This is a genomic window from Pseudomonas sp. PS02290 (assembly GCF_029960075.1).
Classification (GTDB): domain Bacteria; phylum Pseudomonadota; class Gammaproteobacteria; order Pseudomonadales; family Pseudomonadaceae; genus Aquipseudomonas.
In genome coordinates, this window is sequence record NZ_JASCOY010000027.1 from 1 (window position 1) to 57090 (window position 57090).

Annotated in this window: 55 protein-coding genes and 2 pseudogenes (1 of these 57 only partly in view); 11 read left to right on the forward strand and 46 right to left on the reverse strand. The window is 59.9% G+C overall.

Translation table 11 applies throughout. From position 1 onward, the window contains the following. Positions 1–78: 78 nt before the first annotated feature. From QMX88_RS14025 to ffh, 8 genes are all read right to left on the reverse strand, one after another. The gene (locus QMX88_RS14025) at positions 79–654 is read right to left on the reverse strand and encodes a hypothetical protein (protein ID WP_282370231.1); all 576 of its coding nucleotides are present in this window, start codon (positions 652–654) and stop codon (positions 79–81) included. 604 nt (positions 655–1258) lie between these two features. Further along, positions 1259–1981, reverse strand: a complete 723-nt coding sequence (locus QMX88_RS14030; protein ID WP_282370233.1) for a hypothetical protein — start codon at positions 1979–1981, stop codon at positions 1259–1261. A gap of 152 nt (positions 1982–2133) precedes the next feature. After that, entirely contained in the window at positions 2134–3030 is an 897-nt protein-coding gene (gene xerD, locus QMX88_RS14035) for a site-specific tyrosine recombinase XerD (protein ID WP_282370235.1), read from the reverse strand. A 129-nt stretch (positions 3031–3159) separates the two neighbouring features. Further along, positions 3160–3510 (reverse strand): 50S ribosomal protein L19, encoded by a 351-nt coding sequence (gene rplS, locus QMX88_RS14040; RefSeq protein WP_037012438.1) that lies wholly within the window; start codon positions 3508–3510, stop codon positions 3160–3162. A 43-nt stretch (positions 3511–3553) separates the two neighbouring features. Beyond that, positions 3554–4306 carry a tRNA (guanosine(37)-N1)-methyltransferase TrmD gene (gene trmD / locus QMX88_RS14045; RefSeq protein ID WP_192170770.1) on the reverse strand — a complete coding sequence of 251 codons (753 nt, stop codon included), beginning with the start codon at positions 4304–4306 and terminating at the stop codon, positions 3554–3556. A gap of 3 nt (positions 4307–4309) precedes the next feature. Further along, positions 4310–4846, reverse strand: a complete 537-nt coding sequence (gene rimM, locus QMX88_RS14050) for a ribosome maturation factor RimM (RefSeq protein WP_282370241.1) — start codon at positions 4844–4846, stop codon at positions 4310–4312. A 5-nt stretch (positions 4847–4851) separates the two neighbouring features. Further along, positions 4852–5103: a 30S ribosomal protein S16 gene (rpsP, locus tag QMX88_RS14055; RefSeq protein ID WP_037012442.1), complete on the reverse strand. Its 252-nt coding sequence runs from the start codon at positions 5101–5103 to the stop codon at positions 4852–4854. 246 nt (positions 5104–5349) lie between these two features. Beyond that, positions 5350–6729 (reverse strand): signal recognition particle protein, encoded by a 1380-nt coding sequence (ffh, locus tag QMX88_RS14060; protein WP_122535068.1) that lies wholly within the window; start codon positions 6727–6729, stop codon positions 5350–5352. Positions 6730–6989: 260 nt separating this feature from the next. On the opposite strand from ffh, the gene QMX88_RS14065 reads away from it, so the two are divergent. From QMX88_RS14065 to QMX88_RS14075, 3 genes are all read left to right on the forward strand, one after another. Then, positions 6990–7802 carry a cytochrome C assembly family protein gene (locus QMX88_RS14065; protein ID WP_282370247.1) on the forward strand — a complete coding sequence of 271 codons (813 nt, stop codon included), beginning with the start codon at positions 6990–6992 and terminating at the stop codon, positions 7800–7802. Positions 7803–7814: 12 nt separating this feature from the next. Continuing rightward, positions 7815–9053 (forward strand): transporter associated domain-containing protein, encoded by a 1239-nt coding sequence (locus tag QMX88_RS14070; RefSeq protein WP_282370249.1) that lies wholly within the window; start codon positions 7815–7817, stop codon positions 9051–9053. 303 nt (positions 9054–9356) lie between these two features. Beyond that, entirely contained in the window at positions 9357–10679 is a 1323-nt protein-coding gene (locus QMX88_RS14075) for an MFS transporter (protein ID WP_282370251.1), read from the forward strand. Positions 10680–10762: 83 nt separating this feature from the next. Here the strand turns inward: QMX88_RS14075 and purT are convergent, their stop codons facing one another. From purT to QMX88_RS14095, 4 genes are all read right to left on the reverse strand, one after another. Further along, positions 10763–11944, reverse strand: coding sequence for a formate-dependent phosphoribosylglycinamide formyltransferase (gene purT / locus QMX88_RS14080; RefSeq protein WP_282370253.1), 1182 nt, complete (start codon positions 11942–11944; stop codon positions 10763–10765). 117 nt (positions 11945–12061) lie between these two features. Beyond that, positions 12062–12325: a DUF1289 domain-containing protein gene (locus QMX88_RS14085; RefSeq protein ID WP_282370255.1), complete on the reverse strand. Its 264-nt coding sequence runs from the start codon at positions 12323–12325 to the stop codon at positions 12062–12064. Then, positions 12325–12849 (reverse strand): gamma carbonic anhydrase family protein, encoded by a 525-nt coding sequence (locus QMX88_RS14090; protein WP_282370257.1) that lies wholly within the window; start codon positions 12847–12849, stop codon positions 12325–12327. The genes QMX88_RS14085 and QMX88_RS14090 overlap by 1 nt, the downstream gene beginning before the upstream one ends. A gap of 61 nt (positions 12850–12910) precedes the next feature. Next, positions 12911–13522, reverse strand: coding sequence for a CoA pyrophosphatase (locus tag QMX88_RS14095; protein ID WP_282370259.1), 612 nt, complete (start codon positions 13520–13522; stop codon positions 12911–12913). Between the two features lie 153 nt (positions 13523–13675). On the opposite strand from QMX88_RS14095, the gene QMX88_RS14100 reads away from it, so the two are divergent. Together QMX88_RS14100 and QMX88_RS14105 are read left to right on the forward strand one after the other, a co-directional pair. Beyond that, positions 13676–14227: an NUDIX hydrolase gene (locus tag QMX88_RS14100; RefSeq protein WP_192170763.1), complete on the forward strand. Its 552-nt coding sequence runs from the start codon at positions 13676–13678 to the stop codon at positions 14225–14227. A gap of 50 nt (positions 14228–14277) precedes the next feature. After that, positions 14278–14841, forward strand: a complete 564-nt coding sequence (locus tag QMX88_RS14105; protein WP_192170762.1) for a L,D-transpeptidase family protein — start codon at positions 14278–14280, stop codon at positions 14839–14841. 55 nt (positions 14842–14896) lie between these two features. Here QMX88_RS14105 and QMX88_RS14110 read toward each other — a convergent pair whose 3' ends face one another. Next, on the reverse strand, positions 14897–15208 hold the full coding sequence (locus tag QMX88_RS14110) for a Nif3-like dinuclear metal center hexameric protein (protein WP_282370264.1): 312 nt from the start codon (positions 15206–15208) through the stop codon (positions 14897–14899). Positions 15209–15214: 6 nt separating this feature from the next. Next, positions 15215–19114, reverse strand: a complete 3900-nt coding sequence (gene purL / locus QMX88_RS14115) for a phosphoribosylformylglycinamidine synthase (protein ID WP_282370266.1) — start codon at positions 19112–19114, stop codon at positions 15215–15217. A gap of 213 nt (positions 19115–19327) precedes the next feature. Between purL and mltF the strand changes: the two genes are divergently transcribed. Further along, positions 19328–20788: a membrane-bound lytic murein transglycosylase MltF gene (gene mltF, locus QMX88_RS14120; protein WP_282370268.1), complete on the forward strand. Its 1461-nt coding sequence runs from the start codon at positions 19328–19330 to the stop codon at positions 20786–20788. 33 nt (positions 20789–20821) lie between these two features. On the opposite strand, the gene tadA is transcribed toward mltF, so the two are convergent. Continuing rightward, positions 20822–21304: a tRNA adenosine(34) deaminase TadA gene (tadA, locus tag QMX88_RS14125; RefSeq protein WP_282370270.1), complete on the reverse strand. Its 483-nt coding sequence runs from the start codon at positions 21302–21304 to the stop codon at positions 20822–20824. After that, a complete protein-coding gene (locus tag QMX88_RS14130; protein ID WP_282370272.1) occupies positions 21304–22677 on the reverse strand; it encodes a multicopper oxidase family protein in 1374 nt (457 codons plus the stop codon). The genes tadA and QMX88_RS14130 overlap by 1 nt, the downstream gene beginning before the upstream one ends. 171 nt (positions 22678–22848) lie before the next feature. Between QMX88_RS14130 and QMX88_RS14135 the strand changes: the two genes are divergently transcribed. Continuing rightward, positions 22849–25782, forward strand: a complete 2934-nt coding sequence (locus QMX88_RS14135) for a membrane-targeted effector domain-containing toxin (RefSeq protein ID WP_282370274.1) — start codon at positions 22849–22851, stop codon at positions 25780–25782. Positions 25783–25878: 96 nt separating this feature from the next. Here the strand turns inward: QMX88_RS14135 and guaA are convergent, their stop codons facing one another. From guaA to QMX88_RS14150, 3 genes are all read right to left on the reverse strand, one after another. After that, positions 25879–27456 carry a glutamine-hydrolyzing GMP synthase gene (guaA, locus tag QMX88_RS14140; protein WP_122535040.1) on the reverse strand — a complete coding sequence of 526 codons (1578 nt, stop codon included), beginning with the start codon at positions 27454–27456 and terminating at the stop codon, positions 25879–25881. Positions 27457–27554: 98 nt separating this feature from the next. Next, complete coding sequence (gene guaB, locus QMX88_RS14145) at positions 27555–29024, reverse strand: IMP dehydrogenase (protein WP_172610855.1); 1470 nt, start codon at positions 29022–29024, stop codon at positions 27555–27557. 126 nt (positions 29025–29150) lie between these two features. Continuing rightward, positions 29151–29699 (reverse strand): sugar ABC transporter ATPase, encoded by a 549-nt coding sequence (locus QMX88_RS14150; protein WP_172610854.1) that lies wholly within the window; start codon positions 29697–29699, stop codon positions 29151–29153. 136 nt (positions 29700–29835) lie between these two features. On the opposite strand from QMX88_RS14150, the gene xseA reads away from it, so the two are divergent. Continuing rightward, complete coding sequence (xseA, locus tag QMX88_RS14155; RefSeq protein ID WP_282370282.1) at positions 29836–31215, forward strand: exodeoxyribonuclease VII large subunit; 1380 nt, start codon at positions 29836–29838, stop codon at positions 31213–31215. A 48-nt stretch (positions 31216–31263) separates the two neighbouring features. After that, a complete protein-coding gene (locus QMX88_RS14160; protein ID WP_172613043.1) occupies positions 31264–32061 on the forward strand; it encodes a peptidoglycan DD-metalloendopeptidase family protein in 798 nt (265 codons plus the stop codon). An 83-nt stretch (positions 32062–32144) separates the two neighbouring features. Here the strand turns inward: QMX88_RS14160 and QMX88_RS14165 are convergent, their stop codons facing one another. Then, on the reverse strand, positions 32145–32465 hold the full coding sequence (locus tag QMX88_RS14165; RefSeq protein WP_192170750.1) for a peptide ABC transporter substrate-binding protein: 321 nt from the start codon (positions 32463–32465) through the stop codon (positions 32145–32147). Between the two features lie 382 nt (positions 32466–32847). On the opposite strand from QMX88_RS14165, the gene leuA reads away from it, so the two are divergent. Next, entirely contained in the window at positions 32848–34530 is a 1683-nt protein-coding gene (gene leuA / locus QMX88_RS14170; RefSeq protein WP_282370285.1) for a 2-isopropylmalate synthase, read from the forward strand. 81 nt (positions 34531–34611) lie between these two features. Here leuA and QMX88_RS14175 read toward each other — a convergent pair whose 3' ends face one another. The 24 genes and pseudogenes from QMX88_RS14175 to trmJ all read right to left on the reverse strand — a co-directional run bounded on the left by QMX88_RS14175 (position 34612) and on the right by trmJ (position 54386). Continuing rightward, positions 34612–35019: a hypothetical protein gene (locus QMX88_RS14175; RefSeq protein WP_282370287.1), complete on the reverse strand. Its 408-nt coding sequence runs from the start codon at positions 35017–35019 to the stop codon at positions 34612–34614. A 126-nt stretch (positions 35020–35145) separates the two neighbouring features. Next, entirely contained in the window at positions 35146–35577 is a 432-nt protein-coding gene (locus QMX88_RS14180) for a hypothetical protein (RefSeq protein ID WP_282370290.1), read from the reverse strand. A 58-nt stretch (positions 35578–35635) separates the two neighbouring features. Further along, positions 35636–36427, reverse strand: a complete 792-nt coding sequence (locus tag QMX88_RS14185; RefSeq protein ID WP_192170746.1) for an amidohydrolase — start codon at positions 36425–36427, stop codon at positions 35636–35638. After that, on the reverse strand, positions 36415–37563 hold the full coding sequence (locus QMX88_RS14190; protein ID WP_282370292.1) for a pyridoxal phosphate-dependent aminotransferase: 1149 nt from the start codon (positions 37561–37563) through the stop codon (positions 36415–36417). The genes QMX88_RS14185 and QMX88_RS14190 overlap by 13 nt, the downstream gene beginning before the upstream one ends. 119 nt (positions 37564–37682) lie before the next feature. Next, the gene (der, locus tag QMX88_RS14195; protein ID WP_282370294.1) at positions 37683–39155 is read right to left on the reverse strand and encodes a ribosome biogenesis GTPase Der; all 1473 of its coding nucleotides are present in this window, start codon (positions 39153–39155) and stop codon (positions 37683–37685) included. 149 nt (positions 39156–39304) lie between these two features. Further along, on the reverse strand, positions 39305–40456 hold the full coding sequence (gene bamB / locus QMX88_RS14200; RefSeq protein ID WP_282370296.1) for an outer membrane protein assembly factor BamB: 1152 nt from the start codon (positions 40454–40456) through the stop codon (positions 39305–39307). Beyond that, positions 40449–41090 (reverse strand): tetratricopeptide repeat protein, encoded by a 642-nt coding sequence (locus tag QMX88_RS14205; RefSeq protein WP_192170744.1) that lies wholly within the window; start codon positions 41088–41090, stop codon positions 40449–40451. Before QMX88_RS14205 ends, bamB begins: the two co-directional genes overlap by 8 nt. Before the next feature lie 38 nt (positions 41091–41128). Further along, on the reverse strand, positions 41129–42418 hold the full coding sequence (gene hisS, locus QMX88_RS14210; RefSeq protein WP_282370300.1) for a histidine--tRNA ligase: 1290 nt from the start codon (positions 42416–42418) through the stop codon (positions 41129–41131). 21 nt (positions 42419–42439) lie between these two features. After that, positions 42440–43549: a flavodoxin-dependent (E)-4-hydroxy-3-methylbut-2-enyl-diphosphate synthase gene (ispG, locus tag QMX88_RS14215; protein WP_065990008.1), complete on the reverse strand. Its 1110-nt coding sequence runs from the start codon at positions 43547–43549 to the stop codon at positions 42440–42442. A 3-nt stretch (positions 43550–43552) separates the two neighbouring features. After that, a pseudogene (locus QMX88_RS29710) lies at positions 43553–43906 on the reverse strand (DUF4115 domain-containing protein); the annotation flags it as partial. A 92-nt stretch (positions 43907–43998) separates the two neighbouring features. Next, positions 43999–44587: pseudogene (locus tag QMX88_RS29715) on the reverse strand (helix-turn-helix domain-containing protein); the annotation flags it as partial. Continuing rightward, a complete protein-coding gene (gene pilW / locus QMX88_RS14225) occupies positions 44587–45345 on the reverse strand; it encodes a type IV pilus biogenesis/stability protein PilW (RefSeq protein ID WP_192170741.1) in 759 nt (252 codons plus the stop codon). The pseudogene QMX88_RS29715 and the gene pilW, both read right to left, overlap by 1 nt. 26 nt (positions 45346–45371) lie before the next feature. Next, positions 45372–46520, reverse strand: coding sequence for a 23S rRNA (adenine(2503)-C(2))-methyltransferase RlmN (rlmN, locus tag QMX88_RS14230; RefSeq protein ID WP_133776200.1), 1149 nt, complete (start codon positions 46518–46520; stop codon positions 45372–45374). Between the two features lie 27 nt (positions 46521–46547). Next, complete coding sequence (gene ndk, locus QMX88_RS14235) at positions 46548–46973, reverse strand: nucleoside-diphosphate kinase (protein ID WP_007916882.1); 426 nt, start codon at positions 46971–46973, stop codon at positions 46548–46550. Between the two features lie 90 nt (positions 46974–47063). Continuing rightward, entirely contained in the window at positions 47064–47264 is a 201-nt protein-coding gene (iscX, locus tag QMX88_RS14240) for a Fe-S cluster assembly protein IscX (protein ID WP_108120869.1), read from the reverse strand. Between the two features lie 13 nt (positions 47265–47277). Further along, positions 47278–47619, reverse strand: coding sequence for an ISC system 2Fe-2S type ferredoxin (fdx, locus tag QMX88_RS14245; protein WP_192170739.1), 342 nt, complete (start codon positions 47617–47619; stop codon positions 47278–47280). A gap of 3 nt (positions 47620–47622) precedes the next feature. Further along, the gene (hscA, locus tag QMX88_RS14250; protein ID WP_282370307.1) at positions 47623–49485 is read right to left on the reverse strand and encodes a Fe-S protein assembly chaperone HscA; all 1863 of its coding nucleotides are present in this window, start codon (positions 49483–49485) and stop codon (positions 47623–47625) included. Positions 49486–49533: 48 nt separating this feature from the next. After that, positions 49534–50052, reverse strand: coding sequence for a co-chaperone HscB (gene hscB, locus QMX88_RS14255; protein WP_172610830.1), 519 nt, complete (start codon positions 50050–50052; stop codon positions 49534–49536). An 8-nt stretch (positions 50053–50060) separates the two neighbouring features. Then, positions 50061–50384 (reverse strand): iron-sulfur cluster assembly protein IscA, encoded by a 324-nt coding sequence (gene iscA / locus QMX88_RS14260; RefSeq protein ID WP_065990022.1) that lies wholly within the window; start codon positions 50382–50384, stop codon positions 50061–50063. Positions 50385–50435: 51 nt separating this feature from the next. Next, positions 50436–50822: a Fe-S cluster assembly scaffold IscU gene (gene iscU / locus QMX88_RS14265; RefSeq protein WP_062383507.1), complete on the reverse strand. Its 387-nt coding sequence runs from the start codon at positions 50820–50822 to the stop codon at positions 50436–50438. 89 nt (positions 50823–50911) lie between these two features. After that, positions 50912–52126 (reverse strand): IscS subfamily cysteine desulfurase, encoded by a 1215-nt coding sequence (locus QMX88_RS14270; protein WP_172610828.1) that lies wholly within the window; start codon positions 52124–52126, stop codon positions 50912–50914. Between the two features lie 44 nt (positions 52127–52170). Next, a complete protein-coding gene (iscR, locus tag QMX88_RS14275; RefSeq protein WP_172610826.1) occupies positions 52171–52662 on the reverse strand; it encodes a Fe-S cluster assembly transcriptional regulator IscR in 492 nt (163 codons plus the stop codon). Between the two features lie 168 nt (positions 52663–52830). Then, complete coding sequence (gene cysE, locus QMX88_RS14280; RefSeq protein WP_192170737.1) at positions 52831–53613, reverse strand: serine O-acetyltransferase; 783 nt, start codon at positions 53611–53613, stop codon at positions 52831–52833. Next, on the reverse strand, positions 53613–54386 hold the full coding sequence (gene trmJ, locus QMX88_RS14285) for a tRNA (cytosine(32)/uridine(32)-2'-O)-methyltransferase TrmJ (RefSeq protein WP_282370324.1): 774 nt from the start codon (positions 54384–54386) through the stop codon (positions 53613–53615). Before trmJ ends, cysE begins: the two co-directional genes overlap by 1 nt. Before the next feature lie 235 nt (positions 54387–54621). On the opposite strand from trmJ, the gene suhB reads away from it, so the two are divergent. Continuing rightward, positions 54622–55437, forward strand: a complete 816-nt coding sequence (suhB, locus tag QMX88_RS14290; RefSeq protein ID WP_074886357.1) for a type III secretion system regulator SuhB — start codon at positions 54622–54624, stop codon at positions 55435–55437. Positions 55438–55555: 118 nt separating this feature from the next. On the opposite strand, the gene QMX88_RS14295 is transcribed toward suhB, so the two are convergent. Both QMX88_RS14295 and secF read right to left on the reverse strand, forming a co-directional pair. Beyond that, entirely contained in the window at positions 55556–56101 is a 546-nt protein-coding gene (locus QMX88_RS14295) for a glycine zipper 2TM domain-containing protein (protein WP_133776208.1), read from the reverse strand. A 118-nt stretch (positions 56102–56219) separates the two neighbouring features. Further along, positions 56220–57090, reverse strand: the 3' portion of a protein-coding gene (gene secF, locus QMX88_RS14300; protein ID WP_192170736.1) for a protein translocase subunit SecF. 41 nt of this gene lie beyond the right edge of the window; the window shows 871 of its 912 coding nt (coding positions 42–912); its start codon lies beyond the right edge, outside the window; it ends in the stop codon at positions 56220–56222.

Below are 57090 nucleotides of genomic sequence, written 5' to 3' on the forward strand. Positions count from 1 at the left end.
CCGCGGGGGCCGGGATTTGCTTAAAACCCCACCGGGCCGCCACCCCCCCCCCCACTGCGACCCTGCTGGTGCAATAGCTTAAACGTTGAACTTGATTGAACCGTCTGGGTTATAAGTTCCGATCAGCTTAAATTTCAGCTCTGCTGGAGTGCCACCGAAAGATAGGGAAAAACTTCCATAATCGCCCCTCGGGTCCAGAGAGGTCACAATGTGGTATCCGCTATCATGAACATCCAGCCCCCAGTAACCCGTATCAACGTCCGCGAGTGTGAATTCTGCACCAGGCTCATTGCGATCATCTGTCCGTGTTAAGTAAAAATCGGCTGGTTCGGTATGCTGAAACACTCTACTGCCATTAGCGCTTATAAAAGGATGGCCCGAATCCATTTGCAACCTTGATTTCGGGGACGTAGGTGAAGATCCAGGCTGCGTAGTTTCTGATTCGTAATACCCCAAAAAGCGCACGTGATAGGATTTATTGGAACTTCCTATGAATCCAAGCACCATTGATCTCTTTTCCATCTTACTCAAAAAAAGCACATAAACATCTGGGGCTTTTTCGCCATTAATTTTCAATCCAGAAAAAAACAACTTTGCGCCCTCCTTGAGATCAACTGTAGCTACAAATGATTCCCTCGTGACTTCATTAGACATGTTTTCTCTCGTGAGCAAAAATCCAGCAATAAGATAAATTTGAAACAGACAAGGCTCAACACCGCACTCTCATCGCGGTCAAGATACCCAACCAAACCACCCCTTGTTTGAAACCCGCACCTCGGTCTACATAACGAGAATGAGGCACCTGCGACTTCCACGCCAAAGCACTGAGCGTGCTTAATCCGAGACTGGAAATTGAATTCCGCCATCCCCTCCAGCGTTATTGAAGAAGTCCAATGCGAATCCGTTCTCCAGACTTACCGTCGTCAGAAACTTAACTATCCAACGTCGTAGCCGTACCTCTCAACCTGGCAAGGTTTAAGAACATTACTAACCAAATATAGCAGCCCTCGAATCACCGCACTGATGATGCCAAGATCAATTGGAAATCACTCGCCTAACATTTCGCTATTAGGTGGAGACGACAAATTGGAAATTCGCTTTACCCCTTCGCAGGGTGCCTCGCATGCAATTTCCCGCAACCGCGCAAGGGCTACGCGGGTGCGGGTGCGGGTGCGGGCTATCAAGGCTGATTTGTACGGGCAAAGGCGTTACAGCGACATTTGTGGCACTCGAAGCCATCGCCGATCTCATCTTTGCCCTAGGTGAACTGGATCTCACCGTCCGGGCCATAGACACCGATCACTCTTAATTTAAAAAGCGCGTCTACGCCATCGCGGTCACTCATCCGGGCACACCACTGTTTACCCTCCAGACGTTCGGGGGGAATCATTTTTAGATAACTCTTAGTTGTCGAAGACCATAGCTTCACAAACTGTGGGGGCTCATTATCTATACAGATCTCAAGAGCACTTTCCTTGTTGTTTGTCTTCACAATACAGCCCTTGGCATCCACGCCAATCCATAATGCCTCCGAGCTTTTCTCAAACCACGGATTCAGCAGTTTCGGGCCAGGATCTAAATTAAGGCCTATATCAGCAACTTCTTCACGTGTTGCTTCAGTGATAAAAAACTCGACTTTCTCTGGCACGGACCCGGCCTTGCTGTGAATAACCAGAGGTGGTCCACCAAAATGACCTGCCAAGGGTACCGGAGCCCCGTCTCTCGGGTTGAATGCAGAGTCAAGGAGTCCCCAGCAGGACAATGCATACACCCCAGGACGGACATAGCGAAACTCAACCACAAGGGATTTATCAAGGGATTTATCCGTCAGCGTGCTGGCATGTAAATATTCGTGTGGCTCGGTCTCCAACCGGGCGCCCTCTCCTTCCACAGTCCTGGAGAATCCCAATACAGGAAAAAAATCACCATCCTTCAATTCCAGAGTTGCCAGAAATGAACCGCCCATCAAGTCAGTAGCCATCTTATTTCTCCTTCCATGTGATTTTAGAGTGTTGAGTTCAACTGTAGCTGCTTTTGAACCACTCTATTTCCCACGCAAAGATCAATTCGAAATCAACCTTCTAACCATTCGCTATCAACTCACCCACTCCTGGCAAGATGCACGAAGTACTCTTATCCCCTCGGATGGTGCTTCGTGTGCATTTCCTGCAACCGCGCGCGGGCGACGTGGGTGTAGATCTGCGTGGTCGACAGGTCGCTGTGACCAAGGAGCATCTGCACCACGCGCAGGTCGGCGCCGTGGTTGAGCAGGTGGGTGGCGAAGGCGTGACGCAGTGTGTGGGGGGAAAGGGATTTGCCGATGCCGGCGACTTTGGCCTGGTGCTTGATGCGATGCCAGAAGGTCTGGCGGGTCATCTGTTCACCGCGCTGACTGGGAAACAGCACGTCGCTGGGCCGACCGTTGAGCAATTCGTGGCGAGCATCGCGCATGTAACGCTCGACCCAGACGATGGCTTCCTCCCCCATGGGCACCAGACGTTCCTTGCTGCCCTTGCCCATGATGCGCAACACGCCCTGGCGCAAGTTGACCTGCTCAAGCGTCAGGCTGATCAGTTCGGTCACCCGCAGTCCGCAGGCATAGAGCACTTCCAGCATGGCTCGGTCGCGCTGACCGATGGTGTCACTCAGGTCCGGCGCGGCCAGCAATGCTTCAACGTCGGCTTCGGACAAGGATTTGGGCAGTGGCTTACCCAACTGCGGCATGTCGACCTGCAACGTCGGGTCGACCGCAATCAGCTTTTCCCTAAGGAGGTAGCGATAGAAGCCGCGCACGCCGGAAAGGAGTCGCGCCGTCGAGCGAGGTTTGTAGCCATTTTCGACCCGCCACCCCAAGTGGTCGAGAATCGCTTCCCGACTGACACTCATCAGGTCCACGCCCTTTTCCTGCAACCAACCGTTGAACAGCGCGAGGTCGCTGCGATAGGCATCGCGCGTGTTGTCCGACAGCCCTTTCTCAAGCCACAGGGCGTCGAGAAAGCGGTCGATCATGGGATGGTCAATGGCGGGCATGGGTTCTGACTTGATTGTTGAAAAGCGGGGGGCAGTTTTTCATACCTGCACAGGCGGGACAAAACCAAATCCCAGAAAGCAAAAAAGCAGCCCGTAGGCTGCTTCTTCATTCGCATGGGAAGACTGGGATTAAACCAGTTTTTCCTTGATGCGAGCTGCTTTACCGGACAGGTCACGCAGGTAGTACAGCTTGGCCTTGCGAACGTCGCCGCGACGTTTCACAGCCATGCTGTCGATTTGCGGGCTGTAGGTCTGGAAAGTACGTTCAACGCCAACACCGTTGGAGATTTTACGAACAGTGAAAGCACTGTTCACACCACGGTTACGCTTGGCGATAACAACGCCTTCGAACGCCTGCAGACGAGCGCGATCGCCTTCCTTCACTTTCACCTGAACGACAATGGTGTCGCCCGGGGCAAAGGGAGGGATCTCTTTGGTCATCTGCTCTGCTTCGAGTGCAAGGATGATTTTGTTAGTCATGCTGTGCTCCTAAGGTAAACCGGTCTGATTTACCATCGATACGTTAACTATCGTCCCGCTCGCGGAGGTATTCCGCCAGCAGCTTCTTCTCTTCTCCAGAAAGCGAGCGGCTTTCCAGAAGATCGGCGCGTCGTTCATAGGTCCGCCCGAGGGACTGCTGTAAACGCCAACGCCGGATGTGTGCGTGATTGCCACTAAGCAATACGTCGGGAACACGCTGATCCGCATACACCTCCGGTCGGGTGTAGTGCGGGCAATCCAGCAGACCATCCGTGAAGGAATCTTCCTCCGCGGAATCTACATGCCCTAAAGCTCCAGGCAGCAGTCGCGTAACCGCATCTATCAGGACCATGGCCGGCAGCTCACCGCCAGATAACACATAGTCGCCAATCGACCACTCTTCATCGACATGAGCTTCAATGAAACGCTCGTCGACGCCTTCGTAACGACCGGCAATCAGGATAAGTGCTTCTTCCTGCGCCAGTTCGCGTACCGCAGACTGATCCAGCTTGCGGCCTTGTGGCGACAGGTAAATTACCTTCGCCGCATCCCCCGCCGCCTGCCTGGCCTGAACCAGAGCATCTTCGAGGGGCTTGATCTTCATCACCATGCCAGGGCCACCGCCAAACGGGCGATCGTCCACAGTGTGATGTCGATCAGTGGTGTAATCCCTCGGATTCCAACAGGTGAGCTGCAACAGCTCCTGTTTCACCGCACGGCTGGTAATGCCGTATTCGCTGATGGCGGAAAACATCTCGGGAAACAGCGTGATTACTTCTATGCGCAGGCTGGCCATTGCTTAGAAATCCGCGTCCCATTCCACCTTCATCTCGCCTGCAACCAGATCAACTGCCAACACGCATTGCTCCGTATAGGGCAAAAGGCGTTCGCGATCGTCCAGACTGCCTGCGCAGGGTTTGACCACCATTACATCGTTGGCGCCGGTTTCCAGAAGATGATCGACCTTCCCGAGCAATTGCCCAAGACTGTCAATGACCTTCAGACCTTCAAGCTGGTACCAGTAGTACTCGCCGTCGGTCAATTCAGGGAACAGGTTGCGTGGCACGCAGATCTCGTAACCGGCCAGAAGACGAGCTTCTTCACGATCATCAAGACCCTTGAGCTTGGCGACCAGGAACTTGTCGTTCCCGCGTCCACTGACCAGCTCGACCTGTTTCACATTGCCTTCGCGCTTGAGCGTCCAGGTTTTGTACTGCAACAGGTTTTCGGTTGGATCAGTAAAGGAATACACCTTCACTTCGCCGCGAACGCCGTGTACCGAGTAAATCTTGCCGATGACGATCAGATCGTCGGCGGAAGCTGGCGTCGCGTTCATATTGCTCAGGCCGCAGCCTTAGCAGATTCCTTCAACAGCGAAGCAACACGCTCAGAAGGTTGTGCACCAACGCTCAGCCAGTAGGCCAGACGCTCTTGGTTCACGGACAGACGGATTTCCTGACCACGGGCAACCGGGTTGAAGAAACCGATTTGTTCCTTGTGGGAACCGTCACGTGGGTTGCGGCTGTCGGTGACAGTCAGGTGGTAGAACGGGCGCTTTTTAGAGCCGCCAAGGGCAAGACGGATTGTTAGCATTGAACAATTTTCCTGTAGTCGGTGCTGCAAATCTAAGATGCACAGCGGGCATGGGTGCCCGAAAGGCCGCATATTCTAAGGAATATCCGGATTTTTGCAAATGACTTTTTCCGGCGTACGCCGTCGGGCCACCTAGATCTGCCATGGAGCCGTCAGGGATGACGGCAGTGAGTGCCTGCCTGAGCAGGCCACCGGGACGGTTGCCCCAATGAAGAACGCGCGGGAATAACGCCCGCGCGATGCAATTTACATTTTGGGCATACCGCCGCCGCCGGGCAGCATTCCGCCCATGCCGCGCATCATTTTGGCCATGCCGCCCTTGGTCGAAAACTTTTTCATCATCTTCTGCATCTGTTTGTGCTGCTTGATCAGACGACCGATGTCCTGCACCTGGGTGCCGGAACCCATGGCGATACGGCGTTTGCGTGAACCGCTGATCAACTCAGGGTCGCGACGCTCGGCCGGGGTCATCGAGTTGATGATGGCTTCCATCTGCTTGAACTGCTTCTCGGCGGCGCTTTGCGCGTTGCCCATCTGCGACAGATTAACGCCGCCGATGCTTGGCAGTTTGTCCATGAGCCCGCCCAGGCCGCCCATGTTCTTCATCTGTTGCAACTGATCGCGGAAGTCTTCGAGGTCGAAGCCCTTGCCCTTCTTCAACTTCTTGGCCAGTTTGTCGGCCTTGTCCTTGTCGAGGGTCTGTTCGGCCTGCTCGATCAGACTGAGCACGTCGCCCATGCCCAGGATGCGCGATGCGATACGGTCCGGGTGGAACGGCTCCAGCGCCTCGCTCTTCTCGCCCATACCGATGAACTTGATCGGCTTGCCGGTGATGGCGCGCACCGACAGCGCAGCACCGCCACGGGCGTCGCCGTCGACCTTGGTCAGGATCACGCCGGTCAGCGGCAGCGCGTCACCGAAGGCCTTGGCGGTGTTGGCGGCATCCTGGCCGGTCATGGCGTCGACCACGAACAGCGTCTCGGCCGGCTTGACCGCCGCGTGCAGCGCCTGGATCTCGCCCATCATTTCCGCGTCGATGTGCAGACGACCGGCGGTGTCGAGGATCACGACATCGATGAACTTGAGCTTGGCTTCTTTAATAGCCGCTTCGGCGATGTCGACCGGCTTCTGGCTGATGTCGGACGGGAAGAACGTCACGCCGATGTCGTTGGCCAGGGTTTCCAGCTGCTTGATAGCGGCGGGACGGTAAACGTCCGCCGACACCAGCATCACGGTTTTCTTTTTGCGTTCTTTCAGGAAGCGGGCGAGCTTGCCGGCAGTAGTGGTCTTGCCCGCACCTTGCAGACCGGCCATCAGGATGACCGCCGGCGGCGTGACGTTGAGGGTCAGCTCTTCGTTGGCCGCCCCCATCATCTCTTCCAGCTCGGCCTGGACGATCTTCACGAACGCCTGGCCCGGCGTCAGGCTGCGCGACACCTCGGTGCCGACGGCGCGCTCCTTGATGCGATTGACGAAGTCTTTGACAACCGGCAAGGCGACGTCGGCTTCAAGCAGCGCCATACGCACTTCACGCAGTGTGTCCTTGATGTTGTCCTCGGTCAGCTTGGCCTTGCCAGTGACCTGGCGCAGCGTCTGCGAGAGACGATCTGTCAGATTTTCAAACATGCGTGATCCTTTGGGTTCGTGCTGAACCCCGATTGATGCGGCCCGGCCCGTAGCGGCCTTTTCAGTCGGCTGCCGACATCGCGACGCCTGCGCTTTGAAGGCGGCTGAAACAGCGATCGGCGAGCCTGTGGCTTGAGCAGGTCGCGGATTATAGCGAAGACTCCGGCGCACGGACACCACGGCGTCTGCTTCTGTAGTCTTTCGTGGAATGCGCGTTATATGCCAAACTCACCCGCTTTCGGGCACGCCCAACAGGATCTATGTCCCCCTTGTCACCGAGTTTGCTCTTCAGCCTCGCCGCCGCCGTCTTCTACGCCGCTGCGACCGTCTACCAGGGTACGCGCCTGCGTCAGGGCCAAAAGGCCGACAAATGGCTGCTGTGCCTGATCGGCACCCTTGCCGTTGCCTGCCAGGCCAGTGCCCTGTTCGGCCAACTGGTGCGCCCTATCGGCCTGGGTCTGGACTTTTTCAGTGCCGCCAGCCTGATCGCTGTGTCCGTGATCATCGTGACCATGCTCGCGTGCATTCGTCTCCCGGTGGAAATCCTGCTGATCCTCCTGTTCCCGCTGGGGCTACTGACGACCCTGATGGCGCAGTTTGCGCCCTCCGGCACGCTGCAGCCGATCATTGAAGAACACGGCATCATCAGCCATATCCTGCTCTCGATCCTCGCTTACGGGATGTTTACCATTGCGGTGTTCCAGTCGCTGCTCCTGTTGTTGCAGGATCATCAGCTGAAAAACAAACACCCCCTTGGCCTGATCAAAAGCTTCCCGCCGCTGCAAACCATGGAAAGCCTGCTCTTCGGCTTCCTCTGGGCCGGCTGGGTCTTGCTGTCGATGTCGCTGATTTCCGGCTGGCTGTTCGTCGAAAACCTGTTTGCCCAGCATCTGGTGCACAAAACCCTGCTGTCGATCCTGGCGTGGATCGTCTTCAGTGTGCTGCTGTGGGGACGCCATCATCTGGGCTGGCGCGGCCACAAGGCGATCCGCTGGACCCTGGGCGGGTTCCTGCTCCTGATGCTCGCCTATTTCGGCAGCAAGCTCGTTCGTGAATACATCCTGCACATCTGACGGGCGTTGATCATGGATAATCTGCCGGTCGGCACAATGCTCACGCTGCTTGCCCTGCTCACCCTCTGGTCCGGGCTATTCAGTGCGGTAGAGGCTGCGCACCACAATCTCAGGGCAATGCGGGTCAACCCCCGCTCCAACGAACCACCGAAGCCGGTTCTGGCGTTCAACCTCAACAGCCTCATCCTCGGCAACACGCTGCTCAAGGCGCTGATTACCGTCCTCGCCACGTTACTTGCCATCGGCCACTGGTATTTCCACGGTCCGCTGATTGCCTGGCTGGGCGTCGCCAGCGTGCTGGTGGTGGTGACCGAATTCATTCCGCGAAAGCTGGCGGGGCGTCGGCCCGAATCCATTCTGCTGCTGGGCAACAACGTGCTGCGCATCCCGGTTCGCCTGTTGCAGCCGCTGACCTGGATCTACAAGAACATCGCCAAAACGCTATTGCGCCCTTTTCTGTCGAAGCGTCGGCCAGACAGCGTCGATGACGATGACGACGCGCACCCGACGGTCTATCAGGACAACGAAAGCCAGTATGGCCGCGCCCACGTGATCTCTGGGATCTACGCGCTGGACCGCATGACCGTGAACGACATCCTGGTGCCGCGCAGCGAAGTCGACGGCATCAACCTCGACGACACCATCGAAGAGATCATCGACAAGCTGATCATCTCCCGGCACACCCGTCTGCCGGTCTACCACAACGACATCAATCAGGTGGAAGGCGTGCTCAACACGCGGATGATCAGCCACCTGCTGCCGCGCAACGAACTGACCAAAGAGGCACTGCAAGCCGCCTGCTACGAGCCGTACTTTGTCCCGGAAAGCACGCCACTGCAGATGCAACTGCTCAATTTCCATAAGCAGCAGCGGCGCATGGGCGTGGTCGTCGATGAGTACGGCGAGGTGCTGGGCATCGTCAGCCTCGAAGACATTCTCGAAGAGATCGTCGGTGAATTCGAAAGCGAGCAGGCCCTCGATAACCCGCACATTCAGCCGCAGCCTGACGGACGTCTGGTGATTGATGGGGCGGCGTCGATTCGCGATCTGAATAAAAGCCTCGCCTGGCATCTGCCCTCCGATGGCCCCAAAACCCTCAACGGGCTGATCACCGAAGCGCTGGAGACGATCCCCAACAGCGCGGTCTGCCTGAAGATCGGGCCCTACCGCCTGGAAATCCTCGAAACCGAGGACAACCGTGTCAGCCGGGTGCTGATGTGGCTGAACACCCGCACTAAAGACGTGATCTAAACAGGCAGGCGGCGCCCTGAAACACTTGTTTCCGCGCCAATCCCCTTCCTATAATCGATCCGCTTACCCAGCCCCGCCGATCCGCGTGCTACCCGCACAACGCGCGATCCGGCCAGTCACACAGCCTGACCGCTCACGCGACACCCTGGCCTTCGCTCCCATCCCGAGCACGCCACGCGCCTTTGCCCGCATCCGGGCTAATCTGTTCAGCGCTGGACCCAAAACAACAATTACGATTGCCGCAGCGCGCGCACGAAATTTCGTCTCCCGCTGACAGGCGATACGACTGCCAGGGATATCCGCATGACCACGACTTCTGCCTGTCCAACCCGCGACGAGAGCGAAACCCGCCCCGCCAACTCCGCGGCCCGCGTCGCCACCGCCAGCTTTATCGGCACCGCGATCGAGTTCTACGATTTCTACGTGTACGCCACCGCCGCCGCGCTGGTGATCGGCCCGGTGTTCTTTCCGCAAACTTCCAGCACCGCACAGATGCTGTCGGCGTTTCTAACGTTCGGGATCGCCTTTCTCGCACGTCCGCTGGGCTCGGCGCTGTTCGGCCACTTCGGTGACCGTGTCGGCCGCAAATCGACGTTGGTCGCCTCCCTGTTGCTCATGGGTGTCTGCACCACGCTGATCGGCGCTCTGCCAGGCTACGACGCCATCGGCTCATGGGCGCCGATTCTGCTCTGCGTGCTGCGCTTCGGCCAAGGCCTCGGACTGGGCGGCGAATGGGGCGGCGCGGCGCTGCTGGCCACCGAGAATGCGCCCAAGGGCAAACGTGCGTGGTTCGGCATGTTTCCGCAGTTGGGTCCTTCCATCGGTTTCCTTGCAGCAAACGGGCTGTTTCTGACGCTGGCGATGACGCTGGACGACGAGCAATTCCGCTCCTGGGGCTGGCGCGTGCCGTTTCTGCTCAGCGCCGTGCTGGTCATCATCGGGCTGTACGTGCGGCTGAAGCTTGAGGAAACGCCTGTTTTCGCCAAGGCCATCGCCCGCCATGAGCGTGTGAAACTGCCAATTGCCGAACTGTTCGGTCAGTACTGGAAGCCGATGCTGCTGGGGGCAGCGTCAATGGTGGTGTGCTACGCGCTGTTCTACATTTCCACCGTCTTCTCGCTGAGCTACGGGGTGAAAACCTTGGGTTACAGCCGCGAGTCGTTTCTCGCCATGCTGTGTTTTGCGGTGCTGTTCATGGCCCTGGCGACGCCGCTTTCGGCATTGGCGAGTGATCGATTTGGTCGCAAGCCGGTGCTGGTGATCGGCGGCGTGCTGGCGATCCTGTCGGGCTTTCTGATGGAGCCCTTGCTGACCCACGGCACGACTTGGGCGGTGACGCTGTTCCTGTCGATCGAGCTGTTTCTGATGGGCGTTACGTTCGCGCCGATGGGGGCGATGTTGCCGGAGCTGTTTCCTACGCGGGTGCGTTATACCGGCGCGTCGGCGGCCTACAACATCGGTGGCATTGTAGGTGCCTCGGTCGCGCCGTTCTTCGCACAGAAGCTGGTGGAAATGGGCGGCCTGAGCTGGGTCGGTGGGTATGTCTCGGCGGCGGCATTGATCAGCGTGATCGCCGTGCTGTGCCTGAAAGAAACCCGGCACGCAGACCTGGATACGATTGCCTGATCACACCGGATCTCTTTTTTAGCGACGCAACAGCCAAACAAAAACGGCGCCCCTGAGGGCGCCGTTTCTATTCAGCGTAAAGCTTACAACTGGACCTTCACCGCCATCGAAGCGCGAGTGGCCTTGCGACGGGCCGCTTCGATCGACTCGTCACGGGCCAGAGCCACGCCCATGCGGCGCTGACCATTGACCTCGGGCTTGCCGAACAGGCGCAGCGCGGTGTCCGGTTCGCTCAGGGCTTGTTCCAGGTTGGCGAACGCCGTCTGGGTCGATTGACCTTCGACCAGAATCACCGCCGACGCCGATGGCCCGAACTGGCGAATCAGCGGGATCGGCAGACCGAGAATGGCCCGGGCGTGCAGCGCGAACTGCGACAGGTCCTGGGAAATCAGCGTGACCAGACCGGTGTCGTGGGGACGCGGCGAGACTTCGCTGAACCAGACCTGATCGCCTTTGATGAACAGCTCGACGCCAAACAGACCACGGCCACCCAGCGCGTCGGTTACCGCTTTGGCGACGCGCTCGGACTCGGCCAATGCGACCGGGCTCATGGCCTGGGGCTGCCACGATTCCTGATAGTCGCCCTTCTCCTGACGATGGCCGACCGGTGCGCAGAAGGTGGTGCCGCCGACGTGACGCACGGTCAGCAAAGTGATTTCGTAATCGAAATCAATGAAGCCTTCGATGATCACCCGGCCTTTGCCGGCACGACCACCTTCTTGGGCGTAGTCCCAGGCCTTCTGGATGTCCGCGTCGATTTTCAGCAGGCTCTGGCCTTTGCCCGACGAGCTCATCACCGGCTTGACCACGCACGGGAAGCCCAGGTCTTCGACGGCTTTTTTGTAGTCTTCGAAGGTATCGGCGAAGTGATACGGCGAGGTCGGCAGGTCCAGCTCTTCAGCGGCCAGACGACGAATGCCTTCGCGGTTCATGGTCAGCTGCGCAGCGCGGGCCGTCGGAATGACCGTGAAGCCTTCGGACTCCAGCTCCACCAGAGTCGCGGTGGCGATGGCTTCGATTTCCGGGACGATGTAATGGGGCTTCTCGGATTCGATGACCGCACGCAAGGCGGCGCCGTCGAGCATGTTGATGACGTGGCTGCGGTGCGCGACCTGCATCGCCGGAGCGTTGGCGTAACGGTCGACGGCGATCACTTCAACGCCCAGGCGTTGCAGCTCGATCACCACTTCCTTGCCAAGCTCGCCGCAACCGCAGAGCAAAACGCGGGTCGCGGTCGGCGACAGTGGAGTTCCGATTTGAGTCATCTCAGGTCCTCGTGGAGCAGGTCGAGGGTTGCTCGCCGTGTGCAAGCAACCGCAGGTAGAAAGGCGCGCAATTTACCATGAAGGCCGGGGAATGGGATGCAGCGGCGCAGGGTTGATTCAACGTCGAGGGCTGTTGCCACTCACTTGAAACATCATCCCGCTCGCCCTCGCCCGCTCATCGCAGGCGACCAACACGGCACGGCGCGCCTGGTTGTCCATTCGGCTCCAGCCGGTGATCTCGGCCACGGTGCGCTGGCAACCGGTGCAGATGTCGGCGTTGTCCAGTGCGCAAATGCTCACACAGGGCGAGCGGATCGGCTTTTCATGGATCGGCTGTTCATCGACGGGTGCGGCATGGATGGGGGGTTCGGCGCTGGACATCAATCTTCCTGCGGGGCCAGGTCACGCGCGTAGCGCTGGGCGTTGTGGACGTAGTGAACGGCGCTGGCGTCGAGCATCTGCTTCTGTGCGTCAGTCAGCTCGCGGACAATCTTGCCCGGCGAGCCCATGACCAGTGAACCGTCAGGAATGACTTTGCCTTCGCCGATCAGTGAATTCGCGCCGATGATGCAGTGTTTGCCGATCTTCGCGCCGTTGAGGATGACCGAGTTAATGCCGATGAGCGTGCTGTCACCCACGCTGCAACCATGCAGCATCGCGTTGTGGCCGATGGTCACGTTGCGGCCGATGGTCAGCGGCGAGCCCATGTCGGTGTGCATGACGGTGCCGTCCTGCACGTTGCTGTTCTCGCCGATGTCGATCAGCTCGTTGTCGCCGCGCAGCACGGCGCCAAACCAGACGCTGGCGTTGGCCTGCAAGCGCACATTACCGATGACAGTGGCTGTCGGCGCGATCCAACTGCTGGCGTGCGCGTCGACGCGGGCATCGCCCAGGCGGTACTTCATGGTCTGCTCCTCATGGCTCGGTTCTCATGGCTCGGTTCTCATCGCTCGGCGCGGCCGTGGCTCAGGATTTCAGCGTGTGGATCATTGATCGTTTGGGCGGTTCGTTGAGGTCGATGCCGCTGTCGAACAACAGGTTCATCAGCTCGACGATCATGATCGCGGTCAGGCCCCAGATCTTGTACTCGCCGAAGCGGTAACTCGGCACGTACCAGCTGCGCCCTTGATAGTCGATGCGGTGGGTGTGTTCGCGCGCATCCTGGCGGAAGAAATCCAGCGGCACGCTGAAGACCGCCGCGATCTCGCCATCATTAGGGGTGTATTCAACGAAGTCGGGAATAACGCCGACGTAGGGCGTCACTTTGATGCCGTGCTTGGAGATCAACGGACTCAGCGGGCCGATCACCTCCACGAGACCCGGTGGCAAACCGATTTCCTCTTGGGCTTCGCGCAGCGCCGTGAAGATCAGGTCAGGGTCTTCCGGATCACGCCGTCCGCCCGGAAAGGCCACTTCGCCGCCGTGGGTCGACAGGCCGCTGGCGCGCAGGGTCAGCACCAGTTCGGGCTCTGCGCTGCGAGTGATGGGCAGAAGCACGGCGGCTTCGGGAAAGCGCGCGTCCGTTTCCAGCATCACCGGCGTGTGGCTGCTCATACGGTGAAGTAGCTCATCCAGCATGGGAATTCTCGATCGGTTGCCTGCCCGGCATCATGCACCAAAGCGAAGATGCGCCCAAGTCTTGTAGGACAACCCGCCCGCGCAAGACGCCTCTTGCCGTCCACCCGCGCTACAGCTCAAGATAGCCGCTGCCAACAGGAACCCGATTCGATCATGAAATTCTGCAGCAACTGCGGCGAACAGGTCATCCAGCGTATCCCCGAGGGCGACAGCCGCCCGCGTTACGTGTGTGAACATTGCGACACCATTCACTACCAGAACCCCAACATCGTGGCCGGCGTCGTGCCGGTGTGGGGCGAGAAAGTGTTGCTGTGCCGTCGCGCCATCGAACCACGACTGGGTTACTGGACGTTACCCGCCGGTTTCATGGAAAACGGCGAAAGTGTCGAGCAGGCCGCGCGCCGCGAGACACTTGAAGAAGCCTGCGCGGAGGTCGAGGACCTGCAGCTGTATTCAATGATCGATGTGCCGCACATCAACCAGGTGCACATCTTCTACCGCTCGAACCTGGTCAGACCGGAGTTCGCGGCCGGCATCGAAAGCCTGGAAGTGAAGTTGTTCGACGAAGCCGATATCCCGTGGTCGGAGCTGGCTTTCCAGACCGTCAGACGTACCCTAGAATGCTTTTTCCGCGACCGGCGGCAGCAGGATTTCCAGGTGCACACCGATTGCCTGTCCGTCACACCTCCTCATAAAACCACTTGATCAAGACGACGGCGCGCGATTGCCGCGCAGGCTTCAGGGATACCCTTTTCATGCGTTGGTTGCTTGCCGTTTTATGCCTGTCGGTTGTGCCGATGTCCCAGGCTGCGTTCACTCAGACCATCGTGCCCAAAGGCAGCGAACAGAAGTTCGTCGGCGGTAAGGTTGTCGACACCCAGAACATCGCGGACCGGACCATCGATAAGGTGCTGGTGCTCAAATCCGCACATCAGCTGCAGCTGATCAGCCGTGGCGAGGCGCTGAAGACCTATCGAATCTCACTGGGCAAAGCGCCCATCGGACCGAAACTGCAAGAGGGAGACCAGCGCACACCGGAAGGTTTCTACTGGCTCGACTGGCGCAAGACCAGCGACGCCTACAACCTGTCGATGCACATTTCCTACCCCAACATTTCCGATGCCGCACGCGCCCGTCGCGAAGGCGTGAAGCCCGGCAGCATGATCATGATCCACGGTACGCCGATCAATGACGATTACCCGGAGTGGTATTTCCACACGCTCGACTGGACGAACGGCTGCATCGCGATGCGCAACAGCGATATTCGTGAGGTGTGGGATCTGGTGAAAGACGGCACGATGATCGAGATTCGGCCGTAAGTAGCTGCGGGGGTCATGCAGAAAGCATCTGTCTAAAGCAAGGCTGCGGGGAAAGCTAGATATCTTCCAGTTTCCACACGTCATAAGCCGGTACTTCATAAGGATGACTGGCCTTCAACGCAGCAACCGCCTGCCCGATCAGCTCATCTGACACGACAAGCTCGACCTTCCATTCCTGAACTTGCTCGACCTCGCCGGCGTGCCCGATGAACGGCTGACTGCCGTCCAGCGGGCGAAACTGGCCTTGCCCGAGCACCTGCCATGAGCAGCAGTCATACGCGCCGATTCGCCCCGCACCGGCGGCGAACAACGCGTTTTTGACCTGCTCCACATGGCTCGGTGGCACAAAGAACGCCAGCTTGTACATCAGCGATCAGTTAACCCAGACGCGCGCGTTACGGAACATGCGCATCCACGCGCCATCTTCAGCCCACTCATCCGGACGCCACGAGTTGGTCACGGCGCGGAACACACGCTCAGGGTGCGGCATCATGATGGTGACGCGACCGTCGAGCGTGGTCAGACCCGCAATACCACGGGGCGAGCCGTTCGGGTTGGCGGGATAGGTTTCAGTGACCTTGCCGTGATTGTCCACGAAACGCACGGCAACGGTGCCGGACAGATCGGTTTCAATCAGCGCTTCAGGGGTCTTGAACTCGGCGTGACCCTCACCGTGCGCGATGGCGATCGGCATGTGCGAGCCGGCCATACCTTGCAGGAAGATCGACGCCGACTTCTGGATTTCGACCATCGCCACGCGCGCTTCGAACTGCTCCGAGCGGTTGCGCACGAAGTGCGGCCAGAACTCGCTGCCCGGGATCAGTTCGCTGAGGTTGGACATCATCTGGCAACCGTTGCAGACACCCAGCGCGAAGCTGTCGCTGCGGGCGAAGAAGCCCTGGAACGCATCCCGTGCACGGCTGTTGAACAGCGCGGACTTGGCCCAGCCTTCGCCGGCACCCAGTACGTCGCCGTAGGAGAAACCACCGCACGCCACCAGACCTTTGAAGTCATTGAGGTCGACGCGACCGGCGAGGATGTCGCTCATGTGCACGTCGACCGAGGCGAAACCGGCGCGGTCGAAGGCAGCCGCCATTTCAACCTGACCGTTAACGCCCTGCTCACGCAGCACTGCCACTTGTGGGCGAACGCCCTTCTTGATGTAAGGCGCAGCGATGTCGTCGTTGACGTCATAGCCCAGCTTGACGTTCAGGCCCGGGTTGTCTTCTTCCAGCAGCGCATCGAATTCCTGATCGGCGCAATCGGCGTTATCACGCAGGCGCTGGATCTGATAGCTGGTTTCGCTCCACTGGCGCTGCAGCAGGCGGCGATCACCTTTGAACACGGTGTCGCCGCTCAGGCTGATGATCACGTCGCTGTTGTTAATCGGCTTTCCGATCACGGCAACGCAATCTTCGCCCAGGCCGGCAGCGCTGAATTGCGCGAGCACGAGCGGCGTAGCGTCCTGACGAACCTGGATCACTGCACCCAGCTCTTCGTTGAACAGAATGGCCGCGACTTTTTCGCGCTTGCCGGTCAGCGTGTCGAGTTCGAGGTTCAGGCCACAATGGCCTGCGAACGCCATTTCCAGCACGGTCGCCATCAAGCCACCGTCGGAACGGTCGTGATAGGCCAGCAGGTGGCCGTCGGCGTTGAGGCCCTGAATGACGGCGAAGAAAGCTTTGAGGTCTTCGGCGTCATCGACGTCCGGCGCGACGCTGCCGAGCTTGCCGTGGGTCTGGGCGAGAATCGACGCGCCCATGCGGTTCTGGCCACGGCCGAGGTCGATCAGGATCAGATCGGTCAGGCCCTTGTCCATGCGCAGTTGCGGGGTCAGGGTCTTGCGGATGTCGGTGACCGGTGCGAAACCGGTAACGATCAGCGACAGCGGCGAGGTCACGGTTTTTTCGGTGCCTTCGTCGTTCCAGCGAGTCTTCATGGACATCGAGTCCTTGCCCACCGGAATGGTAATGCCCAGCTCAGGGCAGAGCTCCATGCCGACCGCTTTCACGGTGTCGTACAGACGCGCGTCTTCGCCCGGGTGGCCGGCGGCGGACATCCAGTTGGCGGACAGCTTGATGTCGGAGATCTTGCCGATGCTCGACGCCGCGATGTTGGTCAGGGTCTCGCCAATCGCCATGCGACCGGACGCCGGAGCATCCAGCAAGGCCAGCGGGGTGCGCTCCCCCATCGCCATGGCTTCGCCGGTGTACACGTCAAAGCTGGTTGCGGTGACGGCGACGTCCGCCACGGGCACTTGCCACGGGCCGACCATCTGGTCGCGATTGACCATACCGGTGATGCTGCGGTCGCCAATGGTAATAAGGAAGCTCTTGCTCGCCACGGCCGGATGATGCAACACGCGCTGCACGCTTTCTTCGATGTCGAGGGCGCTTGGGTCGAAGTCGTCGCCCAGCTCGGTTTCACGCTCGGCCGAACGGTGCATGCGCGGGGCCTTGCCCAGCAGCACTTCCAGCGGCATGTCGACAGGGTTGTTGCCGAAGTGGCTGTCGGTGACGGTCAGTTGCGGCTCTTCAGTCGCCTCGCCTACCACCGCAAACGGGCAACGCTCACGTTCACAGATGGCTTTGAAGCGTTCGAAATCAGGGGCGCTGACGGCCAGAACGTAACGTTCCTGGGACTCGTTGCTCCAGATTTCCAGCGGCGCCATGCCTGGCTCGTCGTTCGGCACGTTGCGCAGCTCGAAGCGGCCACCGCGGCCGCCGTCGTTGACCAGTTCCGGGAAGGCGTTGGACAGACCGCCCGCGCCGACGTCATGGATGAACGCGATCGGGTTGGCCTCGCCCAGTTGCCAGCAGCGGTCGATGACCTCCTGGCAGCGGCGTTCCATTTCCGGGTTTTCACGCTGTACCGAAGCGAAGTCCAGGTCAGCCGAGCTGGTGCCGGTAGCCATGGAGGAAGCTGCGCCGCCACCCAGACCGATCAGCATCGCCGGGCCGCCGAGCACGATCAGCTTGGCGCCGACGGTGATTTCGGCTTTCTGCACGTGCCCTTCGCGAATGTTGCCCATGCCGCCTGCGAGCATGATTGGCTTGTGGTAGCCGCGAACTTCATCGCCGTGTGGCGTGCTGATGGACTGCTCGAAGGTACGGAAATAACCGGTCAGGGCCGGACGACCGAACTCATTGTTGAACGCCGCGCCACCCAGCGGGCCTTCGATCATGATGTCCAGCGGCGTCACGATGCGCTCGGGCTTGCCGTACGGCTTTTCCCAAGGCTGCTCGAAACCCGGAATGTTCAGGTTGGACACCGTGAAACCGGTCAGGCCGGCTTTCGGCTTGGCACCACGGCCAGTTGCGCCCTCGTCACGGATCTCGCCGCCGGAACCGGTGGCTGCGCCCGGAAACGGAGCAATCGCCGTCGGGTGGTTGTGGGTTTCGACCTTCATCAGAATGTGCACCGGCTCCTGAACCGCACCGTACTCGCGGCTTTCAGGATTCGGGAAAAAGCGGCCGGCAACGCTGCCGACGATCACCGAAGCGTTGTCCTTGTAAGCAGACAGCACGCCTTCGTTGTGCATCTGATAGGTGTTCTTGATCATGCCGAACAGGCTTTTTTCCTGGCTCTGGCCGTCGATGTCCCAACTGGCGTTGAAGATCTTGTGACGGCAGTGCTCGGAGTTCGCCTGCGCGAACATCATCAGTTCGATGTCGTGGGGGTTGCGCTTGAGGCCGGTGAACGCGTTCACCAGATAATCGATTTCGTCTTCGGCGAGGGCCAGGCCCAGTTCGACGTTGGCTTTTTCCAGCGCCGCGCGGCCGCCACCCAGTACGTCGATGGCGATCAGCGGCTTGGGCTCGGCGTGGCTGAACAGGCTGGAGGCCTCTTCCAGCGCGCCCAGTACGATCTGGGTCATGCGGTCGTGCAGCGCGTCGGCGATCAGCTGTGCGTCGGCGTCGCTGAACTGACCTTCTACATAAAAGGCAATACCGCGCTCAAGACGCTGGATCTTGGTCAGGCTGCAATTGCGCGCGATGTCGGTGGCCTTGCTCGACCATGGCGAAATGGTGCCGAAACGCGGGAGGACCAGGAACAGACGGCCCGCGGGCTCCTGCACCGGTACGCTCGGACCGTATTTCAGCAGGCGGGCAAGCACTTGCTGCTCGTCTTCGGTCAGGACGCCATTGACCTCAGCGAAGTGGGCGAATTCAGCGTACAGGCCACTGACAGCCGGAACTTTATCGTTCAGCTGCGCAAGTAATTTCTTGTGGCGGAAGGCGGAAAGGGCGGGAGCACCACGCAGGATCAACATCGTCGGGACAGCCTCGGGAAGGGGGTGTGCTTTGAGGCCGTGCATTCTAGCCTAATCGCTCACCGTCGGCACCCGAAACCACGGCATGGGATGCACCCGAATGTCGGCTCCGGGCGCTTGCCTGCGTCGGAAGGTAAAAAATCCTCTGCTCTATCAGACGCGACCCGCGCTGTCGAGATATGGCGGTATGGCTGCTTTGCGTATACTGCACCGATGTTTTCCCAATCAGATTTCCGCCCACGCTGTGCCAAGTGGCTCATCGCAACCGGAATCTTCCTGCTGCTCGGCGCGTGTGTGGAGAAACCCAACACGCTGGAACGAGTCAAGGAGGATGGCGTTCTGCGGGTCGTCACCCGCAACAGCCCGGCGACCTATTTTCAGGACCGCAACGGTGAAACCGGTTTCGAGTACGAACTGGTGAAGCGCTTCGCCGACGATTTGGGCGTTGAACTGAAAATCGAAGCCGCTGACAACCTCGACGACCTGTTCGATCAGATGGGCAAACCCGGCGGGCCGGTGCTGGCGGCAGCGGGTCTGGTCAGCAGCGAAAACCGCGCGAAGCAGGTACGTTTTTCCCACTCCTATCTTGAAGTCACCCCTCAGGTCGTTTACCGCAACGGCCAGTCGCGCCCCACCGATCCGGGCGATCTGGTCGGCAAGCGCATCCTCGTGCTTAAAGGCAGCAGCCACGCCGAGCAACTGGCAGCGCTGAAGGTCAAGTACCCCGGCATCAACTACGAAGAGTCCGATCAGGTCGAAGTCGTCGACCTGTTGCGTATGGTGGACGAGGGCCAGATCGACCTGACCCTGGTGGACTCCAACGAATTGGCGATGAATCAGGTGTATTTCCCCAACGTTCGCGTGGGCTTCGACCTCGGCGATGGCCGCGATCAGCGTTGGGCAGTGGCGTTAGGCGATGACAACAGCCTGCTCAATGAGATCAACGCCTATCTCGACAAAATGCAGAAAAACGGCATGCTGCAGCGGCTCAAAGACCGCTATTACGGGCATGTCGACGTGCTCGGTTACGTTGGCGCCTACACCTTCGCCCAGCACTTGCAGGAACGCCTGCCCAAGTACGAAAAGCACTTCCAGACCGCCGCCAAGGCTGAACAGGTCGACTGGCGTTTGCTGGCGGCAATCGGTTATCAGGAATCCTTGTGGCAGCCGGGCGTGACGTCGAAGACCGGCGTGCGCGGCTTGATGATGCTGACCCAGAGCACGGCCCAGGCCATGGGCGTGTCCAATCGGCTCGACGCCAAACAGAGTATTCAGGGCGGCGCCAAGTATTTTGCCTACGTCAAAGAACAGCTCGACGACTCGATTCAGGAGCCCGATCGCACCTGGCTGGCGCTGGCGTCCTACAACATTGGCACTGGCCATCTGGACGACGCGCGCAAGCTGGCGGAAAGCGAAGGCCTGAACCCGAACAAGTGGCTGGACGTAAAGAAGATGCTGCCGCGTCTGTCGCAGAAGAAGTGGTACAGCAAAACCCGCTACGGCTATGCGAGGGGCGGTGAACCGGTCAGTTTCGTCGCCAACATCCGCCGTTATTACGACATCCTGACGTGGGTGACGCAGCCGCAGATGGAAGGCGGCCAGGTCGCGGAAGGCTCGCTGCATGTGCCCGGGGTAGACAAGACCAAGCCGTCGGAAGAGAAAGCGCCGCTTTAGTCAGCGCCAGAATCCGCTCGCCGTCGCGCTGAACTACCCCTTCGCCCGCCTCATCCTGAAAAACTCACTCAGCATCGTCCCGCACTCCTCCCCCAGCACCCCGCCTTCAAACAGCACGCGATGATTCAGGAAAGGCTGCGTAAAGAACTGGCCCTGACTCTGCACCACCCCCGCTTTCGGCTCAGTCGCGCCATACACCACGCGGGTGATGCGCGAGTGGACGATCAAACCGGCGCACATGCTGCAGGGCTCCAAGGTCACGTACAGCGTGCTGCCCGGCAGGCGGTAATTGCTGAGTGACTGCGCCGCTGCGCGAATGGCGACCATCTCGGCGTGGGCGCTGGGGTCGTTGCCGCTGATGGGGCAGTTGAAACCGCGGCCGACGATTTCACCGTCCTGCACCACCACCGCGCCGACCGGCACCTCGCCCAGCAACGCACCCTCCGCTGCCAGCGCCAGGGCTTCACGCATGAAGTGCTGATCGCGGCTGCGATCAATGATAGGCGGCTGACGCATCAGGAGACCTCGATAGCGGCCATGAGACCGGTTTCCATGTGATCGATCACATGGCAGTGAAACATCCACACGCCGGGATTATCCGCCACCAAAGCGACGCGCGCGCGCTCATTGCGCCCCAGCAGGTAGGTGTCGGTGAAGTACGGAATCACGTCCTTGCGATTGGAGGCGATGACTTTGAAGCTCATGCCGTGCAAGTGAATGGGATGCTGATACTGCGTCATGTTCTTCAGCTCGAAGATGTAACTCTTGCCTCGTTCTAGCCTGGCGATCGGCCGGTCGGCGCAGGTCTTGTCGGTGATGTCCCAGGCCTGGCCATTGATCTGCCACAAGCTGGGCGGTTTGCCGTTGTCGACATTCACCGACACTGAACCGACCCACTCGAAATTGAAATTGAGCTTCTCGGCGTTGGCCAGATCAGGCTCGGCGACCGGATTCGCCGGCAGCTCAGGCGGCCATTTGCCCGGCGCATCGTTGTTGGCGACCGAGCGAAAGGTGCCCAGCCGTACGGGGCCGTTGCGCAGGGAGATCTCTTCACCGGCGGCAGGCGCCTTGATCGCCAGACAGATGCGCATGCCCGGCCCCAGCCAGTAATCCTTGCCCAGCGCGCGCGGTTTGACCGGGTTGCCGTCCAGGGCGTAGATCATCGCCTCCGCGCCCGGCAGGTTCAGGCGATAGGTCACCGTGTTGTCCAGGTTGAGAATGCGCACCCGAGTGATTTGCCCGGCAGGCAGCTCGACGACGCCTTGTGGCACGCCATTAATCGTGGACAATCGCCCCGCCGTGCCCTCGCGTGCGGCCTCGCGAATGACGCTGAAGTCGGTGAAAGCGCCCTCCTCGTCCACGTGCCAGCTCTTCAGGCTGACCACGCGTTCGTGGGCAAACCCGGTCGGCTCGCGCTCCTCGACGATCAGCGGCCCGACCAGCCCGCGACCGAGCTCCTCGCTGCTGCTGACGTGGGGGTGATACCAATAGCTGCCAGCGTCCGGCACACGGAATTTATAGTCGAAATACTCGCCCGGCTTGACCGGCAATTGCGAGACGTAAGGCACGCCGTCCATCTCCAGCGGCAGCCGAATGCCGTGCCAATGAATGGTGGTTTCAACGGGCAGGTGATTGATGAACCGCACCCTCAGCCATTCGCCCTGCCTGACGCGCAGTTCAGTGCCCGGCGCCGAACCGCCGAATGCCCAGGCGGGCGTCTGGTGTCCCGCAACCAGCTCGACGTCCAGCGGCGCGGCGATCAGCTCGTAATCGTGCCCTTCGCCCGGCCCGCGCTTGCCCAGCCAATACCTTGAAGCGCCGCCCGCGCCAAGCCCGACCACGGCAAGACCGGCCAGACCTCCGAGTATCTGTCGACGGGTAAAAGACATGTACGAAAAAACCTCAAACGACGGGTCGCATCCTTGAACAATGCGAGGGGCGGACACGATACACCTGCACTTACAGAAATTTAAGAAGACCGCGTACGCAATACATATTTAGTGCCAAATGAATCGGCAATCACGCCAAGCTTGTCTTCCCGTTCATCAAGGAAGACGAATATGACCATCGCAGTTAATCACCTGTCCTCTGCAACCCTGGACCAGGATCGAACCGCCCTCATCAGAATAAGTGAGCGTCTGGTCGAGGCCTGCCCGGACATGCGCGAAATGGCCCGCAGCATCGCCCGGGAAATCCTCCTGCGTCAGACCGGTCACGACGCCGAGCCCGACACGGTTTACTGGCACCGCTTCCACACGGCGGTCAGCAGTCCGCGATCATTCAATGGCTGGCAGCACCGCGATGCGCCCTATCAGTCGATGACCCTCCCGCAGCTGGTCATGCACCGTTTCAACCCCCACGACCAAGACAACGCCGACACCCTGCAGATGCTTAGCGGGTTCTACACCGCAGACGCCGATGCAGACGCCTTCGATGAGCGAAACGAGGTCAGGATGTTGCCCGCTCAGGTCATGAGCGAGTTTTGGTCGGTGGATTTCAAATCCCGCTATCACGAGAAGCTGAAGGCGTTCTGGCGCGACTTCGCCGATCACTTCCGCACCATGGCGAAGGCCAACTTTATCGCCAGCGCCCTTGAAGACCATCAAGCGGGATGGCTCACCGAAGAGGACCTGCGAAGCGTCCTACGCGCGGCGAACGTAGAACCGCCCGAGTCACCAAGCCTGGAAACCCTTCAAGCCAGCGCTCCGGCCAGCGCCGAAGCGAGCGCCTGGACCTTCGACGTGATCGGCTATGAAGCCAGCGATATCCTGCGCATTGTGACCGCCGGCGGCCGACAGATTCTCTACACCCCCGGCGAAGTGCAGGCGTTTCATGCTTTTGCGACGCCGGAAGAACTGCACTGGTGGCTGCTGTCGCAAAACAACCGCCCGGAGCGACGCGCGCGTTTCATGGGTCACTTCCCGCTGTCCGCCCACGGCGAGGCTGACGACAACATCGGGTTGTTTCACGGCCTGGACGTGCTTTACACCACATGGGGCGCAGCGAATCCCGGCGTGATCAATCAACACAGCCAGCACGTGTCGGGCGACCCGTTCACTCATCTGCGCGACTCGATCCGCACGCGGATGTTGGCCGACGCAGACCTGGCGCTGCACTCCAACGGCGACCTGCGCAAACAGATGTGGATTGGTTATCTGCGGTCGTTCTCTCAGCTTTCCGGTGCGCTGGCAGCGATTGACTGGCCGATTGCGCTGGCAGCCGTCGGCGCGGGCATCGCCGACATGGGCCTCAACATTGATCAGGCCGTGAACGGCGCGAGCACGGCGCAACGCAAGGCGGGGGTCATCGGCGCTGTGACGGCCAGCATCGACGTCCTGTTCAACAGCGCCTTTCTTGTCGGCGGGGAAGCGATATCGGAAAGCGAGTTGCTGCGGCCTGAACCCGAGGGGGAACCAGTACCCGAAGTTGATGAGCCTATTGATCAATTCGTTGAAACGCCGGGCTTCGAACCAGAATCCGTTTACCCCTTTGAACGCAACGATGGGCTGGCCTCCTTCGAGACCAACATGCTGCTGGACGCCTTCGAACCCATAGGCGAAGAAGGCCGTATGAAAGGCATCTACCTGACTGATCAGGGCGAGACATTTATCGAGATCGATGGCTTCGCCTACGCCGTTCGCTACATCAACGAGCTCAAATCCTGGGCCATCATTGATCCGGAAAATCCCTTCTCGTTTTACCGAAACTTGCCTGTGCGACTTAACAGCGCCGGCACGTGGGAGCCTGTCACACCCCTGGGCCTGTCAGGCGGCGGGAAGGTGCTCGGCAGGATGTGGCCCGGTCGTGGTGTCGGCGTTTCTCCGCAGACGACCACCCTTCCCAGCCCATACGAAATCCCCGACGCGCTGAAACCGGAGGTCATGGATGGCGCGCAGTATGGCGGTCGCTTTGTCGACGATCGCTATCGCAGTCCCGATTTCGACAAGCCCGACCCGTACGACGAGTTCAAGCGCATCCGTCGCAATCTGCGAGACGACGCCAACGCATTCTTCAACACGCTGGAACTGCCAAAGCGTCCAGAGATTCCCGAACTGCCTGCCAACGCGCCGCTCAAAAGCGTTCTCAAGAGCCTATTCAAACGCTCGTCGGGCCTGGTCATCGGCGAGAGTCATGCCGGGATCGGCAGCAAGCAATTTCTCATTGAACAGATGCCGTTACTCGCCAAGCTCAAGGTGAAAACCCTCTACATGGAGCACATGCTCACCGACTTCCATCAGGCTGATCTGGATGCTTTTTCGAGAACCGGCACTTTGTCGTCTCAGCTCGAGGAGTACATCAAGACGCTGGACAAAGGCCATCGAACTGACCCAACCGGAAAGTACACCTTTATGGCCGTGCTCAAATCCGCGCAAGAAAACCGCGTGCGCATTCGGGCAATCGACTGCATGGCGAGCTACCGCGTCGACGGGATGGAGGGGGCGGAGCAAACGCTGCGGCAGAAGGTGATGAACTACTACGCCAAAGGCGTCATCGACGCGGACCAAGGGGCGAGAAGCGACGGCAACTGGGTGGCACTTTTGGGTAACTCCCACGCCAATACGTACCAGGGTGTTCCCGGTATCGCGGAACTGGAAGGGGCTGTAGGGCTGCGCATTGAGGACGTTCGTGTGGCAGAGTCAGCGGGAATAACGTCAGACCCCGGCATAGAAACGACCGACACGGTAGGCCGTCGTGCGGGACGAGTGCAGAGTGATCTGCGTCTGCAGGTTCTGGTCGCCGCGCCCCGGATTGAGCTCAGCCAGGAGAACAAGCTGCTTCGAGCGGGCATGTTCACCCTCGATGACAGTGACGGTCAGTTGACCCTCGTTCACCGCAGCAATGAAGGCGTGGCGGTTCGTACCGAGATCAAACGGGAGGGCAAGCGCGTTTATATCGATCGGCCTAAATGGCAGCGGGTGAGCGGACGTCGATTTGAGACGTTGGCGGATCTGACGACTGCGCTGGAGCTGATGGGGATGACGTTGGTGCGGTGAGGCCTTGAAGCTTTGAATGCAAAAAAGCCGGGGAATGCGTTGATGCCCCCCGGCCTTTAGGCTACGACGTTATAACGAGTTCAGATCAGAATTTGATCATTCCCACTCAATCGTCGCAGGCGGTTTGCTCGACACGTCATACGTCACGCGCGAAATGCCTTCGATCTCATTGATGATCCGGCCGCTCACCGTTTCCAGCAGCTCGTAAGGCAGGTGTGCCCACCGTGCGGTCATGAAGTCGATGGTTTCGACGGCACGCAGGGCGACGACCCAGGCGTAACGACGGCCGTCGCCGACGACGCCAACCGATTTCACCGGCTGGAACACGACGAAGGCCTGGCTGACTTTGTGGTACCAGTCGGCTTTGCGCAATTCTTCGATGAAGATGTGGTCGGCGCGACGCAGCAGGTCGGCGTATTCCTTCTTCACTTCACCGAGGATGCGCACGCCTAGGCCCGGGCCCGGGAATGGGTGGCGGTAGACCATGTCGTACGGCAGGCCGAGTTCGAGACCCAAACGACGGACTTCGTCCTTGAACAGTTCGCGCAGTGGCTCGACCAGTTTCAGGTTCATCTCTTCCGGCAGGCCGCCCACGTTGTGGTGCGACTTGATGACGTGAGCCTTGCCGCTTTTGGCGCCAGCGGACTCGATCACGTCAGGGTAGATGGTGCCCTGGGCCAGGTACTTGATGTTGTCGAGCTTGGTCGACTCGGCGTCGAAGACGTCGATGAAGGTGCGCCCGATAATCTTGCGCTTCTTCTCCGGATCGCTTTCGCCGGCCAGGTTGTTGAGGAACTGGTCTTCGGCGTTGGCGCGGATCACCTTGACGCCCATGTTCTCGGCGAACATGGCCATGACTTGCTCGCCTTCATGCAGACGCAGCAGGCCGTTATCGACGAAGACGCAGGTCAATTGGTCGCCGATGGCTTTGTGCAGCAGGGCCGCGACCACCGAGGAGTCAACACCGCCAGACAGGCCGAGCAGTACGTTGTCGGTGCCGACTTGGGCGCGAACCTGGGCGATGGCGTCTTCAGCGATCTTCGACGGGGTCCACAGCGCTTCGCAGCCGCAGATGTCGAGGATGAAGCGCGACAGGATGCGACCGCCCTGCTTGGTGTGGGTCACTTCCGGGTGGAACTGCACGCCGTAGTAGCCGCGGGTGTCGTCGGCCATGCCGGCGATCGGGCAGCTCGGGGTGCTGGCCAGTACGTGGAAGCCTTCCGGGATTTCAGTGACTTTGTCGCCGTGGCTCATCCACACGTCGAGACCGAAAACGCCATCGGCGTCGACGTGGTCTTCGATGCCATCCAGCACGCGGCTCTTGCCGACGATGTCGACACGGGCGTAACCGAATTCACGCAATTCGGAACCGGCGACGCGGCCACCGAGCTGCTCGGCCATGGTCTGCATGCCGTAACAGATCCCGAAGATCGGCACGTTCAGGTCGAACACGGCCTGGGGCGCGCGCGGGCTGTCGGCAACGTGGACGGACTCGGGGCCGCCGGCGAGGATGATGCCTTTCGGGGCGAATTCGCGGATCGCTTCGTCCGACATGTCGAACGGGTGCAGCTCGCAGTACACGCCGATTTCGCGAACGCGACGGGCGATCAGCTGGGTGTACTGGGAACCGAAGTCCAGGATCAGGATGCGGTGGGCGTGAATGTCGAGGGCCATAGTCATTCTCGTCGAAAATCAGAAACAAGACGGGGCTGTCATGAACAGCCCCGGTAAACAATTCGTGAAGCGCGCCTGAGTCATCAGGCGCGTTCCGATCAACCTACGCGGTAGTTCGGCGCTTCCTTGGTGATCTGCACGTCGTGAACGTGAGACTCGGCCATGCCGGCACCGGTGATGCGCACGAATTCAGGCTTGGTGCGCATTTCGTGGATGTCGGCGCTACCGGTGTAACCCATCGAGGAGCGCAGGCCGCCCATCAACTGGTGAACGATGGCAGTCAGCGAACCCTTGTACGCAACGCGGCCTTCGATACCTTCCGGTACGAGTTTTTCCGCGCCATCGGATGAGTCCTGGAAGTAGCGGTCCGACGAGCCCTGGGCCTGGGACATTGCGCCCAGCGAACCCATGCCGCGATACGCCTTGTACGAACGACCCTGGAACAGCTCGATCTCGCCCGGCGCTTCTTCAGTACCGGCAAACATCGAACCCATCATCACGCAGTACGCACCGGCAACGATGGCCTTGGACAGGTCACCCGAGAAACGGATGCCGCCGTCGGCGATCAGGGGAACGTCTGTGCCTTCCAGTGCCGAGGCCACGTTGGCAATGGCGCTGATCTGCGGGACGCCCACGCCAGCGACGATACGGGTGGTGCAGATGGAGCCAGGACCGATGCCGACCTTGACGCCGTCAGCGCCTGCTTCAACAAGTGCGCGTGCAGCGGCGCCGGTGGCGATGTTGCCGCCGATGACTTGCACGTCAGGAAAGTTCTGTTTGACCCAGCGAACGCGGTCGATCACGCCTTTGGAGTGGCCATGTGCGGTATCGACAACGATGACGTCCACGCCCGCAGCAACCAGTGCGCTGACGCGTTCGCCGGTGTCTTTACCGGTGCCGACCGCAGCGCCGACACGCAGACGACCCTGGTCGTCCTTGCTCGCCAGAGGCCAGGCTTTGGATTTCTCGATGTCCTTGACGGTCATCATGCCCTTGAGCGCGAACTTGTCGTCGACGATCAGGACTTTTTCCAGACGGTGCTTGTGCAGCAGATCGCGCACTTCGTACTTGTCGGCGCCTTCACGGACGGTGACCAGACGCTCTTTCGGCGTCATCACTTCGCGGACAGGGATATCGAGGCGGGTTTCAAAGCGTACGTCGCGGGAGGTCACGATGCCGACGAGCTCGCCGTCATGCAAGACCGGAACGCCGGAGATGTTGTGTTGACGGGTCAGTTCGAACAGGTCGCGAACGGTGGCGTCAGCCTCGATGGTGATCGGATCCTTGACCACACCCGCTTCGAACTTCTTGACCTTGCGCACTTCGGCAGCTTGCTGCTCGACGGTCATGTTCTTGTGGATGATGCCGATGCCGCCTTCCTGAGCCATGGCGATTGCCAGACGGGCTTCAGTGACGGTGTCCATAGCGGCGGAAACGAGGGGGATGTTGAGTTCGATGCCACGGGTCAATCGTGTTTTCAGACTGACTTCGTTGGGAAGCACCTCGGAATAACCGGGCACAAGGAGAATGTCGTCGAATGTAAGGGCTTCTTGGCTGATACGCAGCATCGCTGGGCTCCCGAGCGGGAAAATGGAAGCGCGCCATTGTACCCAGACACCTGCAGTATCTCAATGTAAAGATCAGGCTATTTACTAATGAACCGGATTAATGCGCCCAATCACAGCGGCGAAGATCTACATCCTGACTTTGACATGGGACACCGGACGGTCCATGCGCTCGGCAAACGCCTCGATAAAGCTGCTTTTAAAGCCGGCGTCCAGCCAGTTATTGAAGATGAATCCCAGATTCGAGAACCCGCACGGCTCCAGAAACAGGAAGCCGTTGATGTCGTCCTCATGGCGGCATTCGGGGCACATAAAGTTGTCGGTGTGGCCCGGCATCCAGTCTTCCAGACTGTCGAACAGGGCTTCGCCGATCTCGCGCCGGCATTCAGGGCAACCGGCCTCCTCCTTGAAGCCCTGCTGCGGCGTATAGATGCAGCGCTTGAGGACGATTTCCAGACCGTTGACCGGCTGACCGAACGGCAAGGCATCAGGGTTTTCAACGAAGCGTCGCGCGCCGGGCGCAATCGCGTAAGCCATGCGATTGAAGCTGCGGCCGCAGGTGGTCAGTGATTCTTCGACGACGTTCAGCTTCACCAGCCAGCGCAGGATCGCCCGCGCCTTCGCTTCGTGCGCAGGAAAGCTGGAGATTTGCGGGACGATGATGCTTTGGGTGTCCATGACGGGCCTGTCTGACGAGTAATCGGGGGGCGGCAGCTTAATCGTGCTGTCGGTGACGTCAAGTAGGGCCGTCGGGTCGCACGCCGTCGGCGATCTCATCTGGTGACCCGTGCCCCAATGCCTTTATGATGCCGCCATGATCAAAGACCCCTTCGCAAGACTCGGCGTTGACCGGGACGTCCTCACTGTCAGCCAGCTCAACGGCCGCGCACGCGTGCTGCTGGAGGATGTGTTTTCCAGCATCTGGGTCGAGGGCGAGATTTCCAACCTCTCGCGTCCCGCCTCAGGGCACGTTTACTTCACGCTGAAGGACTCCGGCGCCCAGGTGCGTTGCGCGTTGTTTCGCAGCAACGCAGCGCGGGTACGTCAGGCGTTGAAGGACGGCCTGGCGGTCAAGGTACGCGGCAAGGTCTCGCTGTTTGAAGGTCGCGGCGACTATCAGCTGATTCTCGACACCGTCGAGCCTGCTGGCGATGGCGCGCTGCGTCTGGCCTTCGATGCGTTGAAGGAAAAGCTCAGCGCCGAAGGCATGTTCAGCGCCGAGCGCAAGGTCGCCCTGCCGCTGCACCCTAAGCGCATCGGCATCATCAGTTCCCCGACCGGTGCGGTGATTCGCGACATCATCAGCGTGTTTCGCCGTCGCGCGCCCCAGGTTGAACTCACCCTGATCCCAACCGCCGTGCAGGGCCGCGAAGCCATTGGCCAGATCGTGCGCGCGTTGAAGCTCGCCGACGGCCGCGGCTTTGATGCGTTGATCCTCGCCCGGGGCGGCGGCTCGCTGGAGGACCTGTGGTGCTTCAACGAAGAAGCCGTTGCCCGCGCCATTGATGCGTGCGTGACGCCGATCGTCAGCGCAGTCGGGCATGAGACGGATGTGTCGATCAGTGACTTCGTCGCCGACGTGCGCGCGCCGACGCCCTCCGCCGCCGCTGAACTGCTGGCGCCGGATTCAAGCGATCTGCACCGTCGGGTCGACAGCCTGGAGCGCCGACTGATCAGCCGCATGCAGGACCGGTTGATGCGCGAGCAATTGCGACTGGACGGGATTTCCCGCCGCTTGCGTCACCCCGGTGAACGGTTACGCCAGCGCGCCCAGCGCCTCGACGATCTGGACATACGTATGCGCCGGGCCTTCGAGCAGCAGATGCACAAGCGCCAGGTGCGCATGAGCCATCTGGAAAGTCGCCTGGCCGCGCAACATCCGGGACGCACGCTGATGTTTCTGCGGCAGCGCCTGGCGGTACTGGCCGAGCGGCTGCCCCGTGCGATCAAGGAGAACCTCAAGAGCCGTCGCTTGCAGCTGCAAAGTCAGGTGCAGACGCTCAACGTGGTCAGCCCGCTGGCGACCCTTGGCCGTGGTTACAGTATTTTGCTGGATGAACGCGGCAGGGCCGTTCGCGCTGCCGCGCAGACGCATCAGGGTCAGCGCCTGACAGCGAAGCTGGCGGACGGCGAGCTGCAAGTGCGCGTCGAAGACAACCATCTGACGCCTGTCACCCTTTCACTTCTGGATTGATCAATGCCTTCTTTTCTAACCCGTTCGTTGGCAACTGCTGCATTGGTCATGTGTGCTGCCCTGCCCGCCTACGCTGACAGCTACATTTCCCGCCTGCTCAACAAGCCCGTGCCCGGCGGCGTGGCGGTGGTCGATCTCGGCCCTGCAGCACAAGCGCCCAAAGCAACATGGCAGGGAAAACCGGTGCTGGTGGTCAAGGATCAGGACGCGCGCTGGCTGGCCATCGTCGGCATTCCGCTGAGCGTCAAGCCAGGCACTGCGCAGCAGGTCAGCAGCGGCGGCCGCAACCTGCCTTTCGTGGTGGGCAACAAAAAGTACCCGGAGCAGCGCATCACCCTGAAGAACCAGCGTCAGGTCAATCCGAACCCGGACGACCTCAAGCGCATCGAGCAGGAACTCGACGTGCAGGTTCGCGCCTACCGCACGTTCAGTCCCGTGACACCGAGCAACCTGTTGCTGGACAAGCCGGTGGACGGGCCGCTCTCCAGCAAATTCGGCGTGCGGCGCTTCTTCAACGGCGAGGAGCGGAATCCTCACGCCGGACTGGATTTCGCGGTCCCTGCGGGCACGCCTATCAAATCGCCAGCGGCGGGCAAAGTGATTCTGATCGGCAACTACTTCTTTAACGGCAACACGGTGTTCGTCGATCACGGGCAGGGCTTCATCAGCATGTTCTGCCATATGTCGAAGATCGACGTGAAAGTCGGCGATGCCGTGCCGCGCGGTGGTGTGGTCGGGCGCGTCGGTTCGACCGGTCGCGCAACGGGGCCGCACATGCACTGGAACGTCAGCCTGAATGACGCGCGGGTAGATCCGGCGATTTTCATCAATGCGTTTCAGCCGTAACACCTTTTGACGGGACTCTTAGCGGCGTGCCATCAGGTACGCAAACCGAACCGCATGCGAACAGGGATGAAGTCAGCTCTGCTTCACCCCTCGCGCCACAGTTTTAGCCGATCCTGGACTTCATCGCTGAACTGCCGCAGCTCCTCATCAGTAATCAGATCCTCCGCGACCAGCGCATAGAGATGAAAACTGAAATTACTTCTTGAAAAGTTGGTGGAATCGAACACCTTGGCCACAAGTTTATCGCCCTTGTTAGCCACATCCCTGACACCTTGGACGCGGTCTCGAGCATCTTTGTCCGTTAGCGCTGTTTTTTTCAGAATGTCCTGCCAGATACGCTCGTAAAGGCGCTCCACGGCTAGAGGCCTTAGTCGGCTGAGAATTTTCCAGTCTGCTTCTTTCATGGGATGGCCCTCTACACGGGTTGTTGTGGTGATCGAGTGTGGGAGTGCAATTGGGAGCTACGCGTTGCGTGGAGTCAACGGCATGAGCAACGGACCAGCGACAAACTGGAGAAAATCGCGATTAAAACCCGGCTAATGCAGTTACGCGAGATTATTCATCAATTTTCCGCAACCGCTTGCCAGCTTTCACCCCATTGGTTACGTTTGGCGACATGAAAACCTCTCACACCCTCATTCTGATGCGTCAACATCGCTGCCTCTGCCTCGTCAGTGCACGACTGCAAAGCTGAACGCGGTGCCTCGACGCTCACCCGCAGTGCTACTCTCGCATCAACCGGCTGGCCGCCTTCTTTCGGCCCTGAGTACAACAAGGATTATTCACATGACCATGCTCAAAGATCCCTCGACCAAGTACCGCGCCTTTCCTGTCATCGACCTGCCTGACCGCACCTGGCCTTCCAAGACCATCACTGCGGCGCCGATCTGGTGCAGTTCCGACTTGCGTGACGGTAACCAGTCGCTGATCGAGCCCATGGATGCGGTCAAAAAGCTGCGTTTCTGGAAGACCCTCGTTCAAGTCGGCGTGAAGGAAATCGAAGCCTCCTTCCCTTCCGCCTCGCAAACCGATTTCGACTTTGTGCGCACGCTGATCGAAGACGGCCATATCCCGGACGACACCACGATTCAGGTGCTGACCCAGGCCCGCGAAGACCTGATCGCGCGGACGTTCGAGTCCTTGCGCGGTGCGAAAAAAGCCATCGTCCATCTTTACAACGCCACCTGCCCGTCCTTCCGCCGCATCGTCTTCAACCAGGACAAAGCGGGCGTGAAAGCCATCGCCGTGAATGCTGCTCAGCTGTTCGTCAAATACGCCGCCCAGCAGCCAGAAACCCAATGGCAGTTCGAGTACTCGCCTGAGACGTTCAGCGCCACCGAGCTGGAGTTCGCCAAGGAAGTCTGCGACGCCGTCATCGAAGTGTGGAACGCGACGCCGCAGAACAAGGTGATCCTCAATCTGCCAGCCACCGTCGAAGTCGCCACCCCGAACATTTACGCCGACCAGATCGAATGGTTCTGCCGCAACATTTCCCGTCGTGACAGCGTGATCATCAGCCTGCACACCCACAACGACCGAGGCACCGGCGTCGCGGCGACCGAACTGGGCCTGATGGCGGGCGCGGATCGGGTTGAAGGCTGCCTGTTCGGCAACGGCGAGCGCACCGGCAACGTCGACCTCGTGACCGTCGCGCTGAACATGTACACCCAGGGCCTGAATCCGCAACTGGACTTCTCGGACATCGACGGCGTGCGCAAGGTGGTTGAGGAGTGCAACCAGATTCCGGTGCACCCGCGTCACCCGTACGTCGGCGACCTGGTACACACTGCGTTTTCCGGCTCTCACCAGGACGCGATCCGCAAGGGCTTCACTCAGCAGAAGGAAGGCACGCTGTGGGAAGTGCCGTACCTGCCAATCGATCCAGCCGACATCGGCCGCAGCTACGAGGCGGTCATCCGCGTCAACAGCCAGTCCGGCAAAGGCGGGATTACTTACCTGCTGGAACAGGAATATGGCATCTCCCTGCCGCGTCGCATGCAGATCGAGTTCAGCCAGGTGGTTCAGGGCGAGACCGATCGTCTTGGCCTGGAGATGACCGCGCAGCAGATCTACTCGCTGTTCAAGCGTGAATACCTGCAGGCCAACAAGCCGTATGCACTGGTCAGCCATCGCTTGCAGGAAGAGAACGGCAACAGCGCTGTTGAAGTAGTCGTGACCGGCATGGGCGACAGCGAGAGCAATCTGCGCTGGAAAGGCACCGGCAACGGCGCACTGGAAGCGTTGGTGGCCGGCCTCCCGGTGTCGGCCGAGATCATGGACTACAACGAACACGCCATCGGCGCGGGCACCACGGCCAAAGCCGCTGCCTACATCGAGCTGCGTGTGGATGGCGATCGCGCGGTACACGGCGTTGGCATCGACGAGAACATCACCACGGCCAGCTTCAAGGCACTGTTCAGCGCCCTCAATCGTGGGCTGCTCCAGGCTGACGCGACGAAAGCGGCTTAACGCTTCGGGATAGAAAGCTGCGCCCTATTAAAAAGGCCCTGAAGTGCAAACTTCCGGGCCTTTTGTTTGAGCGCTGGATAATCAGGCCGTGGTGTCGACTTTGACTTTCATCAAGTTCAACAGCGACGCCTGCAGTGCGCCCAACTGAGCCATGGTCCCGGAAATCTGCTGCTGAATCGCCATGACCTGCGTGGCCTTCAACTCATCGGGCGTCTTGCTGGCCTGGACAGCGGCTAACTGAGCTTGCTGCTGCTGGAGCATTTTCTGGGTTTGCTCAATCTGCTCCTGCAACTGTTTGATCATCTCCTCCTTCATGCTCGGCGATTCGGCTGACTCACTGGCGCCTGCCGCCTTGGAGTCGCCATACACATTGCCACGCAGCTCGACGCTGGCGGTCTTGGCATCGCTCTTGGTGGAGTCGTCGGTTTTGACGGCGGCCGTGAACACGCTGGAGTAAGCACCCAACGAACTGGTGTTGATGGTGGTCATGATGAACTCCTTATGAGGTGCACTTTGTATCGGCCAGCGTACAAACATCTGAAGTCCAATTTATTGCAGACGCAAAAACGCCCCACGACCGAGGTCATGGAGCGGTTTTGTCTCTGAATCAGTGAATCAGGCGGTGGTGTTAATGCTGCCGGACTTCTGCAGTTGCAAGAGTGCCGCCTGTTCCGTCGACAGGCTGGCGGTCGTCGACGAGATCTGTCCCTGAATGGCCATCACCCGCGCCGACTTCTCCTCGTCGGTGCCAGAGCTGGCCTGGGCGGCAGCGAGTTGCTGTTGCTGTTCCTGCAAGCGCTTCTGGGTCTCCTTGATCTGCTCTTCCAGCTTCGCAATGGCCTGCTCGCTGGTGCTGGAAGAATCAGACGCCCCACCCGCACCGCCAGCACCACCTGCCGCAGTGGCTGTGGTCGATGCAGACGCCGACGTGGCATCTGTGGTGGTGGAGGCGTCGCTGTCAGCCGCCGTTGTTGTGGCGTCTTTTTTGACCGCAACGGTGAAACTGGTGGAATACGAATTCAATGAGGATGTGCTGATGGTGGTCATACCGATCTCCTGTCTGGGTACAACCGCTATCGACCACCTGTCCGTTAACTCTATGACGTTACTGTATCTCGAATGTATCAGCGTCGAGACAGGCCGGGAATTTCTCGCGGTACGCCGCCAGACTCTGCGCTGACAGGCTGACCTGGAACACGCCATCCGCCTCGCCGATGTTGAGCAGGCTCTCGCCCTGGAAATCCAGCACCTGACTGTCGCCGGTATAGGCAAAGCCCTTGCCATCGATTCCCACGCGATTCACCGCAGCGACGTAACACAAGTTCTCGATCGCCCGCGCCGGCAGCAGGCGGTTCCAGTGCAGACGGCGCGCGCCCGGCCAGTTGGCGGTATAGAGCAACAGATCGGTGTTGTGCGCATCACGGCTCCACACCGGAAAACGCAGGTCGTAGCAGATCAGCGGACGAATTCGCCAGCCGTTGAGTTCGAACTGCACCTGGCGCTCGCCCGGGCTGTAGTGCTCGTGCTCGCCGGCCATCCGGAACAGATGGCGCTTGTCGTAATGCAGCAGCTCGCCGTCCGGCCGCGCCCACAGCAGGCGGTTTCGATGGCTGCCGTCAGCGGCGCGAATGATCACGCTGCCGGTCACCACCGCATTCAGTTGCCTGGCCTGGGCCAGTATCCACTGAGCGGTCGGGCCGTCTTCGGGCTCGGCCAGCGTCTCGGATTCCATGGAAAACCCGGTCGTGAACATCTCCGGCAGGATCACCAGATCTGCGCCCCTGGCCTGGGCCAGCAGTTCTTCAAAATGCGCATGGTTCGCCGGGGCGTCGTGCCAGACCAGCGTGGTCTGAACCAGCGCGATATTCAGATTGGGCAGCGTGGTCAGATCGCGCATAGTTTTTCCGCTGCCAGACGCAGCGTCTCCTCGCGCTTGGGAAAACAGAGCCGGATCAGGCGCTGGCCTTCAGGCGGATTCTGATAGAAAACCGAAATGGGAATGCTCGCCACGCCGTGCTCGCGGGTCATCCACAGCGACATGTCGACGTCGTTGAGGTCCGGACGGATCTGCGAATAATCAACGAGCTGAAAGTACGTGCCGCTGGCGCGCGTGAAGGTGAAGCGCGAGGCTTCCAGGCGATCGCAGAAATAGTCGCGTTTGGCCTGATAGAACGCCGGCAGTTCGTCGACGTGTTCAGGATGCGCCGCCATGAAATCGGCCAACGCCCATTGCAACGGCGTGACACCACAGAATGCGACGAACTGATGGATCTTCCGTGCTTCGGCGGTCAGTGCAGGCGGCGCAACGAGGTAGCCGGTTTTCCAGCCGGTGACGTGGTAGGTCTTGCCGAACGAACTGACCACAAACGCGCGCTGATAGAGTTCGTCATGGGCCAGTACGCTGGCGTGTTGCAGGCCGTCGAACACCAGATGCTCGTAGACCTCGTCGCTGAGCACGTAAATGTCCCGGTCACGGATCAATGCCGCAAGGCGATCCAGCTCATCGCGGGTGATGAGCGCGCCGCTGGGATTGTGCGGTGTGTTGATGACGATCATCCGGGTGCGAGGGCTCAACGCTGCGCCGAGCTTTTCCCAGTCGATGGCGAAATCGCCGTCTTTGAGCTGCACATGCACGGTGCGCCCGCCGGCCAGTTCCACCGACGGCGCATAACTGTCGTAGCACGGGTCGAAGACGATCACTTCATCGCCGGCGCTCACAACGGTCTGGATCGCGCAGAAGATGGCGTGGGTGGCGCCGGGCGTGATGGTGATTTCGCTGTCGACGCCGACCTGACGGCCGTAGCAGCGAGCAATCTTGGCCGCGACTTGCTCGCGCAACGCAGGCAGGCCGGCCATCGGCGCGTATTGGTTGTTGCCGTCCATGACTCGGCGGCAGAGGGCTTCACGCAGTGCGTCAGGCCCATCGAAATCGGGAAAACCCTGAGACAGATTGATCGCCCCGGTTTCGGCGGCAAGCTGAGACATCACAGTAAAAATGGTGGTGCCAACGTTCGGCAGTTTGCTGGTGATCATGGGGGTTTTCCTGCTCCACTCCCGACACCTGAAGGGCTCGGGGACTCGCAGGATAGCCCAGATGTCGCGCACAAAAAAAGGCGCCGCTGGCGCCTTTTCCGAGAAAGACCGTTACACGATCAGCGCTTGTCGCGGCGCTTCTTGTCGGCTTTCTTGTGGTGCGACATCATCCGACGCTTCTTGTTGACCTGGCGGTCGGTCAGCGTGTTCTTGTTGCCTTCGTACGGGTTCTCGCCGCCCTTGAACTCGATGCGGATAGGCGTACCGACCAGCTTGAGCACACGGCGATAGGTGTTCTCAAGGTACCGGACGTACGACTTCGGCACTTTTTCGACCTGGTTACCGTGGATCACGATCAACGGCGGGTTCGCGCCACCCAAGTGGGCATAACGCAGCTTGATGCGGCGGCTGCCGACCATCGGCGGTGCGTGCTCGCTGACCGCGTCTTCCAGAATCTGGGTCAGGCGGCTGGTTGGCCAACGGGTCACAGCGGATTTGAACGAGTTCTGCACCGACTGATACAGGTTACCCACGCCCGTGCCATGCAGCGCCGAGATGAAGTGGATGTCGGCGAAGTCGACGAAGAACAACCGACGCTCCAGCTCGACCTTCACGTAGTCGCGCTCGCTCGGCACCATGCCGTCCCACTTGTTCAGCGCGATGACCAGTGCACGACCGGACTCAAGGGCAAAGCCCAGCAGGTTGAGGTCGTGGTCGACAACGCCTTCGCGGGCGTCCATCACGAAGATCACCACGTTGGAGTCTTTGATCGCCTGCAGGGTTTTCACCACGGAAAACTTTTCGACTTCTTCGTGGATCTTGCCGCGCTTGCGCACACCGGCGGTGTCGATCAGCGTGTACTTTTCCTCGTTGCGTTCGAACGGGATGTAGATGCTGTCGCGGGTGGTGCCGGGCTCGTCGTAGACGATAACGCGGTCTTCACCGAGCATGCGATTGACCAGCGTCGATTTGCCGACGTTGGGACGACCGATGATGGCGATCTTGATGCCATCCTTCTCGCTCGGTCCAGGAATGCGCTTGGCTTCCTGACCCTCAGCGACGACTTCCTCTTCTTCGCCTTCTTCGACTTCGTCAGCGTCTTTCGGGAAATCGCGAAGGGCGATTTCGAGCATCTGCGTGATGCCGCGACCGTGAGCGCCGGCAACCGGAATCGCGTCACCCATACCCAGCGGTGCAAACTCCGCGCGGGCCATGTCAGGGTCGATGTTGTCGACCTTGTTGGCAACGATGTAAGAGGTCTTGTTGCGCTTGCGCAGGTGCTCGCCAATCATCTGGTCGGCGGCAGTAAAGCCTGCTTTGGCGTCAACGAGGAATAACACGACATCGGCTTCTTCGATGGCCAGCAGCGACTGCTCGGCCATCTTTTCGTCCATGCCGTGTTCATCACCGGAGATACCGCCGGTGTCGATCAGGATGTAGGAGCGCCCTTGCCACTTGGCCTCACCGTATTGGCGATCACGGGTCAGACCGGACAAGTCGCCGACGATGGCGTCGCGAGTCCTGGTCAGGCGGTTGAACAAGGTGGACTTGCCGACGTTCGGTCGACCCACCAGGGCGATTACGGGAACCATGCGGCTCTCCACTTCGTTATTTCAGAAAATACAAAAGCCGCTGCAAGGCAGCGGCCGGAGTTCGGAGCGACACCGAAGCGTCGCAGGCCCCATTAAACCGGGGCCGCCTGGGGAAGCCGAAAAACGACCTCCTCAAGCATAGGCAGCCACTACTTGATCGTCAGGGCTTCCAGCTTGCCGCTGTTGCCAAAGACATAAATGGTGCTGCCGGAGACCAGCGGGCGTGCACGCAAGCCATCGCTGTCAATCTTTTCACGGGCGACGAAATGGCCATCGACCTGGCTCAGCAGGTGCAGATAACCTTCCATGTCACCGACCGCGACGTAACTGGAGAACACTTCCGGCGCGCCGAGTTGACGACGGGCCAGCGAGTCGTTGCTCCACAGACCGGTGGAAGAGCGCTCATCGATGCCTTCCACGGTGCCGTTGGCCAGCGAGACGTAAACGCTGCCGAAGCCTTGCGCCACGCCCGAATAGCTTGAGGCATCACGCTGCCACAGCACGCGGCCGCTCTGCAGCTCCAGACCGGCTACACGACCCTGGTAGGTTGCGACGTACAGCGTGTTGCCGGACAGCAGCAAGCCGCCGTCGATGTCGACCACGCGATCCAGCTCGGAACGACCTGTCGGAACGGCAACGCGCTGCTCCCAGGCCGGGACGCCGTTGTTGATGTCCAGCGCCACAACCTTGCCGGTGGACAAGCCTGCGATGGCCAGCGACGAGGTCGCGATCGGCGCACCGGTGCCACGCAGCGTCAGAACAGCCGGGCTGCTTTCGTAGATCCAGCGCTGATCGCCAGTGATGGCGTCATAACCGATAACCCGGTCATCCTGAGTCTGGGCAACCACGACACTGCCGTTGGTGGCCGGAGCGGACAGCACTTCGCTGGTCGCCTTGGCTTTCCACTTCTGCTCGCCGGTGGCCTCATCGAGGACGATGACTTCGCCACGCAACGTGCCGAGCATGACCAGACCGAAACCTACGCCGACGGCGCCGGAAACTGGTTGCTCAAGCTCTTTTTTCCAGACCACGTCGCCGCTGCTGCGATTGATCGCCATGACCAGACCGTTCGCATCGGCAGCGTAGATGTTCTCGCCGTCGATGGCCGGAACCAGCATGTTGTAGATGTCGCCCTGACCGTCACCGACGGAACGGCTCCACAACTTCTGCAGGGTCACTTCCTGTTTGAAGTCGACGAGCTCTGCCGGAGGCAGCTCTTTTTTGCTGTTGCTGCTGCAACCCGCGGCCAGAATGGCCAGAGCCAGCAATGCTGCATGTTTCCAACGAATCACGTCACGCATCCCCTTTCGCCAGATCGTCGAGCTTCATTTGCAGACCGCCAACAGCCGCTTCTTCGGAAAGCGCCGCCTTGGCCTTCTTGTATGCAGCGTAGGCATCATCGGTACGACCCAGCTGAACCAGCAGGTCACCGCGCAGCTCTTCTCGGCTGGCCGCGAACGACGTGTCGGCCTGACCGTCGAGCAGCTTCAGCGCGTCTTCGGCCTTGTTCTGTGCAGCGAGCACACGAGCCAGACGCTGACGGGCGATTTCACCCAGGGTCGCGTTGGCCGGCTTGTCGGTCACGGATTTGAGCTCGTTCGCAGCGTCATCCAGCTTGCCGGTGTCCACAGCCACTTTGGCCACGAACAGGCTGCCGTACTGCGCATACGCGGTGCCGCCGAAATCGCTTTTCAGCTTGCCGGCGATCTCGGCCACACGGCCTGCGTCAGCCTGGCCGCTTGGCGTCAGTGCGGTTTCCAGTAATTGCTGATACAGCGCCGAAGCACCTTGCGCCTGGTTGTTCTGATAGCGCTGCCAGCCTTGCCAGCCCAACACCACGATCACCGCCAGCAGGCCGCCGGTCACCAGAGGCTTGCCGTTACGCTGCCACCAGTCCTTTACGGCAACCAGCTCATCATCATCGGTACTCGACACCCCAATACTCCTATTCGCTAAATCGGCTTTTATCTGCTTCAACCCTGCGAGATGCAGGTGGCCAGGTGCTCGGACAGAGCATCCCAGGCAATATTTTGTTGCTCGCCCTGACCACGCAGCGGCTTGACGCCCACTTCCTTGCGCGCCAGCTCTTCGTCGCCAAGGATCAGCGCGTACAGCGCGCCGCTCTTGTCGGCCTTCTTGAACTGGCTCTTGAAGCTGCCAGCACCGGCATTGACTTGCAGACGCAGGTTCGGCGCCTGATCGCGCAAGCGCTCGGACAGCGTCAGCGCTGCCAGCTCGGCGGCCTCGCCGAACGCGCAAACGTAAACGTCGACCGTACGGGCGATCTCTTCAGGGATCTGCTCAAGGGTTTCCAGCAGCAGTACCAGACGTTCGATGCCCATGGCAAAGCCCACGCCCGACGTCGGTTTGCCGCCCATCTGCTCAACCAGACCGTCGTAACGGCCGCCCGCACAGACAGTGCCCTGAGCGCCGAGCTGGTCAGTGACCCACTCGAATACGGTTTTGCTGTAGTAATCCAGGCCGCGAACCAGCTTCGGGTTGATCACGTACGGAATGCCCGCCGCGTCGAGACGCGCCTTCAGGCCTTCGAAGTGAACCCGGGATTCGTCGTCAAGATAATCTGCCAGCTTGGGTGCATCGGCCAGCAGAGCCTGGGTTTCAGGATGTTTGGTATCGAGCACACGCAGCGGGTTGGTTTTCAGACGGCGTTGGCTGTCTTCGTCCAGTTGCTCGTGACGCGCCGAGAGATACTCGACCAGCGCTTCACGATAACGGCCGCGGGCTTCACTGGTGCCCAGGCTGTTGAGTTCCAGTTTGACGGCATTGCGGATACCCAGCAGGCCCCACAGGCGCCAGGTCAGGACGATCAGCTCGGCGTCGATGTCCGGACCATCGAGGTTGAACACCTCGACGCCGATCTGGTGAAACTGACGATAACGGCCTTTTTGCGGACGCTCGTGGCGGAACATCGGGCCGATGTACCAGAGTTTCTGCACCTGACCGCCGCCGGTGATGCCGTGCTCGAGGACCGCACGCACGCAGGCCGCCGTGCCTTCAGGGCGCAGGGTCAGCGAATCGCCATTGCGGTCGGCGAAGGTATACATCTCTTTTTCGACGATGTCGGTGACTTCGCCGATGGAGCGTTTGAACAGGTCGGTGAACTCGACGATCGGCATGCGGATCTGGCGATAACCGTAGTTATCCAGTAAACGCGATACGGTGCCTTCGAAGTAGCGCCACAGCGGCGTTTGATCCGGCAGGATGTCGTTCATGCCACGAATGGCTTGCAGAGACTTACTCACAAATATTCCTTGGAAACTGGGTTAGCCGCGCGCGATCAGCGCTGCGTCGGCCTCGACCTTTTCGGCCGCTCTCTGGCGGATCAAGCGTTCAAGCTGTTCCACCAGATTGTCATTTGTCAGCTTTTGCGCCGGCTTGCCATCGATGTAGATCAGGTTCGGCGTGCCTCCGGTCAGACCAACGTGGGCTTCTTTCGCCTCGCCGGGACCGTTTACCACGCAACCGATCACCGCAACATCCAGCGGGACCAGCAAATCTTCAAGGCGCCCTTCCAGCTCGTTCATGGTCTTGACCACATCGAAGTTCTGCCGCGAGCAGCTCGGGCAGGCGATGAAGTTGATGCCACGGGAACGCAGACGCAGCGACTTGAGGATGTCGTAACCGACCTTCACTTCTTCAACCGGATCGGCAGCCAGCGAAATCCGAATGGTATCGCCGATCCCTTCGGCCAGCAGCATACCTAGGCCGACGGCCGATTTCACTGTGCCTGAGCGCAAACCGCCCGCTTCGGTGATACCCAGGTGCAATGGCTGGATGATTTGTTTGGCAAGGAGGCGATAAGCCTCGACCGCCATGAACACATCGGAGGCCTTGACGCTGACCTTGAAGTCCTGGAAATCCAGACGGTCCAGATGCTCGACGTGCCGCAGCGCGGACTCGACCAAAGCCGCCGGCGTTGGCTCGCCGTACTTCTTCTGCAGGTCTTTTTCCAGCGAACCGGCGTTGACGCCGATGCGGATCGGAATGCCGCGATCACGGGCCGCTTCAACCACCGCGCGGACGCGGTCTTCGCGGCCGATGTTGCCCGGGTTGATGCGCAGGCAATCGACGCCCAGCTCGGCAACGCGCAGGGCGATTCGATAATCGAAGTGGATGTCCGCGACCAGCGGGACCTTGACCAACTGCTTGATACGGCCAAAGGCCTCGGCAGCGTCCATGTCCGGCACCGAGACGCGGACGATGTCCACGCCGGCGGCTTCCAGACGGTTGATCTGCGCCACCGTGGCCGCGACGTCATTGGTGTCGCTGTTGGTCATGCTCTGCACTGCGATCGGGGCATCGCCACCGACCGGCACCGAGCCGACCCAGATTTTACGAGATTCGCGACGTTTGATCGGAGATTCGCCGTGCATGACTTATTGCCCTAGCTTCAGGCGAGCAGTTTCGCCACTGGTGAAAGGTGCCACATCAACCGGCTGACCGTTGTAGCTCACTTGCGCGCCGCGAGCGAAGCCCAGGCGCAGGGTCAGCGGCGGCTTGCCATTGACGTCAAGACTGTCGCCTTTTTTCTTGAGACCGCTGATCAGCACTTTGCCATTGCCGTCGGTGACCTGGGTCCAGCAATCATTCACAAACTGAACCTGCACGCGGCCGGCACCTGCCGGTACTGTCGCGGCGTCAGCGGTTGCGCTCGGGGCGGCGTTGACGGGCGCGGTTGTCGCAGGCGTTGGCGCTACGGTCGTGACCGGCGCGGTTGGCGTCGACGCGGTATGCGCAGGCATTACCGGAGCGGTGATTGATGTGCTGTGGGGAACAACAGCGCCTGCAACAGTGCCCGTGCCGCTGGACGCGCTGCTGGATGAAGCAGGCGCTTCAGGCGCGGACGCAGGCTCGGCGTTATTTAACGGCAGCGCGGTCTGACCTTGAGCCACAGCTTGATCTTCCGGCTCGTCAAGCGGATGGATCTGGGTGGTGCCGTCGGCGCTTTCGACTTCGACGTGCTCCATGCCCAGATTGGTCGGCTCCTTGCCGCGCAGGGTGGCTTGATCCTGCCACCACACGAAGCCGCCGCCGATCAACGCGATGAGCAGCAAGAGGCTGACGATGCGCAGGATATTGTGGGACAGGCGCACCGGCTCTTCGATTCGGCCCAGCGCATGAACGCTGCTGCCCTTGCCGTCGGTGCCGGTGTACTGATCGAACGCACTGACCAATGCAGCTTGATCAAGGTCCAGCAGCTTGGCGTAGGCACGGACATAGCCGCGGGCGAAGGTATGACCGGGGAGCTTGTCGAAATCGCCTGCTTCCAGATGAGTCAGGGAAGTCACGGTGAGGTTGAGCCTCAACGCCACATCTGGCAGCGACCAGTTCTTGCTCTCGCGGGCCTGTCGCAATGTTTCGCCTGGGTTCGTGCGAGTGGCTGCTACAACTTCGGGATGCGCCGCTTTCATCATTGCTCCGACAGGTATTGCTGATATTCCGGCGTACCGGGATAGAGTCTTTTTAGAAGCAAGCCGTAACTGGCTGCCTTGTTGCGATCATCAAACACCTTCGCCAGCCGCGTCCCGAGCAAGAGGCTTCGCGCATTCTGCTCGCTCAACTGGCTGAAGCGCTCGTAGTAATCGCGCGCCGGCACATAATGCCTGTCTTCGTACGACAACTCAGCCATTTCCAGCAACGCGCGTGGCTGCTGACGATCCAGGCGCAGCGCTTTGTCGAAATGCTCACGGGCAGCGTCGCGATTGCCGAGCATCACAGCCGTCATGCCGAGGTTTTCGAACACCCGGGCGCGCTCGGCGTAGAGGTTATCTTCAGCGGCCTGCTCGAAGCGCTCGTAAGCTTCCTTGTAACGCTTTTGCTGGTAGAGAAAACTGCCGTAATTGTTGAGGATTCGCGCATCTTTGGAACGTGCCGACAACGCTTTTTCGTAATACTGGTTCGCCAGTTCCGGTTCCATCTCGGCCTGAAACACCAGAGCCAGCGCGGCATTGGCGTCCGCATCGGAGCCGTTTAGCTCGAGCGCCTTTTTCAGAGGCGCCTTGGCTCGTTCCATCTGGCCTTGCTGAAGATAGCCCAACCCCAACTGCACATAAGCTTGACGAGCCTCGTCACGTCCCTTGCTGGTACTCAGCGGATCGACGTTGCCGGTGGACACACAACCGACCAGCAGCGTGGCAAAACAGAGCAGCAGCGCAACGCGCAGGGACATAGAGATCCTCTCAGTCAAATTCGCATTCAATTGCGAGCGGAAGCGACCTGCACCACGTCGGCATCGGCACTGAGCTCCCGCACGGCGATATAGCGCTCGCTGCGACGGGTGCGGTCCATGACCTGCCCGACCAACTGGCCGCAGGCAGCATCGATGTCTTCACCGCGCGTGGTACGCACAGTGACGTTGAAGCCGGCTTGATGCAGCAGATCCTGGAAACGACGGATCGCGTTGTTGCTGGGGCGTTCATAGCCCGAATGCGGAAACGGATTGAACGGGATCAGGTTGACCTTGCAGGGCGTGTCCTTGAGCAGCTCGATCATCTCGATGGCGTGCTCCGGCTTGTCGTTGATGTCCTTGAGCAGCGTGTACTCGATGGTCAGCACACGCTTTTCGCCCAACGCAGACATGTAGTTGCGGCAGGACTCGAGGAGCATTTTCAGGGGGTACTTTTTATTGATCGGCACCAGCTGGTTGCGCAGCGCGTCATTGGGCGCGTGCAGCGAAAGGGCCAGCGAGACATCGATGTGCTTGGACAGCTCATCGATCATCGGCACCACGCCGGAGGTGGACAGCGTCACCCGGCGCTTGGAAATGCCATACCCCAGGTCATCCATCATCAGATGCATGGCGGAAACGACATTGTCGAAGTTCAGCAATGGCTCGCCCATCCCCATCATCACCACGTTGGTGATGGCACGGTCGACGGTAGCCGGGACACTGCCGAAAGATTTGTTGGCAATCCACACCTGACCGATGACTTCGGCGGCGGTAAGGTTGCTGTTGAACCCTTGTTTGCCGGTGGAGCAGAAACTGCAATCCAGCGCACAACCCGCCTGGGACGAGACACACAGGGTGCCGCGCTTGCCTTGCGGAATGTAAACGGTCTCGACGCAGCTGCCGGACTCGACACGGACGACCCATTTGCGGGTGCCGTCGGTGGAGATGTCCTCGCTGACGACTTCAGGACCGCGAATTTCGGCACGGCTCTGCAGCTTTTCGCGCAGGGCCTTGCCGACGTTCGTCATGGCGTCGAAGTTATCGACGCCAAAGTGGTGAATCCACTTCATGACCTGACCGGCGCGGAAGCGTTTCTCCCCGATAGACTCGAAGAATTTTTCCATTTCCAGCCGGGTCAGACCCAACAGGTTGATTTTGCCAGTTGATTCAGTCATGGATTCACCCTCACTCGCAGCAATAGCTTAGCGAGTGGTTACCTCGGTAGCAGCGAAGAAGTACGAGATTTCACGAGCAGCAGCGGCTTCGGAGTCGGAGCCGTGAACAGCGTTGGCGTCGATGGAATCAGCGAAGTCAGCACGGATGGTGCCGGCAGCGGCTTCTTTAGGGTTGGTAGCGCCCATCAGTTCGCGGTTCAGAGCGATAGCGTTTTCGCCTTCCAGAACCTGCACGACAACCGGGCCGGAGATCATGAATGCAACCAGATCACCGAAGAAACCACGAGCGCTGTGCTCAGCGTAGAAACCTTCTGCTTCGGCTTTGGACAGTTGCTTCAGTTTCGAAGCGACAACGCGCAGACCGGCTTTTTCGAAACGGGTGGTGATCTCGCCGATGACGTTTTTGGCAACAGCATCAGGCTTGATGATCGAGAAAGTACGTTGAACAGCCATGGTGTAACTCCAGAAGCAGTGATTATTGCGAAAAATTAAACCCGCGAATTATACGCGGGTTTGATGTTATTGCCTAACGTGCAAATCTGATCAGTCGATTTCGTCGGCCCAGAGCGTCTGGACCGCCTCGAGCACTTTCTCGCCGACGCGGCCAGAAGTGTCGTCAAAATCCGGCAGTTGCTTGATCATCAGTTGCAGCTTGGTAAACCCTACTGAATACGGGTCGACGCCGGGATGGGTCTCGGCGAGTTCTTCAGCGATGCGTTGTACGTCATTCCAACCGTAACTCATGACAGCTTCTCGATCAGTGCGGCGCTTCGGCAGCGTGGTTAAGCGAATATTTCGGGATCTCAACAGTCAGGTCTTCCGTACCGACCTTGGCCTGGCACGCCAGGCGAGACTGCGCTTCCAGACCCCACGCACGATCAAGATAGTCCTCTTCCAGCTCGTCCGCTTCCTCGAGGGAGTTGAACCCCACACGAATGATGCAGTGACAAGTGGTGCAGGCGCAGACGCCGCCGCACGCGCTTTCGATCTCGATGTGATGATCGTGGGCGAGTTCCAGAATCGACTTGCCGACTTCAGCCTCGACAACCATCCCGTCCGGGCAATGCTCGGCGTGTGGCAGAAATGTAACCTGCGGCATCAGTTATTCCTCAATCTCATTCAGGTTGCGCCCTGACAGCGCGGCTTTCACCGTCGAGTCAAGGCGGCGGGCGGCGAACGCATCGGTCACCTGCGACAGACGCTTGGTCTGCAGCTCGATGGCCGGACCGTCATCGCCCTTCATCAATTCACGAAGTTCTTCCATCTGCAGGTCGATGACCATGCGCTCTTCGGCATCGAGCAAGCGCTCGCCATCAGCCTGCAACGCGCCTTCGACCGCCTCGAGCAAACGCTGAGCGTCGACCTGCTGTTCACGCAGCGCGCGAGCCACCATGTCATCGCTGGCGTACTGGAACGAATCCTTGAGCATGCGGGTGATTTCGCCATCAGTCAGGCCATACGAAGGCTTGACCTGAATGCTCGACTCAACGCCCGAAGCCAGCTCGCGGGCGGACACGCTGAGCAGGCCATCGGCGTCGACCTGGAAGGTCACGCGGATTTTCGCAGCGCCGGCGACCATCGCGGGAATGCCACGCAGGTCGAAGCGTGCCAGAGAACGGCAGTCGCTGATCAGTTCACGCTCGCCTTGCAGCACGTGGATCATCATGGCCGACTGGCCGTCTTTGTAAGTGGTGAACTCCTGGGCGCGGGCCACCGGGATCGTGGTGTTGCGCGGAATGACCTTTTCCATCAGGCCGCCCATGGTCTCCAGCCCCAGGGACAACGGGATCACGTCGAGCAGCAGCAACTCGCCGCCATCACGCTTGTTGCCTGCCAGCGTATCGGCCTGGATTGCAGCGCCGATGGCGACTACCTGATCCGGGTCGATCTCGGTCAACGGCTGACGGCCGAACAGCTCGGCAACGGCTTCGCGAACACGCGGGACACGGGTGGAACCGCCCACCATGACCACGGCTTCGACTTCATCCAGCTCGATGCCGCAATCGCGAACGGCACGACGGCAGGCTTTAAGGCTGCGGGCGATCATCGGCTCGATAAGGGCATCGAATGCGCCGCGGGTCAGTACGCCCTGCCAGTCGCCATGGATGACTTCGACCGAATCGGCGTCAGTCAGGGATTCTTTCGCCGCGCACGCCGTCTGCATCAAACGGCGCTGGGCAGCCGGATCGAGGTCATCGGACAGACCGGCTTCAACAATGATCCACGTCGCGATGGCGTGGTCGAAATCATCACCGCCCAGCGCGCTGTCGCCGCCGGTGGCCATGACTTCAAACACGCCGCCGGTCAGCCGCAGGATCGAGATGTCGAATGTGCCGCCGCCCAGATCGTAAATGGCGACCACGCCTTCGGCGTTCTGATCCAGGCCATACGCCACGGCAGCTGCAGTGGGTTCGTTGAGCAGGCGCAGGACGGTCAGACCCGCCAGCTTCGCGGCGTCTTTGGTGGCCTGACGCTGAGCGTCATCGAAATAGGCAGGAACGGTGATGACCGCGCCGACCAGCTCGCCACCCAGTGTTTCTTCAGCGCGCTGACGCAGCACCTTGAGGATGTCAGCCGACACTTCAACCGGGCTCTTCGGGCCCTGCACCGTCTCAATGAACGGCATATGCGACTCGCCACCGGTGAAACGGTAGGGCAACTGCCCACCCAAATGCTTCACATCGGAGATCCCGCGACCCATAAGGCGTTTGACGGAAATGATGGTGTTCAGCGGATCGGTCGCCGCAGCGTCCTTGGCCGACTGGCCCACTTCGACGCGCTCGGCGTGATAGCGAACGGCAGACGGCAGGATGACCTGACCGTTTGCGTCGGGAAGCGGCTCACTGATGCCGCTGCGCAGGGCAGCCACCAGCGAATTGGTGGTGCCGAGGTCAATCCCGACAGCCAGGCGACGCTGATGAGGTTTTGGAGCTTGGCCGGGTTCGGCGATCTGCAGTAGAGCCATTGCTTTTCTGATATCACTGGCGTGCCGCCCCAGAAGGACGGCGCGGGGTTAATCGTCGAGGCGCTCTTCGAGCTGGCGCACTTCGTAGGAGAGCTTGTCGAGGAACTGCATGCGACGCATCAGCCTTTCGGCCTGCTCTCGCTGTGCAGCATCGTCCCAACAAGCCGCGAAGCTTTCGTTCAGTTCTTCCTGGGCAACCTTGAGCCGGCGCTTGAATACCGCGACACCCGCCAGATCCGCGTCGTCCTGAAGATCTTCGAGCTCTTCGCGCCACTGCATCTGCTGCATCAGAAACTCGGGATCCTGGACGGTGACTTCCAGCGGAACTTCGCCCTTCAGCGCGAGCAGGTAACGCGCCCTTTTGGGCGCATTCTTCAGCGTTTGGTAGGCGTCGTTCAGACTGGCAGAGCGCTCCAGCGCAACCCGTTGCTCAGCCTCGGGGGCGTCGGCAAAACGGTCGGGGTGCACGCTCCGGGCAAGCTCACGGTAACGCGTCGCCAGCAGGTCGAGATCCAGATTGAAGCCCGGCTGCAGGTCGAATAAAGCAAAGTGACAAGGAGTACCCACAATAAGCCTCAGACGTTGAAGCTTTCGCCGCAGCCACATTCACCGCGCGAGTTGGGATTGTTGAACTTGAAGCCTTCGTTCAACCCTTCCTTGACGAAATCGAGCTCGGTGCCGTCAAGATAGACCAGGCTCTTGGGATCGATGATCACCTTGACGCCGTGATACTCGAACACCGTGTCTTCGCTTTCCGGCTCATCGACGAACTCAAGCACGTAGGCAAGGCCTGAACAACCGGTCGTGCGAACGCCCAGACGAATGCCGTCACCCTTGCCACGCCCATCGAGGGAGCGGCGTACATGGTTGGCGGCCGCTTCGGTCATGCTGATAGCCATCGGAACTCCTTACCTCACGCAAGTTACTTAACGCAGCGGAACAGACTCTGCTTAGAGCAGGCCTTTCTTCTGCTTGTAGTCGCGAACGGCCGCCTTGATGGCGTCTTCAGCGAGCACGGAGCAGTGGATTTTCACTGGCGGCAGGGCCAGTTCTTCAGCCAGCTGAGTGTTCTTGATGGTCTCTGCTTCATCCAGAGTCTTGCCCTTCATCCACTCGGTGGCCAGGGAGCTCGACGCGATGGCAGAGCCGCAACCGTAGGTCTTGAACTTGGCGTCCTCAATGATGCCTTGTTCGTTGACCTTGATCTGCAGACGCATGACGTCGCCGCATGCCGGCGCGCCGACCATGCCGGTGCCGACATCAGGGTCTTCCGCATTCATCTTGCCGACGTTGCGGGGATTTTCGTAGTGGTCGATGACCTTTTCGCTGTAAGCCATGGTGCAATCCTCATCAGATACAACACGTCGCTCTCACGACACTTGGAAAACCCGGTTTTCAAAGTGCCGCATGAAATGGCGACTTTGAATTAGTGCGCCGCCCACTCGATCTTGGAGATGTCGACGCCGTCTTTGAACATGTCCCACAGCGGCGACAAGGCGCGCAGCTTGGTGACAGCCTCGCAGACTTTCTGCGCGGCGTAGTCGATCTCTTCTTCAGTGGTGAAGCGACCGAAGGTGAAACGGATCGAGCTGTGTGCCAGCTCATCGTTACGACCGAGAGCGCGCAGCACGTAGGAAGGTTCGAGCGAAGCCGAGGTGCATGCGGAGCCGGACGATACCGCCAGATCCTTAAGCGCCATGATCAGCGACTCGCCTTCCACATAGTTGAAGCTCAGGTTGAGATTGTGCGGCACACGGGCAGTCATGCTGCCGTTGACGTACAACTCTTCCAGATGCGCAACCTGCTGATAGAAGCGATCACTCAAGGCTTTGATGCGAACGTTCTCGGCAGCCATGTCTTCCTTGGCAACACGGAACGCTTCGCCCATGCCAACGATCTGGTGCGTCGCCAGCGTACCGGAACGCATGCCACGCTCGTGACCGCCACCGTGCATTTCGGCTTCGATGCGAACACGTGGCTTGCGGCTGACCCACAGTGCGCCAATGCCTTTAGGACCGTAGGTCTTGTGGGCCGAGAACGACATCAGATCAACTTTGAGGTTGGCCAGGTCAATTTCAACCTTGCCGGTGGCCTGCGCTGCGTCGACGTGAAAGAGAACACCGCGGGAACGGGTCATCTCGCCAATCGCTGCGATGTCGTTGACCGTACCGATCTCGTTGTTGACGTGCATGATCGAGACCAGAACGGTGTCGTCGCGCAGGACAGCTTCGATCATGGCCGGAGTGATCAGGCCATCTTCGGTCGGCTCGAGGTAGGTGACTTCAAAGCCTTCACGCTCAAGCTGACGCATGGTGTCGAGCACGGCTTTGTGTTCGATTTTGCTGGTGATCAGGTGCTTGCCTTTGGAGGCATAGAAATGCGCAGCACCCTTGATCGCGAGGTTGTTGGACTCGGTTGCACCGGAAGTCCATACGATTTCGCGCGGGTCGGCATTGACCAGATCAGCGACCTGACGACGCGCGTTCTCTACCGCCTCTTCAGCCTTCCAGCCAAAGACGTGGGAGCGCGACGCCGGGTTACCGAAGTTGCCATCCACCAGCAAACAGTCGCTCATTTTCTGCGCAACACGCGGATCGACCGGGGTGGTTGCGGAATAATCGAGGTAAATCGGCAATCTCATTGAATATCTCCTATCGGGCAGGCGCGCCGCGCGTTCATCTGCGTTCACTCAACGGCGGATGTTTCAATCTTGTCCAGTGGCTGCGTCTTGCTACCGCAACGGCGCAGATCCTGACGTTGGGCGACTTCTTGCACTTCACGGCGAGTGACGAGGTCGGCCAGGCTGATACCGCTTAGAAATTCGTGAATCTGCTGACTGAGGTCGCACCACAAGTGGTGGGTCAGACAGGTGTCGCCAGCATGGCAATCACCGAGCCCCTGGCAGCGCGTCGCGTCAACCGATTCGTTGACCGCGTCGATCACCTGCGCCACCTGAATGCCCTGCATGTCGCGGGACAACTGATAACCGCCGCCGGGACCGCGTACGCTGGAAACAAGGTTGCCGCGGCGCAGCTTGGCGAACAGTTGCTCGAGGTAGGAAAGGGAAATCCCTTGCCGCTCGGAGATATCGGCCAGGGACACTGGCCCATGCTGCGCATGCAATGCCAGATCGAGCATGGCAGTGACAGCGTATCGGCCTTTTGTAGTCAGTCGCATGGCGTGTACCGCGGAGGTTCGGAATGAGGGCGAGTATGCTATTCCCGAGTATTTAAGTCAACTATAAGACCTAGTGGAACAGTCGGGATTACCCGCAAAATCGCGGCCGCATCATAGCAAAACGCGGCGGGGATTGGCACATGTGCCGCCTGCAACCGCGCCGCTGCTTCATTTCCGGGGAGCATCAGCCTGGCGAGGCTCTTTCATGCAGTCGAAGACTTCCTGACGCAACTCCGGCAATTCCTTCTCGCGATATTCGCCGCCCAGGCTCTTCAATGCCTTGCCCATGTCTTCCACACGAACGTCCATCGCTTGCAGGTGATCGAGCAACTGCCCGATCGCGCGCGCCACTGGATCAGGCATGTCCTCGCTGACGCCGTAGGCATCGAAGCCGAGCTTTTCGGCGATCGCCTTGCGCTTGGCTTCGGCCTCGTCGTCAGACTTGACGATGATTCGTCCGGGAATGCCCACCACAGTCGCACCCGCCGGCACAGGCTTGGTCACCACCGCGTTGGAACCGACCTTCGCCCCGGCACCCACTGTGAATGGCCCGAGTACCTTCGCACCCGCACCGACCACGACACCGGACTCCAGAGTCGGATGGCGTTTACCCTTGTTCCAACTTGTGCCGCCCAGCGTCACGCCTTGGTAAAGGGTCACGTCATCGCCGATCTCGGCGGTCTCGCCGATGACGATGCCCATACCGTGATCGATGAAAAAACGCCGGCCGACTTTAGCGCCCGGATGGATTTCAATGCCGGTCAGCCAGCGACCGAAGTTGGAAACCATGCGCGCTGGCCACTTCAGGTCGTTGCGCCACAGCCAGCCGGACAGCCGATGCAGCCAGATCGCGTGCATGCCGGGATAGCAGGTGAGCACTTCAAAGGCATTTCGTGCCGCCGGGTCACGATGGAACACGCTTTGGATGTCTTCCCGCAGACGCTCGAACATCACCGATCCTTCCGCTTGTAGGGTTCGCCGTTGGCCGCTTTCTGGGTCTCGGTGAGGATGCCGCGCAAGATGCTCATCTCGGATCGATTGACCGCAGAGCGCCCGTATAGACGACGCAGCCGGGCCATCAGATGGCGCGGCTTCTCGGGATCAAGGAAGCCGATCGTGACCAGTGTGGACTGAAGATGCTCATAGAATTTCTCCATCTCATCCATGGTGGCCAGCTCGGTACTGCGCACCGAGTTGACCTCGAACTTCTCCACCTTGCTTGCCTGCCCGTCAGCCGCGAGCCAAGCCATGCGGGTTTCGTAACTCAACACCTGCACGGCGGCAGCCAGATTCAACGAACTGAATTCCGGGTCCGAAGGAATGTGCACGTGGTAATGGCAGCGCTGCAGCTCTTCATTGGTGAGGCCGGCGTATTCACGGCCGAACACCAGTGCGATCTCTTCGCCCAGCGCGGCGTGCTCCACGGTCTTGACGCCCGCTTCGCGAGGGTCGAGCAGCGGCCAGGGAATGCGGCGATCTCGGGCACTGGTGCCCAATACCAGGTTGCAGCCTGCCAACGCATCTTCCAGCGTCGCCACGACCTGCGCGCCTTCCAGGATGTCGCCCGCGCCAGACGCCCGCGCATCGGCTTCATGGTGGGGAAACATGGCGGGATCAACCAGCACCAGACGCGAAAGGCCCATGTTTTTCATGGCGCGCGCGGCGCCACCGATATTTCCGGGATGACTGGTACCGACCAGGACGACACGAATATTTTGCAGCACTGGTGAAGTCTCGCTAGCAGGTGAAAAGGGGGACGAATGTTACAGAAGCGCTTCCATCGGCGCCACGAACCTTGCGCGTCACGCACGGGATGCGCCACTAAAAGGTGATAGGGCACCGCTGACCTGCGCACGCCAAGCCGACCGGACGCGCGGCAAAGTCTGCACTCGCGCTGGAAATCATCCAAGAGAACCAATAGAATGGCCGGCTCTCTTTAACGACCTAGGTGATCCATCCATGCAGCCCATGCTGAATATCGCGCTGCGCGCCGCCCGCAGCGCCAGCGAATTGATTTTCCGCTCCATCGAGCGCCTGGATACCATCAAGGTCGACGAAAAAGACGCGAAAGATTACGTAACCGAAATCGATCGCGCCGCCGAGCAGAGCATCATCACTGCATTGCGCAAGGCGTATCCAACCCACGGCATCCTTGGCGAAGAAAGCGGCCTGCATGAAGGCAGCGGCGAAGGCACCGACTACCTCTGGATCATCGATCCGCTCGACGGCACCACCAACTTCGTGCGTGGCGTTCCTCACTTTGCTGTCAGTATCGCGTGCAAATACCGCGGCCGTCTTGAACACGCTGTTGTTCTGGATCCGGTCCGCCAGGAAGAGTTCACCGCAAGCCGCGGTCGTGGCGCTGCCCTGAACGGCCGTCGTCTGCGTGTCAGCCCGCGCAAGAGCCTTGAAGGCGCACTGCTCGGCACTGGTTTCCCGTTCCGCGAGAACCAGCTCGATAACCTCGACAACTACATGAACATGTTCCGTTCGCTGGTGGGCCAGACTGCCGGTATCCGTCGCGCCGGCGCTGCGAGCCTGGATCTGGCCTACGTGGCTGCAGGCCGTTTCGATGCGTTCTGGGAATCGGGTCTGTCGGAGTGGGACATGGCCGCAGGCGCCCTGCTCATTCAGGAAGCAGGCGGTCTGGTCAGCGATTTCAACGGCGGTCACGACTTCCTTGAAAAAGGCCACATCGTTGCCGGCAACACCAAATGCTTCAAAGCGGTCCTCACCTCGATCGCTCCGTTCGTGCCGGCTTCGCTGAAGCGCTAAGCCGAGCACGCTGTACAAAAAACCGGCCATGTGCCGGTTTTTTTTGTGCCCGAACGCCTGTGCTCTGGGCAACAAAAAAGCACCCGAAGGTGCTTTTTTTGATTAGCTCTACAGGCTATTACTGGCCCGCCTGACTCAACTCCAGCTGACCGTCCTTGTTGACGGGGATCTGGCTACCTGGATCACGGTCCATACGAACCTGCCCAACTTTGTCGTTGAGCTTGTACTTCACGTTGTAGCCAACCACCTTGTCGCTGATGTCGTTGACGGTGTTGCAGCGCGACTCGGTCGTTGTGTAGGTATCGCGGTTCTGCATGCCTTCCTGAACCTTGTTACCGGCGTAACCACCACCGACCGCACCGGCGACCGTGGCAATCTTCTTGCCAGTACCGCCACCGACCTGGTTGCCGAGCAGGCCACCCGCTACGGCACCGATGACACTCCCCACGATTTGATGCTCGTCCTTCACCGGCGCGCGGTGAGTGACGGCAACGTCCTTGCAGACTTGGCGCGGGGTCTTGATTTGTTCTTTCACAGGCTCGACGGCAAGTACGTCTGCGTACTCTGGGCCGCTTTGTTTTACGAGGCTATAGGTGGCCAAAGCACCACCGGCGGTTACACCGACAGCACCCAATACTGCACCAATAAGCAACGACTTGTTCACGTGAACCTCCTGACGATATTCAGCGCGATTGCTCGCGCTACTCCCAGCCTTGGAGCATAAAAAAAGGCGCGAGTTCATACTCGCGCCTTTTTAAGTGATGGCCGGTTACCAGTATCGGTTACGGACGGTCATCCACCTTGTCGACGGTGACCGGTGGCAGCAAGTCTTCGCTGCGCAGGTTCAGCCAGATCAGCACCACGTTGGCGATGTAGATAGACGAGTAAGTACCCGCCAGAACACCAATGAACAGCGCCACCGAGAACCCGTGCAGGCTATCGCCGCCGAAGATCCACAGCGCGACGATCGCCAGCAAGGTGGAGATCGAGGTGGCCATGGTCCGCAGCAACGTCTGCGTGGTGGAGATGTTGATGTTCTCGATCAGCGAAGCCTTGCGCAGCAGACGGAAGTTCTCGCGAACCCGGTCGAATACCACAATGGTGTCGTTGAGCGAGTAACCGATGATCGCCAGCACTGCAGCCAGTACAGTCAGATCGAAGGTCACCTGGAAGAACGACAGGATACCCATCGTCACCACCACGTCGTGAATCAGCGAGACGATGGCACCCACTGCGAACTTCCACTGGAAGCGGAAGGCCAGGTAAATGAGAACGCCGCCCAGCGCCAGCAGCATGCCGAGCCCGCCCTGGTCGCGAAGCTCTTCACCCACTTGCGGACCGACGAACTCGACGCGCTTGACGGTCACCGGGTTATCGGCACCTGTCTTGCGCAGCGCTTCGGCAACCTGGCTGCCCAGCTGCGGATCTTCACCCGGCATACGAACGAGCAGATCGGTGGTCGCACCGAAGCTTTGCACGACGGCTTCGGTGTAACCCGACGCAACCAGCTCTTCGCGCACTTTGTGCAGATCGGCCGGACGCTCGTAGGTCAGCTCGATCAGCGTGCCGCCAGTGAAATCCAGACCGAAGTTCAGCCCTTTATAGAACCAGCTGAACAACGCCAGAACGGTAAGAAGCATGGTAATGGCGAAC

Coding starts and splice junctions, on each gene's coding strand:
- QMX88_RS14025 (WP_282370231.1), bottom strand. CDS start 654: ATGTCTAATGAAGTCACGAGGGAATCATTTGTAGCTACAGTTGATCTC.
- QMX88_RS14030 (WP_282370233.1), bottom strand. CDS start 1,981: ATGGCTACTGACTTGATGGGCGGTTCATTTCTGGCAACTCTGGAATTG.
- xerD (WP_282370235.1), bottom strand. CDS start 3,030: ATGCCCGCCATTGACCATCCCATGATCGACCGCTTTCTCGACGCCCTG.
- rplS (WP_037012438.1), bottom strand. CDS start 3,510: ATGACTAACAAAATCATCCTTGCACTCGAAGCAGAGCAGATGACCAAA.
- trmD (WP_192170770.1), bottom strand. CDS start 4,306: ATGGCCAGCCTGCGCATAGAAGTAATCACGCTGTTTCCCGAGATGTTT.
- rimM (WP_282370241.1), bottom strand. CDS start 4,846: ATGAACGCGACGCCAGCTTCCGCCGACGATCTGATCGTCATCGGCAAG.
- rpsP (WP_037012442.1), bottom strand. CDS start 5,103: ATGCTAACAATCCGTCTTGCCCTTGGCGGCTCTAAAAAGCGCCCGTTC.
- ffh (WP_122535068.1), bottom strand. CDS start 6,729: ATGTTTGAAAATCTGACAGATCGTCTCTCGCAGACGCTGCGCCAGGTC.
- QMX88_RS14065 (WP_282370247.1), top strand. CDS start 6,990: ATGTCCCCCTTGTCACCGAGTTTGCTCTTCAGCCTCGCCGCCGCCGTC.
- QMX88_RS14070 (WP_282370249.1), top strand. CDS start 7,815: ATGGATAATCTGCCGGTCGGCACAATGCTCACGCTGCTTGCCCTGCTC.
- QMX88_RS14075 (WP_282370251.1), top strand. CDS start 9,357: ATGACCACGACTTCTGCCTGTCCAACCCGCGACGAGAGCGAAACCCGC.
- purT (WP_282370253.1), bottom strand. CDS start 11,944: ATGACTCAAATCGGAACTCCACTGTCGCCGACCGCGACCCGCGTTTTG.
- QMX88_RS14085 (WP_282370255.1), bottom strand. CDS start 12,325: ATGTCCAGCGCCGAACCCCCCATCCATGCCGCACCCGTCGATGAACAG.
- QMX88_RS14090 (WP_282370257.1), bottom strand. CDS start 12,849: ATGAAGTACCGCCTGGGCGATGCCCGCGTCGACGCGCACGCCAGCAGT.
- QMX88_RS14095 (WP_282370259.1), bottom strand. CDS start 13,522: ATGCTGGATGAGCTACTTCACCGTATGAGCAGCCACACGCCGGTGATG.
- QMX88_RS14100 (WP_192170763.1), top strand. CDS start 13,676: ATGAAATTCTGCAGCAACTGCGGCGAACAGGTCATCCAGCGTATCCCC.
- QMX88_RS14105 (WP_192170762.1), top strand. CDS start 14,278: ATGCGTTGGTTGCTTGCCGTTTTATGCCTGTCGGTTGTGCCGATGTCC.
- QMX88_RS14110 (WP_282370264.1), bottom strand. CDS start 15,208: ATGTACAAGCTGGCGTTCTTTGTGCCACCGAGCCATGTGGAGCAGGTC.
- purL (WP_282370266.1), bottom strand. CDS start 19,114: ATGTTGATCCTGCGTGGTGCTCCCGCCCTTTCCGCCTTCCGCCACAAG.
- mltF (WP_282370268.1), top strand. CDS start 19,328: ATGTTTTCCCAATCAGATTTCCGCCCACGCTGTGCCAAGTGGCTCATC.
- tadA (WP_282370270.1), bottom strand. CDS start 21,304: ATGCGTCAGCCGCCTATCATTGATCGCAGCCGCGATCAGCACTTCATG.
- QMX88_RS14130 (WP_282370272.1), bottom strand. CDS start 22,677: ATGTCTTTTACCCGTCGACAGATACTCGGAGGTCTGGCCGGTCTTGCC.
- QMX88_RS14135 (WP_282370274.1), top strand. CDS start 22,849: ATGACCATCGCAGTTAATCACCTGTCCTCTGCAACCCTGGACCAGGAT.
- guaA (WP_122535040.1), bottom strand. CDS start 27,456: ATGGCCCTCGACATTCACGCCCACCGCATCCTGATCCTGGACTTCGGT.
- guaB (WP_172610855.1), bottom strand. CDS start 29,024: ATGCTGCGTATCAGCCAAGAAGCCCTTACATTCGACGACATTCTCCTT.
- QMX88_RS14150 (WP_172610854.1), bottom strand. CDS start 29,699: ATGGACACCCAAAGCATCATCGTCCCGCAAATCTCCAGCTTTCCTGCG.
- xseA (WP_282370282.1), top strand. CDS start 29,836: ATGATCAAAGACCCCTTCGCAAGACTCGGCGTTGACCGGGACGTCCTC.
- QMX88_RS14160 (WP_172613043.1), top strand. CDS start 31,264: ATGTGTGCTGCCCTGCCCGCCTACGCTGACAGCTACATTTCCCGCCTG.
- QMX88_RS14165 (WP_192170750.1), bottom strand. CDS start 32,465: ATGAAAGAAGCAGACTGGAAAATTCTCAGCCGACTAAGGCCTCTAGCC.
- leuA (WP_282370285.1), top strand. CDS start 32,848: ATGACCATGCTCAAAGATCCCTCGACCAAGTACCGCGCCTTTCCTGTC.
- QMX88_RS14175 (WP_282370287.1), bottom strand. CDS start 35,019: ATGACCACCATCAACACCAGTTCGTTGGGTGCTTACTCCAGCGTGTTC.
- QMX88_RS14180 (WP_282370290.1), bottom strand. CDS start 35,577: ATGACCACCATCAGCACATCCTCATTGAATTCGTATTCCACCAGTTTC.
- QMX88_RS14185 (WP_192170746.1), bottom strand. CDS start 36,427: ATGCGCGATCTGACCACGCTGCCCAATCTGAATATCGCGCTGGTTCAG.
- QMX88_RS14190 (WP_282370292.1), bottom strand. CDS start 37,563: ATGATCACCAGCAAACTGCCGAACGTTGGCACCACCATTTTTACTGTG.
- der (WP_282370294.1), bottom strand. CDS start 39,155: ATGGTTCCCGTAATCGCCCTGGTGGGTCGACCGAACGTCGGCAAGTCC.
- bamB (WP_282370296.1), bottom strand. CDS start 40,456: ATGCGTGACGTGATTCGTTGGAAACATGCAGCATTGCTGGCTCTGGCC.
- ispG (WP_065990008.1), bottom strand. CDS start 43,549: ATGCACGGCGAATCTCCGATCAAACGTCGCGAATCTCGTAAAATCTGG.
- pilW (WP_192170741.1), bottom strand. CDS start 45,345: ATGTCCCTGCGCGTTGCGCTGCTGCTCTGTTTTGCCACGCTGCTGGTC.
- rlmN (WP_133776200.1), bottom strand. CDS start 46,520: ATGACTGAATCAACTGGCAAAATCAACCTGTTGGGTCTGACCCGGCTG.
- ndk (WP_007916882.1), bottom strand. CDS start 46,973: ATGGCTGTTCAACGTACTTTCTCGATCATCAAGCCTGATGCTGTTGCC.
- iscX (WP_108120869.1), bottom strand. CDS start 47,264: ATGAGTTACGGTTGGAATGACGTACAACGCATCGCTGAAGAACTCGCC.
- fdx (WP_192170739.1), bottom strand. CDS start 47,619: ATGCCGCAGGTTACATTTCTGCCACACGCCGAGCATTGCCCGGACGGG.
- hscA (WP_282370307.1), bottom strand. CDS start 49,485: ATGGCTCTACTGCAGATCGCCGAACCCGGCCAAGCTCCAAAACCTCAT.
- iscA (WP_065990022.1), bottom strand. CDS start 50,384: ATGGCTATCAGCATGACCGAAGCGGCCGCCAACCATGTACGCCGCTCC.
- iscU (WP_062383507.1), bottom strand. CDS start 50,822: ATGGCTTACAGCGAAAAGGTCATCGACCACTACGAAAATCCCCGCAAC.
- QMX88_RS14270 (WP_172610828.1), bottom strand. CDS start 52,126: ATGAGATTGCCGATTTACCTCGATTATTCCGCAACCACCCCGGTCGAT.
- iscR (WP_172610826.1), bottom strand. CDS start 52,662: ATGCGACTGACTACAAAAGGCCGATACGCTGTCACTGCCATGCTCGAT.
- cysE (WP_192170737.1), bottom strand. CDS start 53,613: ATGTTCGAGCGTCTGCGGGAAGACATCCAAAGCGTGTTCCATCGTGAC.
- suhB (WP_074886357.1), top strand. CDS start 54,622: ATGCAGCCCATGCTGAATATCGCGCTGCGCGCCGCCCGCAGCGCCAGC.